Below are 57,671 nucleotides of genomic sequence, written 5' to 3' on the forward strand. Positions count from 1 at the left end.
AGTTCTGGCACCCCGGCAAGTGGCGGATACTGGTTTGACATTTCCATCGTCGCACGCGCGGCAGCTTGGCGGATATCTGCCGGGCCGTCGGTATCTGGTGCGCCCTGCCCCAGATTGATGGCATTATGTTTCTGGGCCAGTTCATTCATCACTTCAAAAATCGTGATGCCGCCCGAAGCGAAAAGGGGATTTCCGACAAATTCGGTCATGAGGCGTCCTTATCTGTGTATCGATACCGGTCGGTGGCAACCGGCCTTTTATTTAAGATGTCTGATGGCAGAGATCATATTTCTGGCAGACAGATTATATGATCCATCCCCAACCGTCATGGTCCGCGTTTTCTGTATATTCTGTCGCATGATGCGGGCTGATCAGGCAAGCACGGATAGATGGAAACCACATTGAACACGACGCACGCAGGCCATTTGCATAAATTTTAAACATTATGCCTAAAAGTCGACCAGATGCATTCAAGAAAATCTTAAAAATTTCATGGGTTTTGCTGGGTTTTCGCGCAGAGAATCCTTAGAATGATCGTGCGGGCCAAAACTGGCACGGCCCGTGCAATTGACGCGGCAAAGCAATTGAGCTTTCCGAGTTCTACGCAACTCTCGCAAAAAGCAGAGGGCGCTTAATGAAAAAGATTGAAGCCATCATCAAGCCATTCAAGCTTGACGAGGTCAAAGAGGCCCTTCAGGAGATTGGCCTCAAAGGGATTACCGTTACCGAAGCCAAAGGCTTCGGCCGACAGAAAGGCCATACGGAGCTGTATCGCGGCGCCGAATATGTTGTGGACTTCCTGCCGAAGGTAAAGTTGGAAATCGTCGTTGAGGACACGCTTGTCGAGCGTGCGATTGAGGCAATCCAGCAAGCCGCTCATACCGGTCGTATCGGTGACGGTAAAATCTTCGTTTCCTCGCTTGAGGACGCGATCCGCATTCGTACCGGTGAACGGGGCAACGACGCGATCTAATCGGTCTGTTACCTGACATTGAACATCGTACGGTCACTAATTTTGAGTTTTAAAGGGTTGCATCATGTCTGACGCTGCTTCTGTACTTAAGCTTATCAAAGAAAAAGGCATCCAGTTTGTCGATCTGCGCTTTACCGATACCAAAGGTAAATGGCAGCACACCGCGCAGGACATCTGCACGATCGACGAAGACGTTTTTGTTGACGGCATTATGTTCGACGGTTCGTCGATCGCCGGCTGGAAAGAAATCAACGAATCCGACATGATCCTGATGCCGGATCCGTCAACCGCAGTTGTTGATCCGTTCACCGCACAGCCGACCCTGATCATCGTTTGTGACGTTATCGAACCGGCCACTGGCCAGGGTTACGAGCGTTGCCCGCGTTCGACCGCGAAACGCGCACTCGCATACATGAAATCCGCTGGTATCGGCGACACCGCATACTTCGGCGCAGAGCCGGAATTCTTCATGTTTGACGACGTTCGCTGGACCACCGCTGGCGAAGGCATGGGCTATCAGCTGGACTCCGAAGAAGGCCCCTACAACACCGGCACCGAATTCGAAGGCGGCAACCGCGGCCACCGTCCGGGTCCGAAGGGCGGCTACTTCCCGGTACAGCCTGTTGACTCGGCCAACGACATCCGTGCCGAAATGGTCAACTATATCAACGAAATGGGCGTGCGTTGCGAAAAGCACCACCACGAAGTTGCACCGTCGCAGCACGAACTGGGTATCGCCTTCGGCACCCTGATCGAACATGCCGACGCCGTTCAGATCTACAAATACTGCATCCACATGGTTGCACACCAGTATGGCAAAACCGCAACCTTCATGCCGAAGCCGGTCTTCGGTGACAACGGTTCGGGCATGCATACCCACCAGTCGATCTGGCACGAAGGCAAGCCGCTGTTCGCAGGTAACGGTTATGCTGACCTGTCTGACACCGCCCTGTACTATATCGGCGGCATCATCAAGCACGCTAAAGCACTGAATGCTTTCACCAACCCGACGACCAACTCCTACAAGCGTCTGGTCCCGGGCTTCGAAGCACCGGTTCTTCTGGCTTACTCGGCTCGTAACCGTTCGGCCTCCTGCCGTATCCCGTACACCGCTTCGCCGAAGGGCAAGCGCGTCGAGATCCGCTTCCCTGATCCGCTTGCCAACCCGTATCTCGCATTCACCGCAATGCTGATGGCTGGCCTTGACGGCATCGAGAACAAGATCCACCCGGGCGATGCAATGGACAAAAACCTCTATGACCTTCCGCCGGAAGAGCTCAAAGAAGTCCCGACCGTTTGCCGTTCGCTCCATGAAGCACTTGACAGCCTCGACGCAGACCGCGACTTCCTGAAAAAAGGCGATGTGATGAGCGACGACCTGATCGACGCATACATCGCTCTGAAAATGGAAGAAGTTATCCGCTTCGAACAGTCGCCGCATCCGGTCGAATTCGACATGTACTACAGCGGCTGATCCTTTCACCAGAAAGGACCATCGAACACGAAACGCCCGGCCATGTGCCGGGCGTTTTTGTTTGTCACTTTTGTTTTAGTTTTCTCACCCAAAACAAAAGCTTATTACCAGCATCCGCGTTAGGTACTGTCATCCCTATGCAGGTCAGGTTCAAATTCCGGTCGATAAAAACATGCCTGTCCCTTGCCCGCGGCCTTGGCCTCGTACATGGCCTTGTCCGCACGGCGCAATTGTTCGCTCATGTCGCAATAACCGGCATCAAAAACGGTAAAACCGATGGATGCACCGATATCGCACGCATTTCCTTCCCATACATAGGGCTTGGAAATCTCGGTAATGATCTCATCAGCCAGAGTGGCCATTTCATTTTCACAACCCTTGTTAATAAAGAACAGGGTGAACTCGTCCCCGCCCAAGCGGGCCACTTCTTCGGCGCGACGTGCAACCCGTTTAAGACGCTTCGCTGTCTCGACAAGAACCCAGTCACCTGCCGCATGCCCCAAAGTATCGTTGACCGCCTTAAAGCCATCCAGATCAAGCAGAAAGATCGACGCCGCAGTATTTGTACCTCGCAGAACCGTCTCGCACTGCGAAAGTTTCTGCATATAGCGCGCACGGTTGGCCAGACCTGTCAGTTCGTCGTTATTCGCCTTGTTCTGTAATTCACGCGCGGCGAGTTTCTGCTTGGTGATGTCGCTTAGCCACCAAAGAACGGATTCCTGTCCTTCGAATGTGAGCGGCTCCATGGATGTTTTAAGCCATCTTGCGTCGGAATCCGCCGGGCGACGAATACGAAGCTCGACATCCTGCAATTCGCCGAGCATATCCATATCCTGCAGGCTTTTTTCGCGGTAGCGTTCCGAAAGAAGGACCGTATCGGTTGGCATCGTCTCGTCACTGTTCAGTGCCAGAAGATTGCCGAACATTTTATTGAAGAACCGGAATTCACCACCGTCTCGGCTGGATATGCCAACACCAATAGGGGCTTTTTCAAGCAATCCGGTCAAACGTTGCGCCGCAGCAGCAACTTCTGCCTGCGCACGTTTCAACGATGTGACATCAATCAGCGAACCGATGGTCCCGGCAATCGAACCACTTGGACCTTTCAGACTTGCAACAGCAAACAATGCTGATTTTTCAACACCACCCATCTCGAAATCGATTTCGTGCCGCACATGCCCTTCGGATATCAGTAGTGGTGCTTCGTAATCGGTAATCTGCGCGACCAATGGCTTAGAGGCGACATCGGCAAGTTTGCTACCGATCACCTTTTTGGGCTCATGGCCGATCAACTCTGCAAACGCGTCATTGCAACGGTTAATCACACCATCCAGATTTTTAAGGTAAACCGGGATCGGCAGAACATCGATTAAATGCTGGATGAAAATCTTGTGATCGGACAAAGCCTTGGCAAGCTCCTCGGCCTTGCCCGCTTCGCGAAAGACCAGCGCAGTCAGACCTTCGGGACCTTCGGCCTTGCGCCAGGTGACTTTTTTACCGCCCGTCTGAAACGCGGGCAAGTCCGCCTTGGCTGTTTTACCGGAAATCAGGCCAAGCGTCTCGCGCACGGCTCCAACACCATCACCCGAGGCGAATTCAGCATTTTTCGCCAGAAATGCAAGAAACTGTTTGATTTCGCTGCCGTCACGCAAAGCCGATTTCGATGCGTTAAAAAGATTAACCGCAACCGGGTTGGCATGAACGATTTTAAGATCGGACGAACCGATAAATATAATGCCGTCACGCGCCAATGCTGCTGTGGCGACGACGTCCGGAGCAATTGACAATACACGTACGCGCCGCTTTGCGACGCACTCCCTTTCCCGTGTTATCTATAATGCCCCAAAACCATTGGATCTTTTGTAAATCCAGACCCCTTGAAAGGCCTTTTACAAGGCTCATATTGCATACGTAAGTATATGGCAAGACTGCTCTTGCGGCCAGCGCCAATCCGTCAGGATTTTTTATCTCCAACTGGCAGATCAATATATCCCCGATCGATGCAATGTTCGAGTTCCCGGGCTGCTGCCAGCATCTCCTGATAGCTTTCGCGCAGATGCTTAAGCTTCGCCAGTTCTTCGGCCGTCGGGTGATTATCCTTGCGGTCCGCACTGAGCTTGAAAGCATATTTGAGATAATCGGCACGAAGCTTGGCGACGTTGATAATCAGCGGCAAGGCCGTATCGACGCTCATATCGGGGATCGCAGGACTGATGACTTCATGGTTCACTTCACGCAAAACATGTTCCATGGCCATCATGAAACGGCTTTTGCTGCGTCCGGCATCCTGCGTCATGATTTACCCTCCTTGGCGATAACGGTCTGGAATGACATACATTATCTCCTGTTAAGGTAAAAACTCCTATAACAGTTTTACACCCCTGCCTTTGATGTTTTTCAACCTGTAACTGCCTAGTACGATCACGGCTTGCACGATCCGGTCAGGCAGGCTAGACGATGAAGCATGGAATTCTCGAGACAAGGAAACCGATCATGGAAGCACGCGTAAAGTGGCTTGAAAATCTGACATTCACCGGCACCAGTGGATCTGGCCACGGAGTGGTCATGGATGGCAACAGGGACACCGGCTTTGGCCCTAGCCCGATGGAAATGCTGCTTCTGGGGCTCGCAGGATGTTCATCGATTGACGTCGTGCATATCCTGCAGAAAGGCCGCGAGAAGGTCATTGATGTTCAGGCAGATGTCAAAGCCGAACGTGCTGAAACCGATCCCAAGGTGTTCACGAAAATCCATCTGCATTTCAAGGCAAAGGGTGAAAACCTCAACGAAGCCAAACTGGCCCGTGCGGTTGAACTGTCAGCCGAAAAATATTGTTCAGCCTCGATCATGCTGTCGAAGGCTGCCGAAATCACACATAGCTGGGAAATCATGGAATAAGTGCCTGATTTGCCGGCCTGCTTTAAAGCGGTCCGTTTCGGGCCGCTTTTTTGTTAGTCGCGTCATAATCCAGCCTGAGTTAGAGTTTATCGGACAAGCCTGCAAACAGAAATGATGGAAGGAAGCATCCCATGTCCGTAAACGGCTTTGTGCGTTCGACACTTGTCGCGGTTACCCTTCCGGCGACCCTCGCACTTTCGGGATGCTTTTTTGAAGATCCGCAACATGATCCATCCGGTCTTGCCATCGCCGCACCAGCGACGAATGAACCGTTTGACGATTACGTCAAAAAAACCAGCGAACAGCTTCGCTCGGCCCTGAAATCCAAACGCTTTGATCAGGAAGCCGCCCCATTTGGTCAATACAACCTCGATCAGGTGGTCGCAATGCGAGCCCCCTTTGCCACAGGTCCGGACAAGGCTGCCTGCGATGCCGCCGGAAACGATACGGCACACGGCAGGGATGTTGGGTTCCTGATGGTGCACGGCCTGACAGACAGTCCGTTTCTAATGACCGATATCCGCGATACGCTAACATCCAAATTCCCATGCGCAACCTTCCATGGCGTCCTGCTTCCGGGGCATGGCACCGTGCCAGGTGATCTTTTGGACGTAACCTACGAGGAATGGATCGAAACGGTTCGCTACGGCATGGATGGCTTCACCGATGGTACCGATCATATCATCACCATCGGCTATTCGATGGGGGCAGCCCTGATCGGACGGGAATTTGATGCTCGCCGCCGCGATCCGCGCATGACGGCAATGGTTTTGCTATCTCCCGGTTTTTCGGCCAAAAGCGATCAGGCTTGGCTGACACCCTATGCCCGTTATGTCCAAAGCTGGGTTGGACAGGGTGAAAATAGCGATGCCGCCAAATACGGCTCGATGGCAATGAATGCTGCCGCCGAGTTCCACCTCCTGACAGAACCCTATCGCAATGGCACCATGGATGCGTTCGATATTCCCGTCTTCATGGTCGTCAGTTCAGATGACCGAACAGTTGATCCCTTACTGGCCGCAAATTTCTTCTGCAGCAAGGTGACAAACAACAACAAACGCCTGATCTGGTATCAGGGCGAAGAACACCTGATTGACGAACATCCGTTGTGCGACGGTGTCGACATTGTCAAATCTGCCGATCCGGACTGGCGTACCCTGAACCACGCCCATACCGCGATTACCATGCGCCCTGAAAATCCACATTACGGCATGGATGGCGTCATCCGTCGTTGCGATCATTACGACGAACAAAGCCCCAACAGCAAATGCCAAACCAGCAGCGATGCCGTTTACGGCGAACTCAATCTGGCGGAATCCGCATCACCGGGCAGCCTGCGACGCGGCACCTTCAACCCGGACTTCGTCAGCATGCTTGATAAGATGACCCATTTCATTGAAGTGTCACTGGAAGTCCCCGGAAAGACCGCAAATTGATGAACAATGCTGATCGCCCTCCGACCACCGGATAAGAAGCTCGCGAAGACATGACATTTGCCATTGATCGTTTTACCGGACAAAGCGGCCTGACATTGCGTTATGCCCTGTATTCCCCCGAAAATGCCCTTGGTAATGTCCTGATCCTTCAGGGACGCGGTGAATTTATCGAACGATATGATGAAACTGCGCGCGAACTTGCCGAACGCGGGCTTGGATGCGTCACATTTGATTTTCGCGGTCAGGGCGGATCGACCCGCGAAGTGACGGAAAGCCATATGGGTTATGTTGGTGATGTCGGACATTATGTCGAAGACACCCATGATGTGCTCCGGCATCTGGCCAATCAGCACAATACCCGCTGTGATCTGCTTCTAACTCATTCGACCGGTGGGTTGGTCGGTATGCATATGTTGCTTGAAAAACCGGACCTGTTTGGCAGTGCCGTCATGATTGCCCCGTTCTTCGGGCTTGGCGGTCCGGACTGGATTGCGCTTGCTGCACAGTTTCTGTCAGCCGGCCTTTGCCGATACGGGTTCAATAAACAGTTCCTGCCGGGGCAAAAGCTGCTTTCGCCATTACACCCCTTTGCCGATGACAATCTGCTGACATCGGATCGTGCGCGCTATGAACGCAACGTCACCTGTTTGCAGGACAATCCCGATCTGGTGGTTGGCGGGGTATCAGCAGGTTGGCTTGATGCCTGCTTCCGGGCTCAGGCGGAATTGTCACGTCGCGTGGTGCCTGAGAATGATTTTGCGGCTGCCCCCCTGCCCCCGATTACAATGGTCCTATCAGGAAACGATCAGGTGGTCAGCAACCGCGCCACACAGGAACTGTTTGGTGATCATCCATCCGTCACCATGGTCGAAATCCCTGAATCCCGCCACGAAATCCTTCAGGAAAGCGATCATTTCCGCACCCTTTTCTGGCAGGCGTTCGACCAGCATCTGGCAAATCACCACCACAACTGGACCCTGCCCGGTTTCTGATAGGTAATGTTCGTCCTCATACCGCCTGCAATATCCCCTTTTCAAACCGGTCCCGCCGAAACCGGCTCGGCGGCATGCCACGATGACGGGAAAATTGCCGATTGAAATGCGACAGGTTCTGGAAACCGGCTTCCTCCGCCACCCGATAGATCGGAAGGTCCGAAGACAGCAGCAGCGATACCGCCCGCCCGAGCCGCAACCCCATCAGATAATCCTGAACGCTTGATCCTGTATGGCGTTTAAAAAACCGGCGCAGTGTCCGTTCGCTCATGCCGGTCTGATGGGCTATTTCGGCGCTGCCAATCTGCTCAACATAGTGCGAATGCAAAATATCCAGAACCCGGCCAAGCCGGGTTGCCTCGTGATAATCGGGCACCGTTGCATCAAACCGCTCAGACGCCAGCGGTATCCGTTCCCGCGCATCCAGCAAAACCCGTAATACCTCTATCAGCAACAATAAGCGGTCGGCCGGATCGCCGGCATCAAACCGGGGCGTAAAGGCTGCAACCTTTCGCGCGGTCAGGGCATCGAACTTCACCCCCCGCCTCGCATCTGTCAGGGCAGGTCGCAAACGCGCAAATTCCGGCATCGTTGCACAAACATTATTGATCCAATCGGCCGTAAACCAGAACACAAAGGCCTGATGTGGCCGTTCGCCCGGCTTTGCCTGCAAATCAAGATCATAGGCCCCCATGTCGATTTTCCCGGCTGCGGGCGGGGCGGCATTGTCCGAATGCCATGTATGTGGCAGGTTCGGGCCCAGCAACACCAGATCATCGTCACCGTAAGAACCGATATGATCCCCGACATAGCGTTGCCCCTCACTTCCAAGCGTCAGGGTCAGTTCATATTCCGGATGGAAATGCCACTCGAACGGGATCGCACGCAGGTTCCGATGCAAGCCACGCCATGACCGGTCCGGTGCAATTTTCACATGTTCGAACAGAAGCTTCATTCAAGTGCCCGCTTATACGGCTATCTCAATCGATTAACTTGGCCAAATAGTATCAGATTATGTCCGCCCTGTCAGTGGGCTTAGTCATTGCCGCCCCCTAGAATGGTTCCAACATCATGAACCATGCGGGAGGAAACAATCATGAGCATGCTGGCAAACGCGACCATGGCAACGATGGCCCCAATGGGCTCGAATGCAAACAGACCTGGCAATGCCTCGGTCAAGGAAGTCACCGGTACGCAATTGCGTGACCTTGAAAAAACGCTGCCGCTGCGCGTACTGTCGGATGCTGATTTCAAACACTGGCAGACCTATGGCTATGTTGTTGTAAAAAATGCCGTTCCGCAGGAACAGATCAAGGCCACTGTCGATTTCCTTTGGGAATTTCAGGAAATGGACCAGAATGATCCGGCAAGCTGGTCCCGCCCGCAAATGCGCGATCATGCCATGACTGAACTGAACAATTCCGGCATGGTCGAAGCCTATCACCATCAAAGCATGTGGGATAACCGTCAGACACCGCGGGTTTATGATGCCTTTGTCGATATCTGGGATCGCACTGATCTTTGGGTATCGATCGATCGCGCCAATCTTAATACCCCCAATGTCGGCGCGCGTGCCTTTGACGGCTTCATTCACTGGGACGCCGATACCAGTCAGGATCCGTTGCCAATCAATGTGCAGGGGGTTTTATCGCTGGTCGATACCAATGATGATATGGGCGGTTTCCAGTGCGTGCCCGACCTGTTTGCCAATTTTGCCGATTGGCTTGCCACCGCACCAAAGGATCGCGATCCGTTCCGTCCGGACATTGCCAATATTCCCTATGAACCCAAACGCATCCCGATGCAGGCCGGTGACCTTCTGATTTTCAACAGTCTGCTGGCACATGGCATCCGTGCCAACCGGTCTAACCAGACACGCATTGCGCAGTATATTTCGATGGCTCCGGCAACACCGGAAGAACAGGAACTTGTCGATTGGCGGACCAAAAGCTGGTCCGAACGCCTGCCAGCCCGCGGCCACGCCTTCCCCGGCGACCCGCGCAATTGGGAACAGACACGCTATGATCGCGCAAAACTGACCCCGCTTGGGGAAAAGCTTCTTGGCAAAACGCCTTGGTAACAGAACAAAAAACGCCCCGGATATCCGGGGCGTTTTTGCATCAGTTGGCGTCAAGTTTCGCGATGAGTGCGGCTTTTGTCTCCACATCGACAAACGCTGCTTCAAGGGCCGTACGTGTCACCCCCCGAAGTTCTTCCACGCTAAAGCCGAACACGTCTTTGGCCCGCTGATATTCTTCGGCCAGTGTTGTATGGAAAAATGGCGGATCGTCGGAACCCAGCGTCACCTTGACCCCGGCATCGTAAAGCCTGCGCAACGGATGGGACGCGTAATCAGGATAGACCGACAGGGAAATGTTCGAACCCGGGCACACTTCCAAAACGATGCCGCGCTTTACCAGTTGTTCGACCAGTTTTGGATCTTCAATGGATCGCACGCCATGTCCTATACGGGTGACCGGCAATTTGTCGATCGCATCCCAGACACTTTGCGGACCTTCGACCTCGCCTGCGTGGGTCGTACAGCCAAGCCCGGCGTCGGCGGCAATTTTAAAGGCCGGATAAAACGCTTCCTGCGAGAACATGCTTTCATTCCCGCCCATGCCAAACCCGACAATATAGGGATGACCGCAGGCAACGCTCTCAGTCGCCACACCGACTGCCTTTTCCGGGCCGATATGGCGTACGCAGGTCATGATGATCCGACCAACAATCCCGGTTTCCTTCTCGGCTCTGTCGATGCCCTCGGCAACGCCGTTCAAATGATCGTCAAATGAAATCCCGCATTCCTGCGCATGCGACGGCGAACAGAAGATTTCGACATAAAGTGTACCGGCTTTGGCCTGTTCTGTCAGGTACCAGTGGGTCAGATCGGCATAATCCTTGCCAGTGCGAATGGCCGCACTCGCCTTGTCAAAACTCATCAGGAATTCAGGAAAATTCGACCAGATATATCGATCCTGATCGTCATAAATCCCGTCCGGAAGGATGATTGCATTCCGGGTGGCAAATTTCCGCACCAGTGCCGGCGTCAACGCGCCTTCCATATGCAGATGCAATTCGGCTTTGGGGATATGCTGTGTCATTTATGGGCGCTCCAGATCTTTTTATTTTCTTTCCTGATCCAGTTCTAACCTGAACAGGTTAGCCGGTCACGCCACAACCGTTCTTCCCTGTGATTTTTTCCCGACCGATTTATCATCCACTGCCAAGTCCGCAAGCGGCCCGATATAGCGAGAAAATCGCTGCCATTTACCGACTGCATCCCGATTGATTGGACGGCGCACTTGGGTCATGCTGGCAGTGCGGGCTGCCTTTTCCTCGCGATAGAATTCAAGACATTCCGGCCGCCAATCCAGTCCGCAATGCGCTAGATAGTCACGCGTCACCTGCTCCGGTTCAGCCACGAGGTCTTCGTAAGGCAGATCGAACAATGTTCCGTTCCTGTCAGTTTCAAACAGAACAGACATCAGTTTTTCATAAGCACGGTAATAATCCGCCAGATCACCAAGATCATCGGCGTAGCGCATCGGGATGGCAAAGGGCGTGGTATAAAGCGACAGGCAGGTCGCCAGCGGATGGCGATGGGTATGTAATATTGGCGCTTCAGGGAATACCCGCCGGATCAAACCGACCCGCAGGAAATTGGCTGGTGTCTTGTTGGTTACAAATCTCACGTTCGGATCATAGGCATTCAGTGCCGCAAGATAACGTTTGCGAATCTCGCCAATCATTTTGCCATCAAGGCGTTCCATCTGCTCCGAGATTTTACCCGTTCCCGTGACATCGACAACGATCTTGGAAAAATCGGCAATCTCTCCTGCTGCGAAAACATCGGGATGGGCTCCCAATATACGCTCGCTAAGTGTCGTTCCCGAACGTGGCAGACCAACGATAAAGATCGGCCTAGGACCAGTTTCCGCCATTGTGACTGCGGATATGCCCCCCTCTCCATCCTCCCACTTGGCTTCGGCCTTCACCAATTCACCGATGCGCTCCATTTCAGCCAGTTCCAGTGGCATATCAATCGGAGATACCTGGCGGTTTGCCACATGCCCGCGGCGATACCAGTCAAAGGCGGTTTCCATATTGTTTTCGGCCTCGGCCATACGTGCCAACGCAAAGCATGCCTGATAAACCTCACGCGCGGGGGCGTCATCCGAAAATGCGATCTTTGACAATGTATCGGTTGCCCCGGTCGGCATGGCTTCCGGACGCAAAAAAGCAATATGCAGATAGGGTTGTGCACCAACATCGTTATAATCATCGATAAGCCTGATGCATGCAGTTATTGCACGGTCCACCATCCCCGAAAGGGCAAGAACAGATGCCTGAAATATCCGTAACCCTTTGTCACCTGGCGCATCTGCAATCAGCTTGTCAAGCAGACCAAGAGCCTTTTGGGTCATCTCGCAATGCATGTAAACACGAAGCAGCAGCCTTTGAACCTCGGGCAATCTCGGATACCCGTGCGCAATCCCTTCCAGAAGCCCGATTGCACGGTCAATACTGGTAGAAACACTACGTCCTGAACCGAACCGCATTATTTCCTGACGGAAAAGAAGATCAGCCAGAATTTCCCTATAGGCCGGGTCCTTGGGTGCATTCCGATGCTTCTGTTCGACAATCTCGATTGACGCCTTAAAGTCACCAGAACGATCAGAGAAATGCAACAAATTCTGCGCTACCGGCCCGAAATAGCGATCACCGGGTTCCAGACTACGAAACAGGTGTCGCAACCTTTGACCTCCCCGCGCAAAATGCGATCCCTGCATTTCTGCAACCGCCGTCATAATATGGATTTCGGTCCGTTTGGGGTAGGTACGTACAAGCTTTGCGCCAATAAATGCAGCCTTGTCGAATTGACCTGCCGACATGGCTTTTTTCATTTCGGCCGCAATATCTTTTTGTACCTGAGCCATCAGGACATCCCCAAACTAAAAGCGCGATATAAATGAGTTGAAGTCACTTATATTGCACAACATAGAGACAATTTGGAAACAGAACATTCAGTCAACAAATTCAGGTTCGGGACGATGTCGTAACTGTGCGACGAAACATTCTGATCGACGCCAAAAGCGCACCACCGACGATCAAAAAGCAGCCGGCAATCACCGCCGGACTAGCATCGGCCTTGCCAAAGGCAATCAATAAAATCGTGCTGAGCAGCGGCGCACCATAGGACGCAACGCCAAGCGCCTGTATGTCGCCGTGCTTGGTCCCGTAATCCCAGACAAAAAACGCAGCCCCGACCGGGCCAAGCCCAAGTCCGACAATCGCAAGCCACTGCCCGGTATCAGGCATGACCCAGATTTCAGTCACGCCATGCGTTATGAACCCCAGCACCGCCGCCCCGGCGCAAAAACCGCAAACGGCTTCGACCGGAACATTGCGATAACGCCGGTTAAGCACCGAATAGCCCGACCACAGGATGGAGCAAATCATCGCCGCCCCATAGCCAACGCCATAGGCCGGATCAAAATCAAAGCCCTGCCCTTTGGTCACCAGAACCGCAGCCCCGCAAAGTCCAAGAACCGCCCCGGCAATGTGATACCAATGCAATCTTTCGCCCGGCAAAAGGGCCGAAAGCAGCACAATGAAAAGCGGCCAGAGATAGGCAATCAGACTGGCTTCAACCGCAGGCGCATTGGCTAGGGCAACGAAATAGAAAAAATGATAGCCAAACAGCCCACCGACACCCAGTACCCAGGCACCAATCGGCTGTCTTAATGCCCCGAAGGCCGAAAAACCACCGCGCGCAATCCAGATGAAACTGAAAATTGCCGCAACGGAAAAACAAAGACTGACCAGTTGAAAAGGCGGGATGGAGCCGACTTCTGTTGTGAACAAAGCCAACAGTGCCCAAAGCACAATCGCAATGCCCCCAATCATGGTGGCCTTCGTACGTTGATCAAGCAAAGTCATGGACGCCATCCCGGAGTTCAACTAATCGCGGGGGAATGAAAGCACCCCATTGGGAAAACGTCTTTGCTCAAACTCCGGATTTATTGATCACAGGGCGGGAATGTCGCCCTTATTCAACGGACAAGGTCAGCATCAGGGAACTAAGGCATTTGCCATGCGGATCAAGCGACAGCGACCTTGTAACGCCACCGCCAAGGGCATCATGCATGACAAAGTTCAGCGCCTGAATAGCGGGCAACTCATAGCGGATCACCTCACCCGCAACCAGCCCGGCAAAGTGCTGTTTGACGCGATCTGCGGTGACTTTTTCCAATATCTGCTCCCAATGCGATGGGTCGTAGGCTATCACGGAAATATTGGAAATATTGCCTTTATCACCGGTTCGGGAATGGGCGATATCGCGTAACAACATCATCAGGCCTCCAAAATTTCGACGGTGGTTTTGACCGCTTTTTCGGGCAGAAGACCGGAAACAATTGCAATGATTTCACGCGCCGATTTAGTCACTCCACCACCAGCCGCCGGGCCATTGAGGTAAAGACTTTCGACTTCTTCACCAATACGCGCGGCGTCGGAAATATTGTTGGTACGCCCGACAAAACGTACGCGCACTTCGGGCACACAATCAGGCTGGTCCACAGCACCACTGCCCAGCACCGCATCAACGCCAATCAGTTCCCCTCGCAATTCCTGGCAGTCGATACCAGCAAGACCAATGCGTTCTTTCAGGATATCAAGCGCCAAATGTCCGCGTTCATACGCACCTGGTCCGGCATATGAAATCTGCCCTTCACCGATACAGGAATCGACATAGCCGATTGAAACCTTAAGCTTGCCGGTTCTTGGCTTGCCGTCACCGCCCGAAATCGCGACACGATCCGGACCTATTTCCGAAACTGTCACACCGGAAAAATCGGCAATGACATCAGGCTGAAGATAGGCGGCGGGATCGTGAACCTCGTAAAGCAGCTGCTCCTTACAGGTTGCAGCAGTAACGCATCCACCGGTTCCTTTAACCTTGGTAATGACCGCCTGACCGTTTGCGTCAATTTCCGCTAACGGAAAACCAAGCCGGGCCAGATCCGGAACATCCTTGAAGCCCGGATCGGCAAAGTATCCGCCGGTGATCTGCCCCCCGCATTCCAGTAAATGCCCGACCAGCGTCCCGCGTCCAAGCCGCGTCCAGTCATCCATTTCCCAGCCGAACTCGTAAATCTGGGGTGCCAGAAACATCGCAGGATCGGCCGCACGCCCGGTCAGGATGACATCCGCCCCGCTTGCCAGTGCCTCCACAATAGGTCCGGCACCAAGATAGGCATTGGCAGAAACCAGTTTCCGATCAAACGCCCCCAACAAGCAGCCTGCATCGTCGATATGGAATGTTTCCGGGTCAAGCACGGACAAAACATCATCCCCGGTCACAGCCGCGACACGCAAGCCGGAAAGACCAAGTTCGCGCGCCACCGCCAAGGTCTTTTGTGCCGCGGCATTCGGGTTTGCCGCCCCCATATTGGAAATGATACGAACACCCTTTTCCCGGCAAATCGGCAATACCGCCCTCATGCGCCGTTCCAGCAACGGGTCATATCCGGCATCCGGATTACCCATTCTTGCCTGCTGTGCAAGGGCAATGGTACGTTCTGCCAGGCATTCAAATACGAGGTAATCGAGATCCCCGTCCCTGACCAGTTCGACCGCAGGTTCTATCCTGTCCCCGGCAAAACCGGCACCTGTTCCGATCCGCAAGGTTTTCATTGCGGTACCTCCGGAACAGAAGGCTGTTTTTTGCCAAAATAAAACCCGGTGGCAAGCACACCTGCAGCAATAAATGGGGCTAGGGCAAAGGGCCAAAGGGCGAGAACGATGACCACAACCAGCATACCGCGATCAAGCCATAGCTGCCCCCAAAAACGCTGCCCACCCAACAAAGCCGGGATCGCAAACACAAGAACCAGTCCGGACAAAAGGGCATTAAGCACCGATAATGCACCACCACCGCCGGTCATGCCCGGATACATCAGCAACATGAAGGGCACGACATAGGTCATCGCGCCAAGTCGCACGGCCTCCATCGCCGCGGGCAGCCAGTTTGTCCCGGCAATTCCCGCCCCGACAAATACCGCAACGCAAACCGGCGGCGTAATTACTGAAATCGTCGCAAAATAGAACACAAACAAATGTGCGGTCAGCGGCTCAACCCCGACAGCAGTCATCGCAGGTGCAAGAACCGCCGCCACCAGCACATATGCGGCTGTGGTCGGCAACCCCATCCCCATCACCATGCAGACAAGCCCGGCGACAATCGCCACCAGAACGGTCAAATCCCCGGCAAAAGAGACAATTAGCGAGCTTAGCGTCACTCCGATACCGGTCAGATTGATCATGGAAACAAGAATTTGCGCCCCCGCAAGCAACACGCCAATGATCACCATCCCTTTTCCGGCGTCAGCAATCCCGGCCAGAACGCGATGAGCCATGGTTTTCACCGAAAGGGCTCCATAGGATGTGGCAACAAACGCCACAAGCAATCCGCCAATTCCGTAAAAGGCAGACGTCGCAACCGACCGCCCCATGAATATCCCGATCCCAAGGCCCAAAAGGGCGGCAAAAATCGGCAAAACACGGCGCAATTGCAGAATTTCGGACCATGACGGTAATTCATCTTCCGGCACGAGGCGCAGGTTGCGCCGAACCGAAACAATATGCACAGTGACAAAAACAGAAAGATAAAACAGCAAAGCCGGAATGACCGCGGCGACCATCACATCGACATACGAAATGCCAAGAATTTCCGCCATCACAAAGGCCGCCGCCCCCATGATCGGAGGTGCAATCTGTCCGCCCGTCGACGCCACGGCTTCGACGGCTGCGGCAAACGGTGCTGGATAACCAAGCCGACGCATCATCGGAATGGTAAAGTTGCCAGTCGTGGCAACATTTGCAACAGCCGATCCGGAAATCATCCCGAACAGGCCGCTGGCAATGGTTGCGATTTTCGCAGCACCACCCGCCTGTCGACCGCCCAACCGCATGGCAAGGTCCATAAAGCTTTGGCCGCCGCCGGTATGCAGCAAAAGCGCCCCGAACAGTACAAAGGCAGCAATAACAGTTGCCGCAACCCCAGTCAGCATGCCCCAAACACCAAGATCGCCAAGGAAAATGGTTTCGGTGACAAAGGCCATGTCAAAGCCGCGATGACCAAGGCTGCCCGGAAGGTTATCGCCCAGTAGTGCATAAGCCAGACCAATCACGACCAGTGCCGGGAAAATGATACCCACGGCACGGCGACCGACTTCCAGAACCGCCAGAACAAGCCCTGCTGTCAAAACCATGTCCAGCGTCGTCGCCCACGGCAAGGAAGTCATGATTTCATCGTAATTCACAACGATATAGCTGCATGCGCAAAGGGTAATCGCGGCAATCAGCACATCGATGCAAATGCCCAGTCTGCGCCAGGGCCGTTCGTGCCCCAACGGATAGATGGCAAGTCCCAGACAAACCACCAGCGCAAGAAAAATCGCCCGCTGGATAAGACTTTCAAATGGTCCTGTCGCTGCCGTATAGAAAACAAAGGCACCAACCAGCAGTGCAAGCCCGCTTTGAACGCGATCCAACATGACGATTTTCCCTGATATTCTTTTTATATAGGCGACTTATTGCTTCGCCGGATCAAGCCGTGCCGGGATTTCGATCCCCTGCTCACGGAACCATTTCGCAGCACCCGGATGCAACGGAATTGTCGCGTATTGCAAGGTCAGTTTCGCAAGATCAACGCCCTTGACACTGGCCATCGCGGCCCCCTGTACTTCCTTGTCTTCCATCGCCGCCTTAACGATCTGATAAGCGGTTTCTTCGGACAGATTGGGACCGGCACCGACACCTACGCCAAAGCTCCAGGTCGTGTAGGCAGGAACACCATCCGCCGCACCAGCCGGAACATCAACCACGGAAACATCCGGCATCTTTTCAATCAGGGTTGCCTTCTGATCATCCGTCAGGCCAAGCACGCGAATGGGGGTAAAGGTCGCGATATCAATCGTTGAACTGTCAAGCTTTTCACCGGCACCGGATTTTACGTAACCCGCCACACGGTTGTCCTTGATCATGTCGACAACATCCGTCGTCGACCCGCGCACGTAATCCGCGCTCAGACCAAGAGCATTGAAAACCGCCTCGGTTGTGCTTTCGGTTGCCGATCCCTTGATCCCCGGATTGAAGCGGACATCGGCAAGACCCGCAAGACTTTCGACACCGGCATCATCGCGCACGATCACGTTTTGTGGTGCACCGGTATAAACCCACAAAAGCCCCAGATCCATTGCATGACCTTCAAACTTGTTGGTTCCGGCAACGGCATGCTGGGCAACGTTTGTCGTCACAAGCCCAAGGTCAATCTGTTTGCGTTCGATACGACGCAAATTATCCATTGTGGCACCGGTCTCAACAACCGATGCCTCGATATCGGCAACATTGTCATTGATCAATTTTGCCACAGCGACGAAGTAGCCATAGTGGCTTGACGATGCCGAGGTCGAACCAATCAGCAGCTTTTGCTGGGCGAAAGCCGGAAACGAAAGGCCAATAGCCATCGCTCCGGCAAGAGCGATCTTCATCATTTTCATAGGATATTCCTCCCTAAGCCCCGTGGGGCATTTTGTACTGCGGATATTTTTCAGTTTGTTTTCCGTCAGCCATACCAAAGCTTGCCCTATAACTTTTGTTGCCTGAAGTGATTAAAATGACATAATTAATGCATGAAACGCATCAATATTGACATGGATGAAATCCGGGCCTTCATTCTTTTGTCCGAAAGCGGAAGTTTTCGGGCAACGGCAGACAAACTTGGCCTTTCGGGATCAGCACTAAGCCGGCAAATCAGCCGACTTGAACAACGCACCGGCACGCGCCTGTTTGATCGCGATACGCGCAATGTCGCCCTGACCCAACAGGGCAGCGTTTTTCGTCATCTCGCCGAACGGATGCTTGGTACGGCCGAAAATGCGCTATCTGAATTTGATTCCTATCTTGCCGCACGACGCGGACGCCTGACAATTGCCGGTCTTCCATCCGTTACGGCCGGCTTGCTGCCGCCACTGATTTCTAGTTTCATGGACGCTCATCCCGATATTGATGTGCAGATCAACGATGTTCTTTCGGACGGTGTGATCCGCGAAGTCGAAATGGGTCAGGCCGATCTTGGTTTTACCGCAGGGGTGGTTCAGGCAACCGATAATCTGTCCTTTCAAAAACTGCTGACGGACCGGTTCATTGCGGTTGGTGCGCCCGGCGGCATCCTTGATGAAAAACGTCCCTACACATGGGAAGAACTGATTGCCGAGCCGATTGTCGCCATGGCGTCGGGCACAAGTGTCCGCACATTGATTGATGCAGCCTGCGCACAAAACAACATTCCCTTCCGCCCCCGGTTCGAGGTGTCCCATCTTGCCACAGCCGGAGCCTTCGTTTCACAAGGTTTGGGCGTGACAGCCCTGCCCGCGCTGACCCTTCCGGTTTTGGGGCGGGAACCGTTGATATTCCGGCCATTGGAAAAGCCGGAACTACTGCGACATATTGGACTGATCTGGCGATCCGGACGCACCCTTTCCCCGGCGGCGATGGCCTTCCTTGAGCTGGTGCGGCGAAGCGATCTGAAATCGCAGATTCCCGATGATTACGACTGGTAGGATGAACCGTCACTTGCCGTGGCCGCCCCGCGCCGAAGCGCAATCGGTGCATGGCCAAACCGCCGGGAAAAGGCACGTGAAAACGCGCTTTGATCGGTGAAGCCGACCTCTCGTGCGATATTGCCAAGTGTCATGGTATTTTTAGGATCGCCAAGCATCGCATGGGCGCGCTGCAATCTTTGTTCACCAAGCCATCGCATCGGCGTTGTCCCCAGATGGCGCTGGAAGGTGGCAAATAGCGCGCTTTCCGATTGCGCTGTAATCATTGCCATTTCAGAAATCCCAATCGGTTCAGACAGGCGCAGCTCAATCCAGGCAAGCAACCGTTGCAACCGCATCGGAATACCCTGACCGGAATCAGCATCGCGGCCCTGCGCGGCTGCCGAATGGCCAAGCACCTCACGCAAGGTTTGGCAAATGAAGGCATCATCGGCAAAGGCACTTTCGCAGGTCGCAATCCCCGCCATATGCAGCAATGACAGATTTTCCGGCTGAAGGTTTCCCTGCCCGTCAGGGGCGATGCGCCGTATCCGCGATATCGCCCGCTTTTGTTCAAGCCCCTGCAAAAGACCGGTCAAATGTCCCGCATATCCCGCCACGACTTCAAGATAGGGCGATGCACCCGCCTGATGCCAAAGCCTTTCAAGACCAGTCTGCGCCGCGACTTCGGTATCGACATCAAGCACAAGGAACCGGTTCATCCCCACCGCCCGATAGGCATGGGTATCGCCCGCGGGAACAAAGGCCAGTCTGCGACCGGAAACACATCCGCCACGCCCCTCTATCTCAAGCTCAAGCATGCCAAGATCGGCAATGATGATCTGGTGAAAATCATCATGGCTGTGACTGGCGGCTTCAGACCGGTACTGGCGAAAACTTGTTTGCATTTCTGTTCCTTTTCAGGAGCCACACGATATGCGATTGCAGCAGTTCCGCAAAGCCCTTCGGCACCCGAAATCCGGACAAACAAAAATCCGGCGAGGCGTTTACCACGAACGCCTCGCCGGATTGCATCGGTCGCCCGGGAGGAAGGCCAAAACCTTATGAAAACAGTTCCCTGTTTTCTTCGACGATCTGCGGCAAACGTTCCATCGTCCCTGAAAGGTGCTTGCGCATTTCAGAACTGGCCAGATTTCCGTCACCAGACTGGATCGCTGCAATAACCGCCTTGTGCCCCTCAAGCACCGAAAGCATTTTGCCTGCACGCGGCAGATCAAGCATGCGGACGCGTGCCAGGTGGCCGCTTCGCGCCGTTACCTGCACATGCAGGTTGGACTGGTTCACACCGGTAAACAGGGCGGCATGAAACGTCTCGTCAAGCTGCTTGAACAGATCGATCTGTTCGATATCGCCTGCAAGCGCTTCCTGCATTTTGATAATGCCCTTGGCTTTGACAACCGCGCCGGTTTCGCCCATTTCCGCCAATTGCCGAACAACTTCGCATTCCGCAGCAACGCGCAGAAAATGTTCTTCGCGAATGCGGGCAACATCTATCTTGGTCACAATGGTGCGCGACTGGGGATAGGATGCAACCAGCCCGTCCTGTTCCAGACGCATGATGGCTTCACGTACCGGGGATTGACTGACTTTGAAGCTTTCGGCCAGTTCCGCCCGAACCAGTGTTGTTTCAGGCGGAAGTGCCAGCGAAATGATCCGGCTTCTGATTTCCTCATACACAAGTGCCGAGGCCGGAACATGCGCATTGGCTTTTATCCCGCCATCCTGAACAGGCATGAAACCGCCCATAAATGTGTTCATCTTCACTCAACTCCCCGGCAATTGCGCAATGCCTGCATCCTTTGGGTCCCTAATTACATCAAGGCGTTGGGCAATAACAACGTCAAGCTTGGCACTGCCGCCATCAGAATGAAAAATACCGCCATCGCAATGAAGAACGGGATCGATGCCCGGGTATAAGCACCGGTTTTGACATCAAGAATGCCGCAAACCGTAAACATGATGACCCCGACCGGCGGCGTCAGCCCGCCAAAGTTGATCAGCGTCACGATCAAAATCCCCATATGGACCGGGTCATATCCGGCATTGACCAGAACCGGCATGACAATCGGCGTAACCAAAAGAATATTGGCCGCCCCTTCAAGGAACATGCCACTGATGACAAGAACCGCAACAACAAGGGTCAGGATCAGAACCGGGTTTTCGGTAAGCGTTGTGACAAATTCGGTAATCTGCTGGGGGGCGCGTTCGATGGTCATGGCATAGCCAAGAACGGCAGCCATAATGATCAGCAACATCACCATTCCAAGATCGGAAACAGAACCGGTCACTGCCTCGTAAAGCTTTTTCCAGTCCAGTTCCCGATAAACGAAAAACCCGACACAAAGCGCATAGAAAACAAGGAAAGCCCCTGCCTCGGTCGCAGTGAACAGGCCGAACCGGAAACCGACGATCAGAATGACCGGAAATGCCAGTGCCCAGATACTTTCCGAAAAGCTCGACCAAAGTTCTTTTGCACTCGGCACCGTTGGCAGATCGGGTTTGTAGCCGTTTTTATGCGCCACAAACCAGGATGTGATCATCAGAACAATCGTCAGGAAAATGCCGGGCAAAATACCCGCGAGGAACAGACGACCGATCGAAACCTCATTCACAAACCCGAACAGGATCAAACCGATGCTTGGCGGAATGGTCGCGGTGATAACCGACCCGAAGGCCAGAACAGCAGCCGTTGATGCCTTGGAATAGCCCTGCTTGATCATGCTGGGCCCCAGAAGGCGCGCCTCCATCGAGGCATCGGCAACAGCCGAGCCCGAAATCCCGCCCATCATGAAGCTTAAAACGATCGAAACCTGCGCCAGCCCCCCGGCCATCCAGCCGGTCAGCAGACGGGCAAATTTGACCAGGCGGAACGTAATCCCCGTCACATTCATCAGGTTTCCGGCAAGGATAAAGAACGGCACGGCCAAAAGCGGGAAGCTTTGTGTTGCCGTTACCATTTTCTGGATCACCACGGTTGGCGGCATGGCTCCGGTCAGAATGAAGACCGGCACCGAAGCAAGTGCCAGGGCAAAGGCGACAGGCATTCCGATGACCAGAAAAACCGTAAACAGTACCGCAATCAGTATCAGCATCAGAACAGCCCCCTGCTTCGAATTCGTTCGACAAGTTTAAACACCATGGTCCGCATCAAAAGGAGCAGACCGACAACCATCGAAGCATGAATGTAAGAGGCATGAATCTGCGTTGCGCCGACAAGACGGGGATGCATCAAAATCATGTTGCCCCACGCGTAATACAGCAGAAACGCAAGGAAGCTGATGATCACGACGATGTTGAACAGTTCGACCAGATCGCGTGCTTTGGGGGATATGTTGTCTTGCAGAATCTGGAGACCGAAATGCCGGTTTTCCTGCATGCCAATGTCAGCTGCCAGCATGCAAAGCCAGACAAAAATCAGCTGAGCCATTTCAATCGACCAGATAATCGGTGATCCCATGGCCCTGGCAATTGACGCAACGCCGACAAGAATGACGACCGCAACCAGCAGAATCCCGGCGCAGGCAAACTCAATTTGCTTGAGCATGTATTCCATTCCATCTTGAAGTTTGAAGTGCGTTGCCCCGCATCCGGAACAACGCACATTCGAAAGGCACGTTAACTGTCACCGGGAAATCAGCGGCCAAGAACTTTATTAACGATGGCGGCTTCCGCTTCGAGATCAAGCTGCTTGTAAACCGGCTTTACAGCTTCCTTGAACGGTGCAAGATCGACTTCGCTGACTTCAACCCCGCTTGCGGCAACATCTTCAAGGGCTTTTTCGCCGAGTTCGATGGTCAGTTGCGATGCATAGCGGCCATCCTCAACCGCAAGATCACGGACGATTTTCTGGTTTTCGGGGGAAATGTCATCCCATGCATCGGCACCGACGACCAATGCGGTAACAAGCTGAATATGGCCGGTCTTGGTCACATTCTTGATCACTTCATACAGTTTGGCATTCCAGATTGCGGTCGGCTGGGCTTCGGCACCGTCAATCGTGCCAAGCTGCAAGGCAGTGTAAACTTCGCCCCAGGCAATCGGGGTTGGCTCGGCCCCCATCGCGCGGATGGTTTCGATCCAGACTGGCGCACCGATTGTCCGCATCCGGACACCGGCAAGATCAGCAGGGCTTGAAACCGGGTGCTGCGTCAAGGCATGGCGCGCGCCCTGATACCAGTTCGATGCAATCATCACGAGGCCAGACTTCTCGCGAAGCTCGTCACCCCAGGCGATATATTCATCCGAAAGGGCAAATTTGTCGGCCTGCTCGTAATTATCAAACAGGAACGGTGCCGACATGATCGCCAGCGACGGAACGAAACTTGAAAGACGGGCAACATCGGTGACCGTTCCAATCGCGGCACCGGCACGGGCCTGATCGATCATCTCGGTGGTGTCGCCAAGCTGCGAATTGTGGAAAACCTCGATAACCACTTCACCATTGGTGGCTTTTTCCACATCAAGCTTGAACTTCTCAAGCCCCTGCCCCATCGGGTCATTCGGTGCGAGAACAGTCCCGATGCGAAGCGTCGTTGCAGCCGTCGCAGGCATGCCTGCGGCAAGCGCCCCGGCAAGCACGGCACAGATTCCAAGTGTTTTCACAGTAAAGTTCATTATGGAAGTCCTCCCGTTGGATTGGCGTTTTTGCCATTAATTGATATTTTAGTTTGTTTGAAATTTTAGATATGCGAGATCAATCTTGTCAACTGATTTCTCAACTTGTTAAAATTCATTAAAATCAACAACTTAAATGGTTTTATCAATTCTTCAGGCCGAGACTTGTAATAAACTTGGAAATGATTAGCCCCCCGCTCCAAACACGAAAACGGCGATCCGGAGCTGCCATATTCTGTACAAAGCCCCATCACATTTACCGGTCATCTTCGACAGACACGAAATAATCCGCATCACACGGAACCGTGACTGAACCCTGCGGCAACGCGACGCGTAAAACGTGCAAAACAACAGGATCACACCGTGACAACGGATACCGGGCACGCGCACACCTCCTCGCCCATTGTCGGGCAACCCGTATCGGACAGCACCATTGCGCCCAGTCACGCCATGCTTGTCCGTTACATTCTGTCGATGGCGGGCATGGCTTTCATCGATGTGTGCTTTTCCGGCGCTTATGTTCTGATCTCGGGCAACTTTTCGGTCATCTGGCGGGCGGCCATCATTAATGCCGTTATTCTGGTTGCCCTCAATACCGCCGGGGCAATTTTGATTTTCCAACCGATTTTGCGGATGATCAATGCACTAGCGCACCAGCAGCCCATCAAACGCAGTACCGGCCTACGGCGCCTGCGCAAGCTTCATGTTCTTTCCGCAATCTGGGCCTTCATGGTCGGGCTTGCCTATTGCCTCGCCGCATTCGGTCTTGGCACCTTCAACGTCAATCAGGCCGACCTGCCAGAGGTTGATCTGGCAACCAAAATCTACGCCGCGTCATGGTTCAGCTTTGCTTATGCCGCACATTTTGCGATCTATGCGTTTTTCGCCTCGGCCGACTGTGCTGAAATCATTCGCAAACAGACACATGATCTTTGGGGAATTGAATATCATCCCGGACGCGGGCGCATCGGATTACGCTTGGCTATTGTGATCCTGGCCTTGACCATGATTTCATCGGTAGCCATTCTGCTTGATATTACGCTGTTTCGCGATATCCGTGCAGCACAGGGACTAAGCGTTGAGCAAGCCGTGATCCTTGATGTGATTGCAACGGAAACTGCTGCCGTTTTGTGTCTGTTTTTCATCAGCCGCACCCTTACCCGTCCGATCGGACAATTGACCGAAGCCGTGCGTGAAATCGGCGCAGGACAAACCACAACCCGTATCGCCGTCACCAGCGACGATGAAGTCAGCCGACTGGCATTCGAATTTAATCGAATGGCTGCGGGGCTGGAGGAAAAAGACCGAATGCGCCGTGCGTTCGAACGCTATGTCAGTCAGGATGTGGTCGAACTGGCCATGAAACGTGAACAAAGCGGCGATCCCCGCGCGGCCGGGGAGCTTCGCTTTGCCACGGTAATGTTTACTGATATCAGCGGCTTTACGCGCCTGTCGGAGGATATGGAACCGGCTGATGTCATTGCCCTGCTGAACGAATATTTCGATCTGGTCAATGCACCGATCCGCAATCACCGCGGTGTGGTTCTGAACTATGTCGGCGATGCGCTTCATGCCGTGTTCAATGTCCTGCACGAAGATCCTGATCACGCTGCCAACGCTGTACGAGCGGCCATCACCATGCAAAACATTACCCGCCATCATAAATTCGCAGGCACCATGAATGTCCAAACACGGATCGGTATTCATTCCGGGCCGGTGGTTGCCGGCCCTGTCGGATCGGGGGACCGGATCGATTTCACCATTCAGGGCGATACGGCCAACCTTGCATCGCGCCTTGAAGCCATGAACAAGGAAACCGGCACCGAGATTCTGATCAGTGCCGCAACCCGAGAACTGGTCAATACCGCCACGGGCGGGACAATTGCCTTTAAAGCCCTGGGTTCCTTTACCATTCGTGGTCGCCAGCAACCGGTTGACCTGTTCACCATTTCAGATGAGTAAATTGGCTTTTCCGATATGCCAGTCCGCAACTAAATGCGCCGCTCGAAATTTAGCCTTTTTTGCCAAACCCCAATCCCATATGTTTTAATGAAATAATTCATCATCTTGCAAGATGACGGGCCTTCGGGTGAGCGGCAAACCTAAAAGCGGAGACGATTTTGACCTTCTGCGAAAAGTGCGATCAGATACCGGAAATTGCGCCGAGCGAAGGCCGCCTTTACCTTTGGCCACCCGTTGCACATACAACCGGTAAAATTCTCGCCAGTATCAAAAAGCTTGGGCATTCGGCAGAAAAAAGCGCGTCGGTTGCAACGCTTTATCTTGATTATGTTCGTCCGGGTCTGCGCCCGCTGATTGATGCAATTTCCGAAAACCTGCTGCCCGAGGAAATCGCCGACACCAAGGCGTTGATTATGGCTGGCAGCATGGAACCGCAACTTGACGACATTGCGCGCGTCACCTCGCTTGGTGCCATTCGCGCACAGATCGGCGCCGAATGGCTGGGCGACATGCTGCGGGACAATCGCCTGAAATCCGTTTTTCAACCGATTTTTGCGGCTGAAAACATCACCAAGCCCTATGCGCACGAATGCCTGATCCGCGGGACCGATAAAACCGGCAATGTCATCACCCCGGATAAGTTGTTTGGCGCCGCCCAATCAGCCGATTTGCTGTTCCAGCTTGACCGGGCGGCGCGTGCGGCAAATGTTCGCAACGCGCACGAAGCTGGCATTTCGGGCAATCTGTTTATCAACTTTACGCCAAGTTCGATCTACGATCCGGATTCCTGCCTGCGTACAACGATTGACGTCGTTTCGGAATGCGGACTGGATCGCAACAAGGTTGTCTTTGAAGTGATCGAAACCGAAAAAGTGCGGAGTATCGAGCATCTTGGCGCGATTTTGAAATCCTATCGCGACTCAGGATTTCGGGTTGCACTGGACGATGTCGGATCGGGCTATTCGACCCTGAACATGCTGCCGCAATTGCAACCCGACATCATTAAAATCGACCGGGATCTGATCGACCATGTTGATCAGGACAAATACAAACAGGCTATCGTTAGCAAGCTGATCGACCTGGCCAAACAGCTCGACATCGATGTCGTAGCAGAAGGAATTGAACGTCAGGGCGAACTTGATTTCCTGACCGATTACGGCGTGGACTATGTGCAAGGGTATCTGCTTGGAAGGCCAAATGCCGTGCCTTTTGCCGATGGCGCATAAGCCCAATCCAATTATTCTGTGACGCCATCTCTTGCCTACAGGGACGAGACACGGACGCCCCGCAGTTACCGGGCGACGCTTCGGAATTTTGCCGGGGTCAAGCCGGTGAAACCGCTAAACCTTGTGGTCAGATGGGCCTGGCTTGAAAAGCCGGTGGCATGCGCGATATCGGCAACCGACAGTGCCGGATCACGCAACATCTGTTTTGCGGCCTCGATCCGGCGGCGCAGAACATATTTATGCGGTGCCTCGCCCACGGACTGGCGGAACATACGCGCGAAATGATAGGGCGAAAGCCCCGCCTCGGCCGAAATCTGTTCGAGTGAAAGCGGCTGATCCAGATTGGCTTCGATAAAATCAAAGACCCGGCGTCTGATTTGCGGCGACAGGCCGCCACGTACCCGAAATTCCAGATCCCGTTTCGAGGAATAGCTGCGCAGCATATGCCCCATCAGCATCTGCCCCGCACTCGACATTGCCATACGATCAGCCGGTGCATCCCAGTCCAGTGGCAACATGGCGTGACGGATTGTCTGCTCGATCAGGGGATCAAGGAAAAAGGTCTTTTCAGGGACTTCGACGGCGTTGGGTTCGATGTCGAACGCCTCGACCACCGCGCGTTCCCATGCAGAATGCGGGATATAAAGGTGGAACAGCTCGACCTCGCCATTGACCACCCAGTCCGATGTCAGATGCGCCGGCATCAGGCAACAGCGCCCCGGCCCGCCACCGGTTAGCGGATCGGGTCCGATCTGGCGTTTAATGCCGGTGCCACCGTTGACATAGAGGCTGATGGTGTGATGGTCGGGATCGGTATAGCGGGTCATGACATCCGCATTGCGCCGCCAGTGTGCGGCCGAAATGCTGTCGCCAAAATCGCCCGCATTCAGCAGTTCGGCATCACCGATCAGCTGATTATAGACTTCAAAATTCTGGTATCGACCATTGGGCACAAACATCTGCACGTCCTGTTTCTGAGGCCTGATCATCGCATTGCGGCACCATATTGCAAAGCCCGTCGTGCGAATGGCTGCATTGATTTGCGCAAGATTGTGAAAAACACCGCAAGTTCGTGAAAGCCGTACATCGCCCAAACAGTCTATAAACGGGCTTGGGATATGCCCCACATATCGACCTTGTCCTGTTTTTCGCCCTGCCCCTCTCGTCACCGGAGTTGCCCCGTTATCATGACCGCCCTGCTTTTTCTGATCGTCACGGCCTGCTGGGGATTTACCTGGTATGCGATCAAGCTCCAGATCGGGCCGATCCCGATTGAAATGTCGATATTCTACCGCTTCCTGCTAGCCGCCGTGGTGTTGTGCGGTTTTCTGATCCTGTCGCGCAAATGGCGACCGGTTCCGTGGCGGGCCCATCCTTGGATCGTGCTTCTCGGCTGCGGGCTGTTTGGCATCAACTTTATCCTGATGTATTCGGCCACCGGCTATATCGCATCGGGGATTGTTGCGGTGATCTTTACCACCTCGACCATTTTCAATGCGCTTGGCAATTGGGCCTTTTATGGACAGCGGCCGGGTCTGCGCTTTGTCTTTGGGGCGGCATTTGGCCTTGGCGGTATTGCCTGTCTGTTTGCCAATCAGATTTACGCGCTGTCGCATAATCCGCATGCCATCACCGGCCTTTTGTTTGCCCTTGGCGGGACGGCGGTGTTTAGCATGGGTAACATGGTTTCGGTCAAACTGAACGCCATGGGTATTCCCAACCGCGATGCGGTGGCGCGTGGCATGGCCTATGGTGCGGTATTGCTGTTCATCTTTGCCCTGCTGCGCGGTCAGACGCCGGTCATACCGACCGATCCGGTCTATATCGGCGGTCTTCTGTATCTGGCCATTCCGGGCTCGGTCGTTGCCTTCATTGCCTATCTGGCGCTGGTGCATCGGGTCGGCGCAGGACGTGCGGCCTATGTCACCGTCCTGTTCCCGGTGGTGGCCCTTACGGTTTCCACCTTCCTTGAAGGTTATGTCTGGACGCCGATTGGGGCGACGGGGCTTGTCATGATCTTCCTTGGCAATATCACGATATTTGCCCGCCTGCCCGGCGCAAAAGCCAGAGCCGCCAAAGCCGCTGCAAAGGCATGAACAAAAAACGGTCGCCTGACGATATCGCGGGCGACCGTTTGCCAATCTATGCCGGTTTGGCTTTGCGCCCCTGCCAGACTTCGGGGTTGATCATATGGATCGGATCGCCATTGGCATAGGCGACCACCTGATCGAAAATATCGCCAAACTGCATGTCCAGCTCATCCTCGGTCACGAAGCCGACATGCGGGGTTGCCAGAACATTGGGATGGTTGGCAAACCGGTCATCCGGGTCGGTTAAGGGTTCGGTATCCAGCACATCCACTGCGGCCTTGCCCGGCCGCCCGGCATCAAGGGCCGCCAGAAGCGCGCCCGGTGCCACCAACCCGGCCCGCGATGTGTTGACAAACAGGCTTCCGGGTCGCATCCGTGCGAGATCATCGGCCGTAATTATCCCGCGAGTTTCCGGGGTCAGGCGCATATGCACCGTGATGATATCGGGAGCTGCAAAGAACGCCTCGCGTGACGCGGCAACATCCAGCCCGTCATCAGTAGCGGCCTTGCGCGATGCCTCGGACGCCCAGACCAGCACATTCATCCCGAACGCCTTGGCATAACCCGCCACCACGCGCGAAATCTTGCCATATCCGAGGATACCGATGGTTCGCCCGCGCAATGTCTTGCCGATCCCCATCTGCCACTGCCCGGCTTTAAGCGACGCGTTCTGTTCGACGATCTGGCGGGCGGATGCCATGATCAGCGCCCATGTCATTTCGGCCGCCGCATAGGATGGCGCCTTGCCCGCCCCCTGTTTCGAACACAGCAACACGCCGCGTTTCGTGCAGGCATCGACATCAATATGGGTATAAGCACTGCGCTGGCTGATCAGTTTTACATTTGGCAAATGTGCCAGCAATTCATCGGTGATTTTGGTGCGTTCACGAAACAGGACGACCGCCTCCGCATCGCCAATCGCGTGTGCCAGTTCCGCCGGATCATCATATTTCTGCCGAAGGATCGTTACGTCATGCCCGGCCAGTTTTTCATAGCATGGCAGATGAAAAATGCTGTCGAGATAGTCGTCAAGAATTGTGATCTTCATTCCAAATCCCGCCATGTTTTACCGTATGTAAGGGCATTTATTCGCCGTGATCACGACACTTTGGGCGATACTCGCACCGGGAGAATGGTGGTGCAATACAGATCGTCCATATCCAATTTTATCGCCCTTTCCACCTTTGCTTTTCCTTCCGGTTTGCCTCTATGCGATCCTGTAAAAACCGTGAAAGCCGCCAACCGGGATTGTGCCGATCAGCCATAAGGCTGCGCTTGGCTGCGATCACATCACCATGCCATACCCCATAGACGTCTTGCAGCATCCAGTCTTCCATCGCCAGCATAGCGTCAACCTCGCGCAGGTTCCGCCGATACGCTTCGCGACGCACGCGCCATTTGGCCCCAAAACCCGCCATTCTGGCCCACACCCCATCGGACCTGCTGGTCACGTCGGTTTTGGCGGCTACCGTCGGTTCGCATGAAATTTGCGCTGCCATGGCCATCATCCTTTTCAAGTTTTCCCAATCACTGATAACGAGATGATGAGGATTTCTTATTGATGAGACAAACGAGAAGATTTAACATATTTGATTGGGAAAACTCATTAATTGGCAATCACACATGTCCTCTTTGCCCGAAAACCTGCCAAATCTTGATCTTGATCTGGCGCGGACCTTTGTCGCGATTTGTGAGACCGGCAACTTTTCGCGCGCGGCAGAACGGGTCAATCGCAGTGCCTCTGCCATCAGTCTTCAGGTCAAGAAGCTTGAGGAAATTGTCGGATGCAGCCTGTTTGAACGCGAAACCCGCCGGGTACGACTGACCCCGGATGGCGAGGTTTTATTGGGTTTTGCACGACGTCTTCTGCAGCTCAATGATGAGGTCATGTCACGCTTCCGCACCCCGGATTTTGCAGGAAAAGTGCAGCTTGGCGTGCCCAATGATAACGGGATCATCGCCATTCCCGAAATCATGCGCCGTTTTGCCATCAGCCACCCGCATGTCGAGGTCGATGTCTTTCTTGGTCCGACCGCAAGGCTGCGCCAGCGCATTGCCGACGGCACCACCGATATCGCCGTTTTCAGCTATGACCCCGAACTTGATCCGCAACCGCCAATCCATAGTGAACCGCTTGTCTGGCTTGGTGCTCGCAACGGAATGGCGATTGAAAAACGCCCGCTTCCGGTCGCACTGGCCGAACCGGGATGTTATTGGCGGGCGATGGCATTGCGGGCGCTTGACGAAGCGGGGATCAATTACCGCGTTGCCTATACCAGCGAGTTTTGTCAGGCCCAGATTGCCGCAACCGAGGCTGACCTTGCGATCTGTCCGGTCCCGATCAGCGTGATTTCCGATCGCCTGATCCATCTCGATGCCCGCCACGGCCTGCCCAAGCTTGGCGAATACCGCATAACCCTGGCCAAGCGCCCCGGTACCGGCCCGGCAGAGGATGCCCTGGCGGAGCATGTCGTGAGCAGTTTTAAAATGGCGGCGGAGCGCGGCATGCGGCTTTTTGCCTGAGCATTTTGATAGCCAGCGTTGATGTCCGAATCTGGCCAGCCAGCAACGCCAGCACGCTTTAACATCCATTCCGTCACCACCACATTTCAGACGGATCATGGATATGAGCACGGATACATGGATTGCCCTTTACCCGGAACATGAGCGCAACCGCACACTGGCAAAACGCATTCCGGCAGGCCCGATAGCACCCCGGCCAGAACCGGGAAAAATCAGCCAGAGCAATGACCCATCCCCGCGCATGGATGGGCGGAGCTGGTTGATGCTGATTGTGCTTTCGGTGCTGTGGGGCGGGTCGTTTTTCTTTACCGAAATCGCGCTTGTCGATTTGCCGCCCTTTACCCTTGTTCTGGGGCGGGTGGCGATTGCCGCGATGATCCTGTGGTGGGTGGTTCTGTTACGCCATATCGTGATCCCGCATGACCCGAAAATATGGCTGGGTTTTCTTGTCATGGGGGCGCTTAACAATCTGATCCCCTTTTGCCTTATCGTCTGGGGACAGACCCATATTGCAAGCAGTCTGGCGGCAATCCTGAATGCGACGACGCCGCTTTTCACCCTGATCATTGCGCATCTGGCGACCGATAATGAAAGGCTGTCTCGGCGCAAAGTGATTGGTGTTCTGACCGGTTTTATCGGCGTTATCATCGTCATAGGGCTGCCCGATGCCATGGAAGCCAGCATAAACAATGTGACAAACGTCGCCGCACTCGCGCCATTTGCGGTGCTTCTGGCCGCGGTCTCCTATGGGTGTGCGGGCGTGTTTGGCCGACGCTTCAAAAACAGCCCGCCGATCCTCACGGCCGCAGGCCAAACCAGTGCATCAAGCCTGATGCTGATCCCGCTTTGTATCCTTATCGATACACCCTGGAACCTGCCGTTTCCAAAAACCGAAACCATCCTTGCCGTGCTCGGCATCGCGGCATTTAGCACGGCGCTGGCCTATATCCTGTATTTCCAGCTTCTGAACCGTGCGGGGGCCAGCAACCTTCTGCTCGTCACCTTCCTGATCCCGGTCAGCGCGATTTTGTTGGGTGTTATGTTCCTAGGCGAAACGCTGGCACTGCGCCAGATTGGCGGGATGGTGGTGATCGGATTGGGGCTTGCCGTGATTGATGGGCGTTTATTCTTTTCCCGGAAAGGGGATTAGTCCCCTTTCATCAGTTCCAGTAACCTTGTGACCGCATATTCGTAATAGTCCTTGTTCACGTGAATATCGGTCACATTGTCGCTTCCGGCGAACTCGTTCCTGGTAAAGCCGGTTTCGTTGCAAAGGTCTGGCCAGGGATGGAGAATGAATTTGGTCCTGCCCAGATTATGCACAAGCATTTTAAACGCCTCTATGTATGCCCGTTTGTGCACATTGTAATAACCGCCATCGACAAAGTGATCCCCTAACCGGAAGCGTGCCGTTTGTTCGGGCATGTCAGGCGATACGATCCAGAAAATCCGCTTATAGGCTGTCATCTTTTCCAGCTGTCTTCCGAACGCGATATTGGGCGTGATTTTTTGCACATACATCTGAACCAGTTCAGGTGTGACACCGTTCAAGCACGGCAGGGCTGGTGTAATATCACTGCCGCTGGCACCTTCGATTTGGGGCTTCATGTCGCCGTGGGCACGGATGATGTTATCCCCAAACAGGCCTATCCCGACCAGAACCAGGTCCCCCGGATTTTGAACAAAGAAATCTTTGAAGTTGGAATGTTCTTCCTTGAAGATAAACGTTCTGAAGCGATGAACATTTATTTCGCGTGCCGGATTGTTGGCGAGAAAACGGACCGGAGCTATGGCGAAGTTCCGGGCTTCGTCATATTCCTCGATCTTCTTGCTGGAATTGACCATATGGCTGTCACCAAACGCAACAACCATATCCTCGCCATTCTTGCCAAACCTTGCATTGACGTCACGCTTGCTGGCAAAGCCTTCCAGCAATTCATCCTCGCAATCGGCATCCATTGATTTCGCAACAGTTGCTGTTGCGGGCGCGGGCGCTGTTGCTTTCTCCGGCGCAGCAGAACCTGCCGACTGACTTTTCGCAACACCATCGGGGAAATAGCTCGCCATGAAATGGTTCATGACGGTTTCGACCGCATCGGATTTTACGGATCGGAAATTGTCTTCAAAAAAGCTGCTTTTAGCGGCCGGATTATTGATGATCTCGAACGACGGGAAATAGTCGGCAAACGCGTTTTCCGATGCAAAATCCCCGGCAACAGCACGCAATACCGCCTTGGAATAGGTTGTGGATTGCAGGATGTGCCGTTCTTCATAGGTCGCGGTCAAAGGCACCGGGGATACCGTCAGGATCAGCCTGAAATCACGCCCCCCGCGCATTTCCCGTATTGCCGTGCAAAACTGTTCAAGGTCGGCACGTATTTCGGGATAGGCGAAGTTTACAAAGCTGTATTTTTGCGGATCGTAATCCCCGCCCGCAACGCCGGGCGCAACCGGAAGAACCGTGCCACAGGCATTCACCTGCCACGCCTCGGTCAGACCAAGCGTGAAAACAAGAATATCAAGATCGGTAAATGCCTTCTCGACCGCCTTGAGATGGGTTTTGCGCAATTCACCAATCGCGTCACCGCTTGCCACCGGTGACGCAAACACATTGGGACGCAGCGGATCGACAAAACCGTTTCCCGATTGCCAGGCCGTGTCAGAGCAGCCGCGCTTTCCGGCGATTTCCGACGTCAGTTGCAGGGCCTGCCTGACGGTATAGATATTGCCGTAATTGGCAGAGAAATTACGCGATTTGATATTGTCATCCGTGTCAAAGAACGGAACATTCAGATCACGTTCGCGCAGCCATGTTGCAATATGCTGGGCAAAGCAGCTGCCCATCGTCACAACCGTATCGTCCGGCGCAATTCCCCATTTCGGCGCATGAATATCGGCAACATTGCGCGGGTCCGAAAGCGCAACCCCGTATCGCCAGAAACGTTCCTGTTTCAAATCTTCATAAGGGTTGGCCAATGTCATTTCCCGCTGCAAAAGCTATGTAAACCGGTATTCGGAACAGTCTTTATCGGACGGCCGGTAAAATCAAATCCTTTAATCTCACCCCTTTCTGGCCCACATAATTTTTACCGAAAAAGTTCTTGATTTGCTCTTTTATTTATGGCATAAGAGAAAAGTCAACGGGAGAAATGCACCCGGACCGAAACCCGCAAGGCCTTGTGCCTCGCGGGTTTTTGCGTTTGGGGGCGGATGAAAGAGGTGATCGGGATGCAGCGGCAAAGACGCAGAGCGGGTGGCGGGGCGACCCGCAGGATGTTGATTGGCGGATGGCGGATCCATTACGGCGGCGTCCTGCCCGAGGATTAAGAGGGCTAACCCGGTCATTTGTCATGACGGGAGAGGTGCGTCTTTTTGGCAAGGGAGCGTTAAATTCGCCGGGAGCGGCGGCAATGGCAGCATGGGCAGCGGCGAGCAACAGCGACTTGGGGCCCGCCGACGGTGGACCAGTCGGGGCCGTGCGCCCGAAGTCCGTCTGCGGGCCAAACTGGCGAAGGCCCGAAATGTGTCCGGGCTTCACCGGTTGCCGGAAGTGTCGCCAAGGCCGGAAGGATGGCCATGGCAGCAGCAAGCCATGGCCCGTCGAAGATATCGACGGGGCTGACAAGTGCGAGGACCGTGTGCCCGAAAACCGTTTGTTGGTGAGTTTGGCGCAAGCCCGAGGTTTGTCTGAACGCCGGAGTGGCAGGTTGTTGTCGTGGCCGGAAGGTGAGCAACGTGGACCGAGAGCCCGATGGTGCTCCGTCGGTGGGGTTGGTGAAGGCCTGAGGTTTGTCTGAACGCCGGGGTGGCAGGTTGCCGCCACCGCCCGAAAGTGGGCGACGTAGCCGAGAACCCGATAGCCGTCGGTCGGCGAGGTTGGCAATGGCCCTTGGTCTGTTCGGGCGTCGGTGGTTGCGGCACGTCGGGTTTGGGGCCGGTTTTGGGCGGCGTGGTGCGCCCTGCCCCTTCGGGGTCGCTGGCCGATCTGCGGATGGTGACCCTGCCGACGAATGGGCGCATCGAAAATGATCAGCACGAAGCCAGCCTGTGCAGGCCGTCGAACCGATGATGCAGGAAGCAGGCAATCCCGGCCGGGCGGCTTTCTGGTGCTGTGCGGCAACCTCCTGCCACCCGACGCTCATCACAAGCCAGTTTCAACACCGTCTTTGCCGATGAAAATAAATGTTACCGACAAAGGGGCGACAAATGAAATTCAAATCAGATGACTATGCACATAGTTTTGACATCTCACCAGAAGGTGCAGGTCTGGAAGGAATATATGATGGCGACAGCACGCAGAAATCATCGCTAGAGTTCTCCTATACCCTGCCAACAAGCGACGGTGAATTCAGCAAAGTTCCCAGCGGATGGATTGCACAGGATGGCTATATGACAACCAACCCCAAACAACAGGGACTTGGTTATATGATGTCATTTGCCGGTGCGACCATGGCCGCGCAAGGCGGTATCGAAAATGTGTTTGTGTCTTCCGGCAGTGTGGACGGCGGAGGACAGGCCGTTATTGCCGCACTGGGTGGTGCAAAATACGACCTTTCCGTCACCATGCAGGACGGCAAGACTGAAATCTTTGGCGGTTATGCGATCCCGGTTGCCAGCATGCTGGAAAAGTCCACAGCAGGCTGGAAGGCAAAGGGCTGGGTGATCACGGACGACACGCTTTAATCGACCAATCCCAGATATTTCAGCCCCGGGCAGCTCAAGCTGACCGGGGCGACAACATCCTTACTGGGCGAAATAACAATCCTGATCGATATCGGCGAGCAATCCGGCCTCTGTCGGGGACCACCCCAGTTGTCGGCGCGTGATGTCGCTTGCCGCCGGGCAATCGAGTTTGGCAAAATGGGTGAACCAGCCGAAATGATCGGCGGCGGCGGCGGGGGTTTTGGATACGGTTGGCACACCCAGCCGTTTGCCGATCACCCCGGCAATCTCGCGAAAGGCAATGCCGGTTTCGGCAACCGGGTGATAGACGGCACCCGGCATGGCGACCTCGACCGCGCGAACATAGGCGCGTGCGGCGTCAAAGCGATGCACCGCGGGCCAGGCATTCTTGCCATCGCCGATATAGGCCGAAACGCCGGTCTGACGGGCGATGCCAATCAGGATCGGCACAAAGCCATGATCGCCCTTTCCATGCACCGAGGGCGGCAGGCGCATGAGCGAAACGTTAAGCCCCTGCGCCACAAGCTCGGCGACGGCGCGTTCGGTCGCGACACGGGGCATGGCGTTCGGACCGAAATCGGGCACATCCTGCTCCGTCACCTGCATCCCACCAGCCAGAAGCCCGAGGCCAGATGTCACGACAAGCGGCTTTTGCGTGCCCGCAATCGCATCGCCAAGGGCGGCAATGACCTCCGCATCCTCGGCACAGCTTTGGGCGTAGCGCGAAAAGTCGTGATTGAACGCCGTATGGATGATCCCATCAGCCTCCAGCGCCCCGGCGCGCAGGCTTTGGCGATCGTCAAGATCACCGCGATGCACCGCCGCCCCGGCCGCCAGAAGCGCACCCGCCGACGCATCAGACCGCGCCAGCCCCAAAACCTCATGCCCGGCCGCGATCAGTTCGCGCACGACCGCCGATCCAACAAAGCCACTCGCCCCGGTTACAAAAATACGCAATTCCGTTCTCCACTTCACATTGCACATGATCAATGGCCGGAACGATATGCGATGGCGTTTGGACGATCCATGCGCTATGATCCATATTACTTTTGCAATCGTCCAGAAGAAGGCGCCCCACCCCATGGATCCGCTTTCCGATATCCTGTCGCTGCTTAAGCCGCGCAATTACATGTCGGCCGGGTTTGATGCCGCCGGTCCCTGGGCGATCCGCTTTGCCGATCAGGCCAATACCATCAAATGCGGCACCATCGTTTCCGGGCAATGCTATGTCAGCGTCGAAGACCTTGCGGGTCCGGTGCTGTTGACGGCGGGAAGTTCCTTTGTCCTGCCGCGCGGGCGGACCTTCTTTCTGGCAAGCGATCCCGATTGCCCGCCGGTTGATGCGCCGCTGGTCTTTGCCAAGGCCCAAAGCGGCGGGATCGTTCAGCATAATGGCGGCGGCGAATGCTTTATCGTCAGCAGCCGCTTTGCCCTTTCGGGGCCGCATGCCGACATGCTGCTGGCTTCCCTGCCGCCGATTGTGCGGATTGAAAATGATCAGGATGAGTCGAGCCTGCGCTGGTCGGTCGAACGGATGATGCAGGAATTAAGCAACCCCCAGCCGGGCGGTTTTCTGGTGCTGCAACATCTGGCGCATACGGTGCTGGTGCAGGCCCTTCGGCTGCATTTGGCAAATGCGCACACCACTGGCCCAAGTGATCGGACCGGGCAAACCATCCCAACCGCGCCCAACGGCCCCGACATCCCCGACTGGTTCGCGGCGCTATCGGATAAACAGATCGCAACCGCGATTGCCTGCATCCATGGGGACCCCGCACATCCCTGGACGCTTAAGGAACTGGCCCGCCATGCGGGCATGTCACGCTCGGCCTTTGCCGCCCGGTTCCGTGATGTTGTTGCCGTGCCGCCGATGGCCTATCTGACCCGCTGGCGGATGCTGCTTGCGGGGGATCGCCTGACCCATTCGGGACTGCCGATTTCGGAAATTGCCCTGTCGGTGGGATATGAGTCTGAAAGTGCGTTCAGCACGGCGTTCAAACGGGTGATGGGGTGTGCGCCGAGGCGATATTCGAACATATCAGCCACTATTGAGGATCAATCTTTATAGACTTCCCTATAGTCAATAAAGGTATTTTGTCTAGCTTGTTCATCGACTTTGTCAGAGTATTTATCCCATAAGTCATTCAGCTCTTTAATGCCACTTTTGTCAGCCCACGGCGTATTAAAAAATTCAAAAATATCAAATTGGGGAGTCGGGAACGTTCCAAAATGTGCAATTTGCAGAATTTCGTTTCCGAGAGCATTTGCTACTCGGATAAGGATTTCGTGACAGTCTCCAATCTCATTGATTGCGAAATATTGAGGCTCTTCATCAGAAGATGACCTTGAAAATTCATCGGCAGCATGAGCAATGAGTTTATTTGTACTTTCCCTTAATTTTACAAGAACGTCAGAACTCATCAGGTTCTTCAGCTCGCTGAAAACATCAGCACTTATCAAATCTGTGCGACAACGGTTTGCTGCCTCTACGCCAGACATTTGATCAAATAAAATATGTTCAGCACGGGCAGTTTCCCATGCATCTGGCCCAGTTGTGCTAACCCAAGTCGCCATTCCGTCTGAATGCCGTAACTGCTCATAATATTTATCACGCACAGGCTCCCAGTCGTAAGGGAGACCTTCAAATGCGAGATAATTTTCACGTGTGATCAGTACTCGATTTTTTTCGACATCTTCCAGAAGACGTTGAAGACTAATCACTTGATGCTTTGGAGTGCGAGCGCCTCTTTCTATCTGGCGACGAACAGCAGTTGCCTGAAAGGAGACATAAGACTGATCAATAAATTCAGCCAAAAATCGATTTTGAGACAAGAAATATTTTTGAAAATTTACTCGCCTAAATTCATTTACAATCCGAAACACAGCATGATTCCAGATCATTGAATGTAGATGAGGAATAATAGCGTGCGTATCATCGCCCGAAAGCCATTCGGACCATTCATCAACTTTAGAACGGAATTTTATGTGTGTTTCCGTGTCTGAAACATCGGTTTCTTCAATTGGAAACATAAATTTCGATGACGACATAACCACCCCGAAGAAACTCTCAACAAATAACATCTATTCGTACTTTTAGATGGCTGGAAGATGCGTTGGCTTTGTTGGGGCGGAGGATTTCGGTGGTGGTGAAGGCGGCTTAGTGGTGGGTGATGTTTAGAGAAATAAATCAGTCCCCTTTTTTACAAAATTTTGGATAGGATCAATCAGCACAACCAATAATAGCAAATAAATTCTCGACACCCATGTCAATAAGCAGCAAATTATATAAGATAGCGGTTTGATCGGAAGTTACTTCGAATGGTAAAATCTAGCACATCAACAGCAAGCTTGCACGAACTGGTAAGAGGCCAACTTCCTGATGGTTCAGTTATTGTCAGAGAAGTCGACCATCCTTACCTGATTCTAACTCCCGACATGTTAGTTGGGAATTCAGGCGATTTGGTTGCAATATTTTTCATCAGAGCAAGCGAAGCTAGAGATAAGTCCAATCTACTGGCCCGACTGTCAGCCTGCCGCCTTGGTTTACCCAATCATACTAGGTGCTTACTTCTCGTAGAGGATTCACTCGAGAATAGTTTACATGGCTCTGAACACCACTTCCATGAAGTACTAAGTGAAAAAGATCACAAATCGATTATTCATTTCCTAAAAGATAAAAATGCGCGCGGAAGAGTAAAAGAAATCCCAACAGGTATTCGACGCCAAACCCACAACGCATATGGAGTATCTCTCTCCTACTTTAAAATACAAGAAAAAGAGTCAAAAATAATAAATGAAGAAAAAACAAATAAACAAGATTATCTGGAAACAATAGAAAAAATAAAAACAAAAATAGAAACAAAAAATATTTATAAAAAAACAAAAAAAATACGACAAGAAAATTATAGAGGATTTCCAATACACCTCATAAGCCCCAACATAACCAGCAATGCTATGTTAACCATATACAATTTATGCAATAAATATTTCAAACATCACTTCACCCTTGATACAGGGATCCCGTACCCAAGTGAACGGATGCAACCACAATTTTTCGTTGTTGATCAATTTCCGCTAACAGTCACCGACCCATTTAAACCTATTCGATGCGCTGCATTCTCGAACTGGTGCACAGTTGACGCTAATAACTTAGCCCAACTTGACCAGTTCGTGGAGCGTTTCTCAACAGCATTTTTCAAGAGGGTAAAATGAGTTTTGGTGTCAATCGTGTCGACACAATACGAGCCCTTATAGAGGGGTCTGTTATATCCAATTCGCAAACATATCAGAAAATCGCAAGCGAGTGGGATGAGGTAAAGACCGCATCATCAACCAAACCAAAACCGCGGGCCCGCCTACTCTGTGTTATTCATGCAACACGTGCTTTAGACGGAACCCTAAAGAACTTCGTTAAAGAGTCAGGCATTCAATGCTCAGGACATTCTATGGGCGCCTACCTTCATGCCCTTATGAATCATAACGTGCAAAACTTGAACCAACTTACAACAAGTCAAAGAACTTCATTCCAGAACAATATAGTATCACACCGCAATCGCTATATGCATGAACCCGGTGAATTTCCCGCCAGTGATCATGAAGTACGGACAATCATCTCAAACATCCATACATGCGTTACTGTCGTATTAGCCCTAAGATAAACAATTTGTGCAATACACTTACTCCCCCCATGTATTTCAAACGCTGGAGCAGCAGGAAATAGATGCGGGGGCGGGGCAAACCCTCTCCGAGGGTGCCAATTAAAAAACCCGCCAGGCTTTGCCTGACGGGTTTTTTAATTGGTAGCCGAGGAGGGACTTGAACCCCCGACACGCGGATTATGATTCCGCTGCTCTAACCAGCTGAGCTACTCGGCCACAGAGTATAGTATAGGGTATCTATTCTGCGGGTTCCGTAAGCGCCGGAACGGGGCGGTTTTTACGTCAGGGAACCGCCCCCGTCAAGCGCCTTTTTGACGTTTGACGGAAAAAAGATATCCACAAAACCGTTCGGTAACCCTTTCATAAACCCATCCATAAACTTGGGGGCGAACCCTTCCCGTCCCTATCCCCACCCGCAGCAGGAAGCGATTGTCAGTCAGGGGTGCCATAGGCCTGATAATAATGCTCTTTCCGGCGGGTCGCGTCGTAATCAAGATAAACCGCAAGCGCGATCATATAGATCGCCACCACCAGATGGAAGAACAGGGCAAAGGAGGTTTCAAGCCACGCATAGGTCGGGGGTACGGAAATGCCCGGCACCATTCGCACAACCGTCACCGCAAGATATCCCCAGCCGATCAGATGAGACAGACGGCGTTTCCAGCGGCGCGGCACAATCGCGTGCCGTGCGGCGCGAAAGGTGCTTATTCCCATAAACAGCAGAACGGCAATCTGCAGAAGCGAGGCATAGGCATAATCGAGCCCACCATCCTGCCAGAGATGTGCCACTGGCAGCCAGGGCACAGGGTCGGTGCGTTGCACATACTGTCCCGCAACCCGAAAAACGTACAGGCCGGTCAGCAAGGCCATAAATGAAATATAACACCACCGGATCATGTCCACCCCCGTCAGACATTCCGTGGCCCACCTGCATGCGCAAAGCACGTCGCATATTTTTATGATCGGGGTTCCCCGAATATTGTTGCGCACATCATAGCACAGTCGGGAACGCGAAAGAATCTTAATTACCGCAACGCAAAAGAAAAGGCCGGGATGGATCAGAACCGTCATTCCGGGCGACGCGGCGCGCAGGCCCGGAATCCATATCCCATTGGAATAGAATGGATTCCCGCTTTCGCGGGAATGACGATCTGATTGAAAATGCGTCGTCGGCAGCCTGAAGATCAGGCCGCCGTCGGGGCATGAGCCGCCAGAAGTTCCTGACGGGTGATCCAGCCGCCGCCCATCACCCGGTCGCCGACATAGAAAACGCCCGCCTGCCCCGGTGCGATGCCAAACTGCGGGTCGTGCAGTTCGATGCGGGCAGCGCCCGGCCCTTCGGGGTAGATGGTGGCCGGGGCCGGTGCCATGGCGGAACGCAGTTTGACTTCGACCTCGACCCCGTTCGGATCAATCGCGTCGCCATCAAGCCAGTTCAGTTCCTTGACATAGACCATCTGGATCGCAAGCGCCGATTTCGGGCCGACCACGACCTGCCGGGTTTCGGGCAGGAGTTTGACGACATAAAGCGGTTCGGCCGTGCCGCCGATGTTAAGACCGCGCCGCTGGCCGATGGTGTAATGGATCAGGCCGCGATGATCGCCCAGCAAATTGCCATCCAGATCAACGATCTGGCCCGGTTCACCGGCTTCGGGGCGGAGCTTTTCGACCAGACGGGCATATTTGCCATCCGGGACAAAGCAGATGTCCTGACTGTCGGGCTTGTCGGCCACTTCAAGGCCGAATTTGGCGGCAAGCGCACGGGTTTCGGCCTTGCTCATCAGATGGCCCAGCGGGAAGCGCAGGAAATCGAGCTGTTCCTGCGTCGTGGTGAACAGAAAATAGCTTTGATCACGATTGGGATCGGCCGCACGGTGCAGTTCGGCATGGCCGTTGGCACCGAGTTTGCGCTGCACGTAATGGCCCGTCGCCATGCAATCGGCGCCAAGGTCATGTGCGGTTTCCAGCAGATCGCGGAATTTGACCGTCTGATTGCATTTCACGCACGGGATCGGGGTTTCGCCGCGCATATAGCTGTCGGCAAAATCATCGATCACTTCTTCGCGGAAGCGTGATTCGTAATCGAGCACGTAATAGGGAATGTCGATATCCTCGGCCACCTTGCGCGCATCATAGATATCGCGCCCGGCACAGCAGGATTTGGCGCGTGACGGCGCATTGGCCCCCATATCGTAAAGCTGAAGGGTAATGCCGACCACGTCATAGCCTTCGGATTTCAGAAGGGCCGCAACGGCGGAGCTATCGACCCCGCCCGACATGGCAACAACCACGCGGGTATCTTTCGGGGCTTTGTCAAAGCCAAGAGAGTTCATTTTTCCCACCCATCCGCGGGTCAAGGCCGCGGCGACAAGAAGTTGATGTAAAATAGCGGCAGACCGAGACCAGTATCGGCGTCCGGTCGATGATCCCTGCCCCGCGTCATTCCCGCGAAGGCGGGAATCCAGCCCTATCCGGTATGCCGCGACGTGCGGCAAGATGGATTCCGGGTCTGCGCTTCGCTTCGCCCGGAATGACGGGAAGAGCAAAGCGGGTAGAGATCAACAAACCGGGCGGTTTTAACCAGCCCAGAAAGCATGTTCGCACTCATATAAGGCATCTGCGCCTATTTTGCCAGATCAAGCCCCATCTGCCAGAAATCGGCTTCAAGGCGGCTTGCCCTGGCGAAGATTGCCGTGAGGCCCGCGATCCGTGCATCCCCCCCGCGGGTTTGCGCGGTATGTTCCAGAAGATCGATTTCGGCCTTTGCCACGTCCTGGAATTCGGTCGAGGCATACATCTCGATCCAGGCGCGGTACGGATTTCCGTCGAGCCTTGTATCAGAACTTGCCATCAGGCGGTTTGCGATTTCGGCATAGCCAACCATACAGGGCATCAGGGCGACCTGAAGATCAACCACATCGCCACGCCCGCCGCAATCGAGCACATAGCGGGTATAGGTGATGCAGGCGCGGGATTCCGGTTCGGCCACGATATCGGCCTCCGTCAGGCCCCAGCCTTTGCAGAAGTCGAGATGAAGGCTCATTTCCATATCAAGGATCGCATGCACGGTGCCGGAAAACTGGCGCATGGCACGGAGATCATCGGCCTTATAGGTCGCAAGTGCATAGGCACGCGCAAACTGGATCAGGAACAGGTAATCCTGAATGAGGTAGTGCTTAAAGGCGGCCTCTGGCAGGGTTCCATTGCCAAGCTGTTTGACGAAGTCGTGGCAGACATAGCTTTGCCATGCATCGGGGGCGTTGGCGCGCAGTCGGCCAAACAGGCTTTGGGCCGGGATGATATCGGTGAAGGTATCGGTCATGGTTGTCAAAGCCCCTGCCCGTGGTGATGTCAAAATACGGATAAAACAAAGCCAGCCTGCGGAAGGATCCGGGCTGGCTTGTATCGATGCGGGTTCTGCTGTCTGGATTCCCGCTTTCGCGGGAATGACGTGTTAGCAGGTCCTAATCGTCGCGTTCATCGATCCATGCCATCTGGATGGCTTCGAGGATCTTCTCGTTCGATTTCGCGGGATCGTCGTCAAAGCCGTCAAGTTCACAGATCCATTTATGCAGATCGGTGTAACGCAGATTGACGTTATCCTTGTCGGGATGGGCTTCTTCAAGCTCGATCGCGATATCCTGAATATCTGTCCAGCGCATGGGTGTCCCCCTTTTGGCTTGGGCGGAAATTTCTGTGTTACTTGTCGACCATCATGTTGCGCGTGGCAGACGGCAGCATGACGCGAAGCCCGTCGAGCTCGTCGCTCATGATGATCTGGCAGCCAAGGCGCGAGGTCTCGGTCAGGCCGAATGCGAGGTCGAGCATGTCTTCCTCGTCTTCGCTTGGCTCGTCGAGCTTGTCAAACCAGCTATCGTCAACAACGACATGGCAGGTCGAGCAAGCGAGTGATCCTTCGCAGGCACCTTCAAGGTCGATGCCATTCTTGTGGGCAGCTTCCAGAACGGACAGACCGTCGGCAACGTCAAATTCCTTTTCGGTGCCATCGGGTTCAACAAAAACGATCTTAGGCATCTGTGCCTTTCTCCTCGGTAATACTTTTTCGTTCGATCTCTGGTCCGACCTGACCTTGGCGGTTGCACGGGACAATCGCCGCAGTTGGCCGGTTTGTCAATTATGTCTGGCCCCTAATTCACCTGATCGACATTGCGACCGGCAAGGGCCTGACGGATACGGGCGTCCATACGGGCCTCGGCAAAGGGACGCGATGCGTCTTCCAGGGCCTCGGCCTGTTCGTTGATAAGGTCGCGATCCTCGCCCGACATGGCGGCTTCGAGTTTGGCAATCGCGCCTGCGATATTGTCTTCGTCCTCCGGCGTCAGAAGGGCGCGGTCGGCATTCATTGCGGCCTGTACGGCAAGCACATTGCGCCGTGCCTCGACCCGGGCCTCGGTCAGGAGGCGCATTTCCATATCCTCGCGGGCATGAACCATGCTTTCGCGCAGCATGTTGGCCATATCAAGCTCGTTAATGCCATAGGTCGGCTTGACGGCGACTTCCTGTTCGGTGCCGGTGGTTTCTTCACGTGCCGATACGGTCAGAAGGCCGTCGGCATCGACATTAAACGTCACCTTGATGCGTGCAGCACCAGCCGCCATTGACGGAATGCCGGTCAGGGCGAAGCGCGCAAGCGAGCGGCACTGATCAACCATTTCGCGTTCGCCCTGCACCACATGGATCATCATGGCCGACTGACCATCCTGATAGGTGGTGAATTCCTGTGCCTTGGCGACCGGGATCGGGGTGTTACGGTCAATGACCTTTTCGACAATCCCGCCCATGGTTTCAAGACCCAGCGACAGCGGCGTGACATCAAGCAGAAGGTTGTCGGAGCCGCCCGTCAGGGCCTCTGCCTGAAGGGCAGCGCCAAGGGCGACGACTTCGTCCGGGTCGATATCGGAAAGCGGGTCCTGTTCAAACAGATCGGCAACCGCACGACGCACGGCAGGCACACGGGTGGAGCCACCGACCAGCACGACACCCTTGACGTCATCGGCCAGAATATCGGCGTCATCAAGGACCTGTTCGGTGATCGCAATCGTGCGCGATACCAGTTTGGCGATCATCGCATCAAACGCGGCACGGGTAACCGTGTGGGTGGTTTCCGCGCCACCGAGCGAAACGGTGATTTCGGTGCTATCGGCATCGGTCAGGGCTTCCTTGACCTTGCGCGCGGTTTTAAGCAGGCGTTTGGCATCCGACGCATCCAGATCATCGGTGGTGCCGCCGCTTTTACGTTCGGCCAGCAGATGTTCGGCAATGGCGTGATCGAAATCATCACCGCCAAGGGCGGCATCGCCGCCGGTTGCCTTCACCTGGAAGACGCCTGTCTGCATTTTAAGCAGGGAAATATCGAACGTGCCGCCGCCAAGATCGTAAACGGCATAAAGGCCTTCGGCGCCGTTATCGAGGCCATAGGCAAGGGCGGCCGCGGTTGGCTCGTTCACCAGACGCAGGACTTCGATCCCGGCGAGACGGGCGGCATCCTTGGTCGCGGTGCGCGCGCCATCATCGAAATAGGCCGGAACGGTGATGACCGCCTTTTCGACCGGCTTGCCAAGGCTTTCCTCGGCACGTGCACGCAATGCACGCAGGATATCGGCGGAAACTTCCACCGGGGTCAGGACGCGGTCGCCGACATTCAGCCGCACCATCATCGGTTCGCCCGATTTTGCGGCGTCCTCAGACGGGACTTCGACATGATAGGGCAGCGTGCCGGCAATCGATTTGACATCGGCAATGCCACGCCCCATCAGGCGTTTGACCGACGATACGACGCGATCGGCATTATCGTTGATCTGATCACGGGCGGCCTCGCCCACCACGGGATCAGCCCCCGCGCCATAATAGACGACGGAGGGCACGATGGCATTTCCACCGGATGTATCGCGAAGCACTTCGGGTTTTTCATCGTTCGAGATCGCGACGACGGAGTTCGTCGTGCCCAGATCGATACCAACCGCAAGCTGGCGTTCATCTTCGTGGGGCAGCGGCGTCTGGCCCGGTTCGTGGATCTTTAGCAAAGCCATGAATTCTATCCGTTCTTTTTAAATGATCAGGCGGCGGCAAGACGCGATTTCTTCGCGCGCGCTTCCTCGGTCATTTTCATCAGGTATCTAAGCCGGGTTGTCAGTTTTTTGGCCCGGTCATATGCGTTCTGTTCAAGCGCCTCGGCGACGTCCTTTTCACACGCGCGGGCAGCCTTGCGGGTATCCTTGATCATGGTGTCGACCGCATTGCGATCATCGGCATCATGCAGGGCCTCGCGCATTTCCATGGCTTCCATCAGAAGCTCCGGATCGTTGACCGTGTGCCCCTCGCCGCCTTCGGGTTCGTGACCCGCCAGACGCATAAGGTATTCCGCACGCGCCACCGGATTTTTAAGGGTTTCGAACGCGCCGTTAAGGGTTGCGGCCTGCTGTGACGACAGGGCCTGTTCGCGGGCGGATTTCGATGCGAAGCGGTCGGGATGAAGCAACTGCTGCTGCTTGAGATACGTTGCCTCGATCGCATCAACATCGATCAGAAAGGTACGTTCCAGGCCAAAGCGTGTGAAATGGTCAAGCTGGCCGGGGGGCTGGATGGCATTGCAGGTATCGCAAAACAGGGCTGATGCCTCGACCGGGCCCTTGCAGGACCAGCAGACTTTATGCTGCGGCTGTTCTGCGGTGCGCGTTTCTGAGGTACCGGTGTTGCTCACGCTATGCACTTTCGAGATTTAAAAACAAACAACAAAACGAATAAAGACGGACGTCAGATGCCGGAAAATAAGGCCAAAAATAACGGCGACCGCCCTTTTGTCAGTCGATGGCCCCGACGATATCGGTCGATATCACCGGGGCCATGACAGTCAGAAAGCAGGGAAAACCCGGCGGGCCGTCAGACGTGGAAGGATTTCCCCGCAGCCGCAACGCCCCTTTTCATTGGGGTTACGGAATACGAAACCTTCTTCCATCTTGTTGACCTCGTAATCCATCTCGGTGCCAAGCACGAACATGATGGCTTTTGGGTCAATCAGAAGCTTCACGCCATCCTCCAGCTCGACGACTTCTTCGAAGCCCGATGCATCATCTGCATATTCAAGCGTGTAGGACAGACCCGAGCACCCTTTGCTGCGCACGCCAAGGCGGATGCCTTCGGACGGTTTGCCGCGGCTATCAAGCAACGCCTTGATATGAACAAGCGCCTCCGGGGTGACACTGATCGGGGACGGTAATGCCATAGTCTTCTCCTGAATTCCCGAAAACGAGGGGGTCGTGAAGCTGCTTATTCAGCAGCTTCGACTTCGCCCTGACCGTTTTTGGTTTTGTAGTCGGCGATCGCTGCCTTGATGGCATCTTCTGCCAGGATCGAGCAGTGAATCTTGACCGGCGGCAAAGCCAGTTCTTCGGCAATCTGCGAGTTCTTGATCGAACCGGCTTCGTCAAGCGACTTGCCCTTGACCCATTCGGTGATCAGCGAGCTTGACGCAATGGCCGAACCGCAACCGAACGTCTTGAACTTTGCATCTTCGATGATCCCGTCTGCGGTCACCTTGATCTGCAGTTTCATGACGTCGCCACAGGCCGGTGCACCGACCAGACCGGTACCGACAGACGTTTCGTTCTTGTCCATCGAACCGACATTGCGCGGGTTTTCGTAATGGTCGATCAGCTTTTCACTATAAGCCATGGTAAAAGTCCTCCTAAAAGTCCTGTTTCTCTCTCACGAGAAGGAATAGTTCGTTACGCTTAGTGTTCAGCCCACTCGATCGACTTGATGTCGATGCCTTCCTGGGCCATTTCCCAAAGCGGGCTCATTTCACGCAGGCGTTCGACAGCGACACAGATCGAGTTCAATCGCCTGATCAAGCTCTTCGCGGGTGGTATAGCGACCGATGCCGATACGAAGCGAGGTATGGGCGAGTTCTTCGTCAACACCCAGCGCACGCAGAACGTATGACGGCTCAAGCGACGCCGAGGTACATGCCGAACCCGACGAGACCGCAATGTTCTTGATGTCCATCAGAAGGCTTTCGCCTTCGACATAGGCAAAGGAAACATTGAGGTTGCCGGCAACGCGCTGCGTTTCATCACCGTTCAGGTAGATGTCGGCAAGGCGGTCACGGAAACGCTTCATGGTGTAGTCACGCAGTTCCATGATGCGGGCATTTTCTTCGGCCATTTCGTTCATGGCGATGTCGCAGGCCTTGCCCAGACCAACGATCAGCGGGGTCGGCAGCGTACCGGAACGCATGCCGCGTTCCTGACCACCACCGGTGATCTGTGCGATGACGCGAACGCGCGGACGACGACGGACATAAAGCGCACCAATGCCTTTCGGGCCATAAATCTTGTGGCCGGAAATCGACATCAGGTCGATTTTCATCTCGTCAACGTCGAGCGGAATCTTGCCAACGGCCTGCGCACAATCGGTGTGGAAGAACACACCACGTTCGCGGCAGATTTCACCGATTTCCTTCAGCGGCTGGATCACGCCGATTTCGTTGTTGACCGCCATGACGGACACAATCGCGGTTTCGTCGGTGATCGCGGCTTTCAGCTGCTCAAGGTCGATCAGGCCGTTATCCTTGACGCCAAGATAGGTGACTTTGAAACCTTCCTGTTCAAGGTGACGGGCACTGTCGAGCACGCATTTATGCTCGGTCACGACCGTGATCAGGTGCGGCTTTTTCTTGCCGTAGAACTTCATCACGCCTTTGAGCGCAAGGTTGTTCGACTCAGTCGCACCCGAGGTGAAAATGATCTCTTTGGACGAGGCGCCAATGATCTTGGCGACCTGGTCACGTGCGACCTCGACCGCATCTTCCGCTTCCCAGCCAAAGCTGTGGTTGCGCGAATGCGGGTTGCCGAACTTCTCGGTGAAGTACGGCAGCATGGTTTCCACCACGCGCGGATCGGTCGGCGTCGTTGCCTGGTAATCCAGATAGATCGGCTTTGCTTTAAGCTCGTTCATAGTTAAGGCTTCCTCACTCACTCTTTGTCAGGCAGCGTGGCGCGCACTTTTCTTACGCACTGCATTGCCCCGCATCCGGCTCCAAACGCGGATAAATGTATCAATCTCGTCATTGGTGGTTTCCAGTCCCAGACTGACCCTTATGGCCGATCCGGCATCGGTAACCCCCATTTCCTTCAATACGTGGCTTTCACGTACCTTGCCTGATGAACAGGCTGATCCCGAACTGATCGCAATCCCTGCAAGATCCATGGCCATCACCTGGGTTTCCCCCGGCATGCCCGGCAGGATCAGGCAACTGGTATTGACCAGTCGATCCGTTCCTTTTCCGGCGATCAGAAGTTCGGGGGCTTCTGATGCCAAAACCGTTTCCAGACGATCACGCAGATCGCGGATGTCGTCCATTTTCGACCGGGTGGTTTCGCACCGTTCGGCCGCGGCACCAAAGCCTGCGATCCCGATGGTATTTTCCGTACCACCCCGTCGGTATTTTTCCTGCCCGCCGCCGCGGATTTGCGGCACCAGCATCACACCGGGCGCAATCGCCAAGGCACCGACACCTTTGGGGCCGCCGATCTTGTGGGCCGAAATCGACACCATATCGACCAGAAGCTGGCCCATATCGACCGGCATGCGGCCCAATGCCTGAACGGCATCGCAATGGACCTTTGCACCATATTCACGCGCCAGCAGGCCGACTTTAGCCACCGGCTGAATGACGCCGGTTTCATTGTTGGCCAGCATCACCGAAACCAGAACCTTTTGCCCGGCATCGGATGCGGCTTTCAGCATGATTTCAAGAGCGGCCAGATCAATGACGCCATTGGCATCAACCGGAATGCGTTTCGCATCAGACCGTGCCTCGATCACCGAGGGATGTTCGACCGCACTGGTAAATACGGTGACATCCTCAAGCCCGTTCAGGGCCAGATTGTTGGCCTCGGTACCGCCGCTTGTGAAAATCACGCGTTCGGCGTCACCACCAACCAGATCGGCGATCCGGCGACGGGCATGATCGACGATCTTGCGCGCTGCACGGCCGGATGCATGAACCGATGACGGGTTACCCGCGACTTCCATCGCCGCATGCATTGCCTGCCGTGCTTCGTGGCACAACGGCGCGCTTGCGTTGTAATCAAGGTAAACCGGGTTGGTCATCAGTTTAAAATCATCCTTATTCGCATTCTCTTATTCTGCCCTCGATATAGAGGACAAGTTACTGGGCTGCAACCTGGCTCGGCTCTTTGATTTTCGTGGTCCGCGGTTCAAACATCCGGGTCGATCCGGAAACACGGCGATCCACAACGTCGGCCAGACTGACAGAGGCCAGATAAAGATAAATCTGGTTGCCAAGTTCTTCCCACAATTCATGGGTCAGACACCGGCCCTGATTGGATTTGCAGCCCTTTGGCGATCCCGATTTGCACCGGGTTGCGCGGATCGGCTCGTCAACAGCGAGGATCACATCGGCAATCCGGGTATCCTCGGCGGTGCGGGCCAGCAGATAACCGCCACCCGGACCACGCACGGAACGGACAAGCCCGCCTTTGCGCAATTTGCCAAAAAGCTGTTCCAGATAGGACAGGGATATTTCCTGACGGTCCGCAATATCGGCAAGCGCGACCGGCCGGTCCCTGCTGCTATCAGCGAGATCGACCATCGCCATCACGGCATAGCGGCCTTTTGTACTCAGCTTCACGGTTCGTCCTCCTACCTGTCGATCAAGACCCGAACTGTCGGGAAATGATCACAAGCTCTGTATTTCCTTTATGGGCGATCAACATGTCGATTTGATGCCCCTGTCTGTACCCGCCCGATTTCAGGCGGGCCAAAATCATTCGGATGCCGCGACAATCCGCGGCTTTGCCGGTTTATCCGCACCGGCAGCAGCGCCTGCCTTGTCGGCTTCGAGGGCGGCAACCTGATTGCGCAGCGTCTGGACTTCGCGGCCCAGTTCTTCAAGAGCGCGGGCAACCGGATCGGGCAGGTCGCCCAGCGGCGTGCCATAGGCACAGAAACGATCATCTTTTTCCCGACGTACGATGCGGGCGGGGATACCGACCACGGTCGCACCTTCGGGGACTTCGGACAGCACGACGGCGTTGCCACCAACACGCGCATTCTTGCGAACAATGAACGGACCAAGGATCTGCGCGCCAGAACCGACAATCACACCATCTTCAAGCGTCGGGTGACGTTTCAGCCCACGCTGGCCGTCACTGTTCACACTTGGCGATGTCCCGCCAAGGGTTACCCCCTGATAAAGCGTCACATCATCGCCAATCTCGGCGGTTTCACCAATCACGACACCCATGCCGTGGTCGATGAAGAAACGTTTGCCGATGGTCGCACCGGGGTGAATTTCGATCCCGGTCAGCCAGCGCAAAATCTGCGACAGGAAGCGTGCGGTTAAACGAAAACCGCGCTTCCACAGCCAGTTTGTGCCACGATATCCCATGATTGCATGAAACGCCGGATAGCTGATCACGACTTCCCAGCGGGAACGCGCCGCAGGATCACGGGCGATCATCGCGTCTATTTCCTGACGAATTAGCTTGAACATCGGGCTGTCCACTGTGTAATTAGTAGCTTCGATTCCCGGCAGCCGACATCGTTGCCCGCTTGCGCGAACCGCGCAAAACGGACAGCAATGATGCCATCGGGTTAGCCGGAATATAGGATAACCGAGTAACCTGGTCAAGTATTTGCCCAAAGCAATTTATGCACAAAAACGAAAAAACCTACAAAAATACTCGGATATATTCTTCACTCACCCCATTCCATTCGTGGACAGGAGCAGTCTGATCCATGCCTGAGGTCATTTTTAACGGCCCCGAAGGCCGCCTTGAAGGTCGCTATCACCACAATGGCGCAGACGATTCGCCCATTGCGCTTATTCTTCATCCGCACCCCCAGCAAGGCGGAACGATGAACAACAAGCTGTGCTTTAACATGTTTAACATGTTCAAGGATCGCGGGTATTCGGTCATGCGTTTCAATTTCCGCGGTGTCGGACGCTCGCAGGGCGTTTATGACCAGGGGATCGGCGAATTGTCGGATGCGGCATCCGCACTCGACTGGATGCAGACCTATAACGCCAATGCCCGCGCAACCTGGGTTGCCGGTTATTCGTTCGGTTCGTGGATCGGCATGCAGCTTTTGATGCGCCGCCCGGAAATCGACGGCTTTATTTCGGTCGCAGCCCCGGCCAGTGAATATGACTTCACCTTCCTAGCCCCCTGCCCGTCATCCGGGATCATGATCCACGGGTCGCACGATACCAACATTCCGCTGTCCTCGGTCAACAAGCTTGCCGACAAGCTGAATGCCCAGAAAGGCATCGAGGTTGATATGTGCACCATCGAAGGTGCCGATCATTACTTTGCCAAGCAGCAGGACGAAGTGATCAAGAAAACGGTCGCCTATCTGGACAAGCGCAACGCGTAATCACGCAACGCCCAGCCGCAAAGACCAAAGGCCGCCTGATCAGGCGGCCTTTTTGCTGTGATAAAGCTTTCCACCCCGGCACGGTTCCGGCACACCGGTTGTCCCCGGAAAGCTTAGCGGCAGATCGCACAGGTGGCGCACGGCAAGATAGCCAAAACATTCGGCCTCTACCGCATCGCCATCCCAATCAAGTTCATCGACAGATCGCACCGGCACGCCGAGCCGGTTGTTTAATTGCGCCATCAGATAGTCATTGTGCCGCCCGCCCCCGCAGACAAACCATTGCAGGGGGGCTTCGGGCAGATGATTAACGCCTGCGACGATTGCCGCCACCGTGCATTGCGCCAGTGTTGCCGCCCCGTCGGCAACGCCAAGCTTTGCCTCGGCCACCAGCCCATCAATGCGGAGTGCCATATCCTCGCGATCAAGCGATTTGGGCGGGATGCGGTCGAAATACGGGTCTTCGAGAAATCTGACTTCGATCATCGGATCCGGCAGGCCGGATGCGGCGGTTGCACCATTCAGGTCAACCGGCGTGCCGGTATGGCGCAGCATCCAGTCATCAATCCGTGCATTGCCGGGGCCGCAATCAAAGGCCAGCAGTTCTTCGTCCGGGCCGATCCATGTCACATTGGAAACGCCACCGATATTAAGGACCGCAACGGGCATATCAACACCGGCACTTTTCATCAGTGCCGCATGATAAACCGGCGCCAGCGGCGCGCCTTCACCCCCGGCGGCAACATCGGCCAGCCTGAAATCGGCGACAACCGGAATGCCGGTTTTTTCGGCCAGCATATCGGGTGTGCCGATCTGGCGCGTGATCCCCGATGCCGGTTCATGAAACACGGTCTGGCCATGAAATCCGATCACACCGATTTCAGATGGTGAAATCGATGCACGATCCAGCAGCATGTTAATGGCATCAACATGCACAAGCGTCAGATCGTCGGCCACGACATGTTCGGTATTGGTGGCACTGCGATTGCCAAAGCAGGCGCGCATGCGTTCGCGCAATTCGGGGCTATACGGCACGAAAACGGCATGACCGGTGCGCCGGACGTCGACGCCATCGGTTTCAATCAATGCCGCATCCACCCCGTCAAGGGATGTGCCGCTCATCATGCCGATGGCCTTGATCCAGCCGGTTGTCATTCTGTACTCCATTCCCGTATGCGTTTTTGCGTCTGTTGGTACTGCAAGAGCGCAGATTAAGCCCGATTTATCGCGAAATCGTTACCATGCATTGCAAACAGGGCGTCGATGCGTTGCCGTGGGGATATTTTCTGTGCTAGATCATCGCGTCCGCCCTTTGGGGTGCTCGTATTTTTACACTCACAACCAACATAGCGCAAAAACCATGACTGAACTGAAGTCTGATTTTCTCCGCGTCATGAATGACCGCGGTTACATCCACCAATGTACTGATATTGAAGGGCTTGATGCCTATGCGTCAGAAAAAAAGGTGGTGTGCTATGTGGGCTATGATTGCACCGCAGACAGCCTGCATGTCGGGTCGCTTGTTTCGATCATGATGCTGCGCTGGTTGCAGAAAACCGGCCATAAGCCGATTGTCCTGATGGGCGGCGGCACGACCCGCGTTGGCGATCCGACCGGCCGTGATGATGCCCGCCCGGTTCTGACCGATGAAATCATTGCCGCCAACATGGCCGGGATCAAAAAGGTTTTTCAGCAGTTCCTGACCTTTGGCGATGGCCCGACCGATGCGGTCATGGTCAACAATGCCGATTGGCTCGACAAGATCAATTACATCGAATTCCTGCGTGATTTCGGCCGCCATTTCTCGGTCAACCGGATGCTGAGCTTTGATTCCGTCAAGCTGCGTCTGGAACGTGAACAGTCGCTGAGCTTCCTTGAATTCAACTATATGATCCTGCAGGCCTATGACTTTGTCGAACTGCAGCGCAAATATGGCTGCGTTCTGCAGATGGGCGGTTCGGACCAGTGGGGCAATATCGTCAATGGTGTCGAGCTTGGCCGTCGCGTTGATGACAGTGCGCTGTTTGGCCTGACCACGCCGCTTATGACCACCGCATCGGGTGCGAAGATGGGCAAGACGGCATCGGGTGCGGTGTGGCTGAACGAGGAACGCCTGTCGGCCTATGATTATTACCAGTTCTGGCGCAACAGCGAAGATGCGGACGTCATCAAGTTCATGCGCCTGTTTACCGAGCTGTCGCTTGAACAGATCGAAGAATACGCAAAGCTTGAAGGTTCGGATATCAACGAAGCCAAGAAGATTCTGGCATTCGAAGCCGTCAAGCTGTGCCGCGGTGAAGAAGCCGCCCTTGCGGCAGCGGAAACCGCGCGCAAGACGTTTGAGGAAGGCGTTCTGGCCGACGATCTGCCGACTGTCGAAGTTCCGAAATCGGAAATCGAGGCCGGTATTCCGGCATTTGATCTGTTCCGCCGTGCCGACCTTGCCAAATCGGGCGGTGAAGCACGTCGCCTGATCAAGGGTGGCGGGGCCAAGATCAACGACGAGAAAGTCGATGATGAAAACATCACCATTGGCGGTGATGCGATCAATGCCGATGGCGTCATCAAGCTTTCGGCGGGCAAGAAGCGCCACGTTCTGATCAAGCCGATCTAAACAGGTCGCGCTCAAACACGTGCTAGAATACAAAAGGCCCCGGACATTTCCGGGGCCTTTTTTGATGGGACCAATACCTGCCCGACCTTAACCGGGTTCGGCCCCGGTGATCAGGTTGCGGAACACGCCGGGCACAAAGGTCGATAGCGGATTGACCGTGACTTCCGGGTCATCAAGCGCACCTTCGATGGTGTAGGTCGGGGCGAAAATACCCCCGCCTTCCTCGCCCACCAGCAAATCCCCCAGAAGCGGGATCGCGCCAAGGGCAGAGTTCAGCGAATAGATCGGCACGATTGATCCCGCCAGCCGGATTTCGGATTTGGCCAGATCAATCGACCCATTGCTGGTGACGCCAACCGCCGATCCGTTGGCGGCGAATTTGCTAAGCGAGAGCACATCATTGGCATAGGTGAAATCACCGTTCAGTTCGGAAAACGCAATCCCATTCCCGCCCAGCACATCGGCAAGCCCGGTCAGCGACGCAGCGCCGAGCACACGGGCGGCAAGCGGTGCGTTCACCGCACGGAAGGCGGTAATATTGACCTTGCCGGTGAAGGGTTGCGACCATGTGCTGTCATCGACCGTGCCCTCGATGGTCAGTGCCCCGCCCAGCAGGTTTTCATAAAGATCGACTGCACGCAGGAATTTGCCCGCATCGTCGCTGGTCAGGCGCACGTTGCGCGTTTTCGGGTCCTTGCGTTCGACCTGGGCAAAGACATTCGCCCGATCCCCCATCGTTCCGTTCAGGACCAGACCATCCCATTCGTCACCAACAACATGAATGGAGCCGTCAATTTCATCGATCAATTCACCATTGGCCATGATCAGTTGATCGATGGACAGGAAGATATCGGTTCGCCCGCCGGTCCGGGATGCGTTTTGGCCGATGCCACCGCTATTGGGGCTTTCGGCGGGGCCGGGTTCGCGCGGGGCATCATCATCACCGACAAGCCATGGCTGGGCATCGGCCTGCCGGGCGTTGATTTCAATTTCACGGTTTTCGCCCGTCTGATGCAAAAGGATCGATCCATCGCGCAGCACCGGACGTTCGCCCTTGATCAGGAAGTCGGCTGCTTCGAGGCGGATATCCATTGCCTCGAAATCCCCCGCCGGGTTTGCCGTTTTTTCCGAACCGTCCGTTGGCTTATCTTCGACAAACGGACGCAGATCAAACTGCTTGCCCTTCAGATCGACCAGAAGTTTGCCGCCCTGATCTACCGTAATGGCGCCTGCAATCGCAAGATTTTCTCGGAAGCGCGTATCGGTCAGATTAACCGTGAATTTATCCGCAATCGGGCTGTCACCGCGCCAGCGCCCCTTGGCCTTGGCGACCAGTTCGGGTGCCATCAGATCAAAGGACCGGACTTCGCCCGCGCCATTGGCCTTGACGGTCAGATCGAACGCAAGGCTGGCATCCTGCCCCGGTGTTTTATGATAATCGACCATATCAAGCGCAATATCAGCCGCAGACAGGCTGG

Annotated in this window: 52 protein-coding genes, 1 tRNA gene and 2 pseudogenes (2 of these 55 cut by a window edge); 17 read left to right on the forward strand and 38 right to left on the reverse strand. The window is 54.6% G+C overall.

Translation table 11 applies throughout. The features are described 5' to 3' along the window. Positions 1 to 209, reverse strand: the start of a protein-coding gene (locus R1T41_RS20525; RefSeq protein WP_317338916.1) for an aminotransferase. 964 nt of this gene lie to the left of the window's left edge; the window shows 209 of its 1,173 coding nt (coding positions 1–209); its start codon is at positions 207 to 209; its stop codon lies beyond the left edge, outside the window. A 425-nt stretch (positions 210 to 634) separates the two neighbouring features. Here R1T41_RS20525 and R1T41_RS20530 point away from each other — a divergent pair, with 425 nt between their 5' ends. Both R1T41_RS20530 and glnA read left to right on the forward strand, forming a co-directional pair. Beyond that, a complete protein-coding gene (locus R1T41_RS20530; RefSeq protein WP_007091888.1) occupies positions 635 to 973 on the forward strand; it encodes a P-II family nitrogen regulator in 339 nt (112 codons plus the stop codon). Between the two features lie 64 nt (positions 974 to 1,037). Continuing rightward, positions 1,038 to 2,447, forward strand: coding sequence for a type I glutamate--ammonia ligase (gene glnA / locus R1T41_RS20535; RefSeq protein ID WP_062952153.1), 1,410 nt, complete (start codon positions 1,038 to 1,040; stop codon positions 2,445 to 2,447). Positions 2,448 to 2,566: 119 nt separating this feature from the next. On the opposite strand, the gene R1T41_RS20540 is transcribed toward glnA, so the two are convergent. Beyond that, positions 2,567 to 4,234 carry a GGDEF domain-containing protein gene (locus R1T41_RS20540; protein ID WP_317338919.1) on the reverse strand — a complete coding sequence of 556 codons (1,668 nt, stop codon included), beginning with the start codon at positions 4,232 to 4,234 and terminating at the stop codon, positions 2,567 to 2,569. A gap of 167 nt (positions 4,235 to 4,401) precedes the next feature. Further along, positions 4,402 to 4,743 (reverse strand): hypothetical protein, encoded by a 342-nt coding sequence (locus tag R1T41_RS20545; protein ID WP_062952150.1) that lies wholly within the window; start codon positions 4,741 to 4,743, stop codon positions 4,402 to 4,404. 197 nt (positions 4,744 to 4,940) lie between these two features. Here R1T41_RS20545 and R1T41_RS20550 point away from each other — a divergent pair, with 197 nt between their 5' ends. The 3 genes from R1T41_RS20550 (at position 4,941) to R1T41_RS20560 (ending at position 7,773) form a co-directional block, all read left to right on the forward strand. After that, positions 4,941 to 5,345, forward strand: coding sequence for an OsmC family protein (locus R1T41_RS20550; RefSeq protein ID WP_062959424.1), 405 nt, complete (start codon positions 4,941 to 4,943; stop codon positions 5,343 to 5,345). 131 nt (positions 5,346 to 5,476) lie between these two features. Further along, positions 5,477 to 6,781, forward strand: a complete 1,305-nt coding sequence (locus R1T41_RS20555) for an alpha/beta hydrolase (protein ID WP_097052317.1) — start codon at positions 5,477 to 5,479, stop codon at positions 6,779 to 6,781. A gap of 50 nt (positions 6,782 to 6,831) precedes the next feature. Beyond that, complete coding sequence (locus tag R1T41_RS20560; RefSeq protein ID WP_317338921.1) at positions 6,832 to 7,773, forward strand: alpha/beta hydrolase; 942 nt, start codon at positions 6,832 to 6,834, stop codon at positions 7,771 to 7,773. 16 nt (positions 7,774 to 7,789) lie between these two features. Here the strand turns inward: R1T41_RS20560 and R1T41_RS20565 are convergent, their stop codons facing one another. Further along, positions 7,790 to 8,728, reverse strand: coding sequence for an AraC family transcriptional regulator (locus R1T41_RS20565; RefSeq protein WP_317338923.1), 939 nt, complete (start codon positions 8,726 to 8,728; stop codon positions 7,790 to 7,792). A gap of 141 nt (positions 8,729 to 8,869) precedes the next feature. On the opposite strand from R1T41_RS20565, the gene R1T41_RS20570 reads away from it, so the two are divergent. Next, complete coding sequence (locus tag R1T41_RS20570) at positions 8,870 to 9,853, forward strand: phytanoyl-CoA dioxygenase family protein (protein WP_317338925.1); 984 nt, start codon at positions 8,870 to 8,872, stop codon at positions 9,851 to 9,853. Between the two features lie 40 nt (positions 9,854 to 9,893). Here the strand turns inward: R1T41_RS20570 and R1T41_RS20575 are convergent, their stop codons facing one another. From R1T41_RS20575 to R1T41_RS20605, 7 genes are all read right to left on the reverse strand, one after another. Next, complete coding sequence (locus R1T41_RS20575; RefSeq protein ID WP_317338927.1) at positions 9,894 to 10,877, reverse strand: adenosine deaminase; 984 nt, start codon at positions 10,875 to 10,877, stop codon at positions 9,894 to 9,896. Between the two features lie 66 nt (positions 10,878 to 10,943). Then, positions 10,944 to 12,713, reverse strand: coding sequence for a tetratricopeptide repeat-containing sulfotransferase family protein (locus R1T41_RS20580; RefSeq protein WP_317338928.1), 1,770 nt, complete (start codon positions 12,711 to 12,713; stop codon positions 10,944 to 10,946). Between the two features lie 100 nt (positions 12,714 to 12,813). Continuing rightward, positions 12,814 to 13,716, reverse strand: coding sequence for a DMT family transporter (locus R1T41_RS20585; protein WP_317338929.1), 903 nt, complete (start codon positions 13,714 to 13,716; stop codon positions 12,814 to 12,816). Positions 13,717 to 13,825: 109 nt separating this feature from the next. Further along, positions 13,826 to 14,131, reverse strand: a complete 306-nt coding sequence (locus R1T41_RS20590) for a hypothetical protein (RefSeq protein ID WP_317338931.1) — start codon at positions 14,129 to 14,131, stop codon at positions 13,826 to 13,828. Beyond that, positions 14,131 to 15,471 (reverse strand): acyclic terpene utilization AtuA family protein, encoded by a 1,341-nt coding sequence (locus tag R1T41_RS20595; RefSeq protein ID WP_317338932.1) that lies wholly within the window; start codon positions 15,469 to 15,471, stop codon positions 14,131 to 14,133. Before R1T41_RS20595 ends, R1T41_RS20590 begins: the two co-directional genes overlap by 1 nt. After that, positions 15,468 to 17,333 carry a TRAP transporter fused permease subunit gene (locus R1T41_RS20600; RefSeq protein WP_317338934.1) on the reverse strand — a complete coding sequence of 622 codons (1,866 nt, stop codon included), beginning with the start codon at positions 17,331 to 17,333 and terminating at the stop codon, positions 15,468 to 15,470. Before R1T41_RS20600 ends, R1T41_RS20595 begins: the two co-directional genes overlap by 4 nt. A 36-nt stretch (positions 17,334 to 17,369) precedes the next feature. Continuing rightward, a complete protein-coding gene (locus R1T41_RS20605; protein WP_317338935.1) occupies positions 17,370 to 18,332 on the reverse strand; it encodes a TAXI family TRAP transporter solute-binding subunit in 963 nt (320 codons plus the stop codon). A 138-nt stretch (positions 18,333 to 18,470) separates the two neighbouring features. Here R1T41_RS20605 and R1T41_RS20610 point away from each other — a divergent pair, with 138 nt between their 5' ends. Further along, the gene (locus tag R1T41_RS20610) at positions 18,471 to 19,400 is read left to right on the forward strand and encodes a LysR family transcriptional regulator (protein WP_317338937.1); all 930 of its coding nucleotides are present in this window, start codon (positions 18,471 to 18,473) and stop codon (positions 19,398 to 19,400) included. Here the strand turns inward: R1T41_RS20610 and R1T41_RS20615 are convergent. The 5 genes from R1T41_RS20615 to R1T41_RS20635 all read right to left on the reverse strand — a co-directional run bounded on the left by R1T41_RS20615 (position 19,388) and on the right by R1T41_RS20635 (position 24,014). Further along, positions 19,388 to 20,287, reverse strand: a complete 900-nt coding sequence (locus R1T41_RS20615; RefSeq protein ID WP_317338938.1) for an AraC family transcriptional regulator — start codon at positions 20,285 to 20,287, stop codon at positions 19,388 to 19,390. The two genes, R1T41_RS20610 and R1T41_RS20615, sit on opposite strands and share 13 nt — an antisense overlap. 154 nt (positions 20,288 to 20,441) lie before the next feature. Further along, positions 20,442 to 21,158: a GntR family transcriptional regulator gene (locus R1T41_RS20620; RefSeq protein ID WP_062952137.1), complete on the reverse strand. Its 717-nt coding sequence runs from the start codon at positions 21,156 to 21,158 to the stop codon at positions 20,442 to 20,444. Positions 21,159 to 21,211: 53 nt separating this feature from the next. After that, positions 21,212 to 22,492 carry a TRAP transporter large permease gene (locus R1T41_RS20625; protein ID WP_062959437.1) on the reverse strand — a complete coding sequence of 427 codons (1,281 nt, stop codon included), beginning with the start codon at positions 22,490 to 22,492 and terminating at the stop codon, positions 21,212 to 21,214. Continuing rightward, positions 22,492 to 22,944 carry a TRAP transporter small permease gene (locus R1T41_RS20630; protein ID WP_209223070.1) on the reverse strand — a complete coding sequence of 151 codons (453 nt, stop codon included), beginning with the start codon at positions 22,942 to 22,944 and terminating at the stop codon, positions 22,492 to 22,494. The genes R1T41_RS20625 and R1T41_RS20630 overlap by 1 nt, the downstream gene beginning before the upstream one ends. Positions 22,945 to 23,033: 89 nt before the next feature. Next, positions 23,034 to 24,014 (reverse strand): C4-dicarboxylate TRAP transporter substrate-binding protein, encoded by a 981-nt coding sequence (locus R1T41_RS20635; protein WP_062952136.1) that lies wholly within the window; start codon positions 24,012 to 24,014, stop codon positions 23,034 to 23,036. A gap of 363 nt (positions 24,015 to 24,377) precedes the next feature. On the opposite strand from R1T41_RS20635, the gene R1T41_RS20640 reads away from it, so the two are divergent. Then, a complete protein-coding gene (locus R1T41_RS20640) occupies positions 24,378 to 25,976 on the forward strand; it encodes an adenylate/guanylate cyclase domain-containing protein (protein ID WP_317338941.1) in 1,599 nt (532 codons plus the stop codon). A 158-nt stretch (positions 25,977 to 26,134) separates the two neighbouring features. Beyond that, a complete protein-coding gene (locus tag R1T41_RS20645; protein ID WP_317338944.1) occupies positions 26,135 to 27,202 on the forward strand; it encodes an EAL domain-containing protein in 1,068 nt (355 codons plus the stop codon). 65 nt (positions 27,203 to 27,267) lie between these two features. Here R1T41_RS20645 and R1T41_RS20650 read toward each other — a convergent pair whose 3' ends face one another. Then, a complete protein-coding gene (locus R1T41_RS20650; protein ID WP_247742276.1) occupies positions 27,268 to 28,161 on the reverse strand; it encodes a helix-turn-helix domain-containing protein in 894 nt (297 codons plus the stop codon). Positions 28,162 to 28,389: 228 nt separating this feature from the next. Here R1T41_RS20650 and R1T41_RS20655 point away from each other — a divergent pair, with 228 nt between their 5' ends. Continuing rightward, positions 28,390 to 29,298 carry a DMT family transporter gene (locus R1T41_RS20655; protein WP_317338946.1) on the forward strand — a complete coding sequence of 303 codons (909 nt, stop codon included), beginning with the start codon at positions 28,390 to 28,392 and terminating at the stop codon, positions 29,296 to 29,298. Between the two features lie 46 nt (positions 29,299 to 29,344). On the opposite strand, the gene R1T41_RS20660 is transcribed toward R1T41_RS20655, so the two are convergent. Further along, positions 29,345 to 30,340 (reverse strand): D-2-hydroxyacid dehydrogenase family protein, encoded by a 996-nt coding sequence (locus R1T41_RS20660; RefSeq protein WP_317338948.1) that lies wholly within the window; start codon positions 30,338 to 30,340, stop codon positions 29,345 to 29,347. Between the two features lie 118 nt (positions 30,341 to 30,458). Beyond that, a complete protein-coding gene (locus tag R1T41_RS20665) occupies positions 30,459 to 30,791 on the reverse strand; it encodes a hypothetical protein (protein ID WP_317338950.1) in 333 nt (110 codons plus the stop codon). A gap of 124 nt (positions 30,792 to 30,915) precedes the next feature. On the opposite strand from R1T41_RS20665, the gene R1T41_RS20670 reads away from it, so the two are divergent. Then, positions 30,916 to 31,815 (forward strand): LysR family transcriptional regulator, encoded by a 900-nt coding sequence (locus R1T41_RS20670; RefSeq protein WP_317338953.1) that lies wholly within the window; start codon positions 30,916 to 30,918, stop codon positions 31,813 to 31,815. Positions 31,816 to 31,918: 103 nt separating this feature from the next. After that, positions 31,919 to 32,965 carry a DMT family transporter gene (locus R1T41_RS20675; protein ID WP_317338955.1) on the forward strand — a complete coding sequence of 349 codons (1,047 nt, stop codon included), beginning with the start codon at positions 31,919 to 31,921 and terminating at the stop codon, positions 32,963 to 32,965. On the opposite strand, the gene R1T41_RS20680 is transcribed toward R1T41_RS20675, so the two are convergent. Continuing rightward, on the reverse strand, positions 32,962 to 34,797 hold the full coding sequence (locus R1T41_RS20680) for a GSCFA domain-containing protein (RefSeq protein WP_317338957.1): 1,836 nt from the start codon (positions 34,795 to 34,797) through the stop codon (positions 32,962 to 32,964). The two genes, R1T41_RS20675 and R1T41_RS20680, sit on opposite strands and share 4 nt — an antisense overlap. Positions 34,798 to 36,021: 1,224 nt before the next feature. Between R1T41_RS20680 and R1T41_RS20685 the strand changes: the two genes are divergently transcribed. Beyond that, complete coding sequence (locus tag R1T41_RS20685; RefSeq protein WP_317338960.1) at positions 36,022 to 36,498, forward strand: hypothetical protein; 477 nt, start codon at positions 36,022 to 36,024, stop codon at positions 36,496 to 36,498. Positions 36,499 to 36,558: 60 nt separating this feature from the next. Here R1T41_RS20685 and R1T41_RS20690 read toward each other — a convergent pair whose 3' ends face one another. Beyond that, positions 36,559 to 37,455 carry an SDR family oxidoreductase gene (locus tag R1T41_RS20690; RefSeq protein WP_317338962.1) on the reverse strand — a complete coding sequence of 299 codons (897 nt, stop codon included), beginning with the start codon at positions 37,453 to 37,455 and terminating at the stop codon, positions 36,559 to 36,561. A 124-nt stretch (positions 37,456 to 37,579) separates the two neighbouring features. Between R1T41_RS20690 and R1T41_RS20695 the strand changes: the two genes are divergently transcribed. Then, a complete protein-coding gene (locus R1T41_RS20695; protein ID WP_317338963.1) occupies positions 37,580 to 38,566 on the forward strand; it encodes an AraC family transcriptional regulator in 987 nt (328 codons plus the stop codon). Here R1T41_RS20695 and R1T41_RS20700 read toward each other — a convergent pair. Further along, on the reverse strand, positions 38,554 to 39,546 hold the full coding sequence (locus tag R1T41_RS20700; protein WP_317338965.1) for a hypothetical protein: 993 nt from the start codon (positions 39,544 to 39,546) through the stop codon (positions 38,554 to 38,556). The two genes, R1T41_RS20695 and R1T41_RS20700, sit on opposite strands and share 13 nt — an antisense overlap. Before the next feature lie 270 nt (positions 39,547 to 39,816). Here R1T41_RS20700 and R1T41_RS20705 point away from each other — a divergent pair, with 270 nt between their 5' ends. Then, positions 39,817 to 40,710, forward strand: a complete 894-nt coding sequence (locus R1T41_RS20705; RefSeq protein ID WP_317338966.1) for a hypothetical protein — start codon at positions 39,817 to 39,819, stop codon at positions 40,708 to 40,710. 585 nt (positions 40,711 to 41,295) lie between these two features. Here the strand turns inward: R1T41_RS20705 and R1T41_RS20710 are convergent. The 14 genes and pseudogenes from R1T41_RS20710 to cysE form a co-directional block, all read right to left on the reverse strand. After that, positions 41,296 to 41,372 (reverse strand) — tRNA-Met (locus tag R1T41_RS20710). A gap of 216 nt (positions 41,373 to 41,588) precedes the next feature. Further along, positions 41,589 to 41,978 carry a hypothetical protein gene (locus R1T41_RS20715; RefSeq protein ID WP_317338969.1) on the reverse strand — a complete coding sequence of 130 codons (390 nt, stop codon included), beginning with the start codon at positions 41,976 to 41,978 and terminating at the stop codon, positions 41,589 to 41,591. Between the two features lie 362 nt (positions 41,979 to 42,340). Further along, a complete protein-coding gene (gene mnmA / locus R1T41_RS20720) occupies positions 42,341 to 43,489 on the reverse strand; it encodes a tRNA 2-thiouridine(34) synthase MnmA (RefSeq protein ID WP_317338971.1) in 1,149 nt (382 codons plus the stop codon). Between the two features lie 290 nt (positions 43,490 to 43,779). Next, positions 43,780 to 44,478, reverse strand: coding sequence for a thiaminase II (tenA, locus tag R1T41_RS20725; protein WP_317338973.1), 699 nt, complete (start codon positions 44,476 to 44,478; stop codon positions 43,780 to 43,782). Positions 44,479 to 44,620: 142 nt separating this feature from the next. Further along, the gene (gene iscX, locus R1T41_RS20730; protein WP_007091921.1) at positions 44,621 to 44,818 is read right to left on the reverse strand and encodes a Fe-S cluster assembly protein IscX; all 198 of its coding nucleotides are present in this window, start codon (positions 44,816 to 44,818) and stop codon (positions 44,621 to 44,623) included. A 37-nt stretch (positions 44,819 to 44,855) separates the two neighbouring features. Continuing rightward, positions 44,856 to 45,191: a ferredoxin family 2Fe-2S iron-sulfur cluster binding protein gene (locus R1T41_RS20735; protein ID WP_062952122.1), complete on the reverse strand. Its 336-nt coding sequence runs from the start codon at positions 45,189 to 45,191 to the stop codon at positions 44,856 to 44,858. A gap of 113 nt (positions 45,192 to 45,304) precedes the next feature. Beyond that, positions 45,305 to 47,206, reverse strand: coding sequence for a Fe-S protein assembly chaperone HscA (gene hscA / locus R1T41_RS20740; RefSeq protein WP_317338977.1), 1,902 nt, complete (start codon positions 47,204 to 47,206; stop codon positions 45,305 to 45,307). Positions 47,207 to 47,232: 26 nt separating this feature from the next. After that, positions 47,233 to 47,877 carry a Fe-S protein assembly co-chaperone HscB gene (gene hscB / locus R1T41_RS20745; RefSeq protein ID WP_317338979.1) on the reverse strand — a complete coding sequence of 215 codons (645 nt, stop codon included), beginning with the start codon at positions 47,875 to 47,877 and terminating at the stop codon, positions 47,233 to 47,235. A gap of 179 nt (positions 47,878 to 48,056) precedes the next feature. Next, a pseudogene (locus tag R1T41_RS20750) lies at positions 48,057 to 48,399 on the reverse strand (HesB/IscA family protein). 44 nt (positions 48,400 to 48,443) lie between these two features. Beyond that, positions 48,444 to 48,848 (reverse strand): Fe-S cluster assembly scaffold IscU, encoded by a 405-nt coding sequence (gene iscU, locus R1T41_RS20755; RefSeq protein WP_007091926.1) that lies wholly within the window; start codon positions 48,846 to 48,848, stop codon positions 48,444 to 48,446. Between the two features lie 59 nt (positions 48,849 to 48,907). Further along, positions 48,908 to 50,132: pseudogene (locus R1T41_RS20760) on the reverse strand (IscS subfamily cysteine desulfurase). A gap of 27 nt (positions 50,133 to 50,159) precedes the next feature. Then, positions 50,160 to 51,290, reverse strand: a complete 1,131-nt coding sequence (locus R1T41_RS20765) for a cysteine desulfurase family protein (protein WP_317338987.1) — start codon at positions 51,288 to 51,290, stop codon at positions 50,160 to 50,162. Between the two features lie 58 nt (positions 51,291 to 51,348). Continuing rightward, a complete protein-coding gene (locus R1T41_RS20770; RefSeq protein ID WP_062952116.1) occupies positions 51,349 to 51,831 on the reverse strand; it encodes an Rrf2 family transcriptional regulator in 483 nt (160 codons plus the stop codon). 135 nt (positions 51,832 to 51,966) lie between these two features. Further along, complete coding sequence (cysE, locus tag R1T41_RS20775) at positions 51,967 to 52,695, reverse strand: serine O-acetyltransferase (protein WP_082832728.1); 729 nt, start codon at positions 52,693 to 52,695, stop codon at positions 51,967 to 51,969. Between the two features lie 245 nt (positions 52,696 to 52,940). On the opposite strand from cysE, the gene R1T41_RS20780 reads away from it, so the two are divergent. Next, positions 52,941 to 53,579 (forward strand): alpha/beta hydrolase, encoded by a 639-nt coding sequence (locus R1T41_RS20780; RefSeq protein WP_062952114.1) that lies wholly within the window; start codon positions 52,941 to 52,943, stop codon positions 53,577 to 53,579. A 39-nt stretch (positions 53,580 to 53,618) separates the two neighbouring features. Here R1T41_RS20780 and R1T41_RS20785 read toward each other — a convergent pair whose 3' ends face one another. Continuing rightward, positions 53,619 to 54,734 (reverse strand): anhydro-N-acetylmuramic acid kinase, encoded by a 1,116-nt coding sequence (locus R1T41_RS20785; RefSeq protein WP_317338990.1) that lies wholly within the window; start codon positions 54,732 to 54,734, stop codon positions 53,619 to 53,621. A 205-nt stretch (positions 54,735 to 54,939) separates the two neighbouring features. Here R1T41_RS20785 and tyrS point away from each other — a divergent pair, with 205 nt between their 5' ends. After that, complete coding sequence (gene tyrS, locus R1T41_RS20790) at positions 54,940 to 56,193, forward strand: tyrosine--tRNA ligase (protein ID WP_317338992.1); 1,254 nt, start codon at positions 54,940 to 54,942, stop codon at positions 56,191 to 56,193. A gap of 87 nt (positions 56,194 to 56,280) precedes the next feature. Here the strand turns inward: tyrS and R1T41_RS20795 are convergent, their stop codons facing one another. Then, positions 56,281 to 57,671, reverse strand: the end of a protein-coding gene (locus tag R1T41_RS20795) for an AsmA-like C-terminal domain-containing protein (protein ID WP_317338995.1). Its footprint extends 2,185 nt past the window's final position; only the last 1,391 of its 3,576 coding nucleotides appear in the window; its start codon lies beyond the right edge, outside the window; its stop codon occupies positions 56,281 to 56,283.

Origin of the sequence: Thalassospira lucentensis, from assembly GCF_032921865.1 — a bacterium.
Classification (GTDB): Bacteria; Pseudomonadota; Alphaproteobacteria; order Rhodospirillales; family Thalassospiraceae; genus Thalassospira; species Thalassospira lucentensis_A.

What these genes read in the sequence shown, in the direction of transcription:
- R1T41_RS20590 (WP_317338931.1), bottom strand. Translation starts at nt 14,131, where the DNA reads ATGATGTTGTTACGCGATATCGCCCATTCCCGAACCGGTGATAAAGGC.
- R1T41_RS20570 (WP_317338925.1), top strand. Translation starts at nt 8,870, where the DNA reads ATGAGCATGCTGGCAAACGCGACCATGGCAACGATGGCCCCAATGGGC.
- R1T41_RS20565 (WP_317338923.1), bottom strand. Translation starts at nt 8,728, where the DNA reads ATGAAGCTTCTGTTCGAACATGTGAAAATTGCACCGGACCGGTCATGG.
- R1T41_RS20660 (WP_317338948.1), bottom strand. Translation starts at nt 30,340, where the DNA reads ATGAAGATCACAATTCTTGACGACTATCTCGACAGCATTTTTCATCTG.
- R1T41_RS20615 (WP_317338938.1), bottom strand. Translation starts at nt 20,287, where the DNA reads ATGCAAACAAGTTTTCGCCAGTACCGGTCTGAAGCCGCCAGTCACAGC.
- R1T41_RS20550 (WP_062959424.1), top strand. Translation starts at nt 4,941, where the DNA reads ATGGAAGCACGCGTAAAGTGGCTTGAAAATCTGACATTCACCGGCACC.
- R1T41_RS20635 (WP_062952136.1), bottom strand. Translation starts at nt 24,014, where the DNA reads ATGAACTTTACTGTGAAAACACTTGGAATCTGTGCCGTGCTTGCCGGG.
- R1T41_RS20785 (WP_317338990.1), bottom strand. Translation starts at nt 54,734, where the DNA reads ATGACAACCGGCTGGATCAAGGCCATCGGCATGATGAGCGGCACATCC.
- mnmA (WP_317338971.1), bottom strand. Translation starts at nt 43,489, where the DNA reads ATGAACTCTCTTGGCTTTGACAAAGCCCCGAAAGATACCCGCGTGGTT.
- R1T41_RS20545 (WP_062952150.1), bottom strand. Translation starts at nt 4,743, where the DNA reads ATGACGCAGGATGCCGGACGCAGCAAAAGCCGTTTCATGATGGCCATG.
- R1T41_RS20630 (WP_209223070.1), bottom strand. Translation starts at nt 22,944, where the DNA reads ATGCTCAAGCAAATTGAGTTTGCCTGCGCCGGGATTCTGCTGGTTGCG.
- iscX (WP_007091921.1), bottom strand. Translation starts at nt 44,818, where the DNA reads ATGCGCTGGACAGATATTCAGGATATCGCGATCGAGCTTGAAGAAGCC.
- R1T41_RS20695 (WP_317338963.1), top strand. Translation starts at nt 37,580, where the DNA reads ATGGATCCGCTTTCCGATATCCTGTCGCTGCTTAAGCCGCGCAATTAC.
- R1T41_RS20680 (WP_317338957.1), bottom strand. Translation starts at nt 34,797, where the DNA reads ATGACATTGGCCAACCCTTATGAAGATTTGAAACAGGAACGTTTCTGG.
- tenA (WP_317338973.1), bottom strand. Translation starts at nt 44,478, where the DNA reads ATGACCGATACCTTCACCGATATCATCCCGGCCCAAAGCCTGTTTGGC.
- tyrS (WP_317338992.1), top strand. Translation starts at nt 54,940, where the DNA reads ATGACTGAACTGAAGTCTGATTTTCTCCGCGTCATGAATGACCGCGGT.
- R1T41_RS20600 (WP_317338934.1), bottom strand. Translation starts at nt 17,333, where the DNA reads ATGTTGGATCGCGTTCAAAGCGGGCTTGCACTGCTGGTTGGTGCCTTT.
- R1T41_RS20555 (WP_097052317.1), top strand. Translation starts at nt 5,477, where the DNA reads ATGTCCGTAAACGGCTTTGTGCGTTCGACACTTGTCGCGGTTACCCTT.
- hscA (WP_317338977.1), bottom strand. Translation starts at nt 47,206, where the DNA reads ATGGCTTTGCTAAAGATCCACGAACCGGGCCAGACGCCGCTGCCCCAC.
- R1T41_RS20610 (WP_317338937.1), top strand. Translation starts at nt 18,471, where the DNA reads ATGAAACGCATCAATATTGACATGGATGAAATCCGGGCCTTCATTCTT.
- R1T41_RS20625 (WP_062959437.1), bottom strand. Translation starts at nt 22,492, where the DNA reads ATGCTGATACTGATTGCGGTACTGTTTACGGTTTTTCTGGTCATCGGA.
- R1T41_RS20650 (WP_247742276.1), bottom strand. Translation starts at nt 28,161, where the DNA reads ATGTTTGTGCCCAATGGTCGATACCAGAATTTTGAAGTCTATAATCAG.
- R1T41_RS20655 (WP_317338946.1), top strand. Translation starts at nt 28,390, where the DNA reads ATGACCGCCCTGCTTTTTCTGATCGTCACGGCCTGCTGGGGATTTACC.
- R1T41_RS20735 (WP_062952122.1), bottom strand. Translation starts at nt 45,191, where the DNA reads ATGCCTAAGATCGTTTTTGTTGAACCCGATGGCACCGAAAAGGAATTT.
- glnA (WP_062952153.1), top strand. Translation starts at nt 1,038, where the DNA reads ATGTCTGACGCTGCTTCTGTACTTAAGCTTATCAAAGAAAAAGGCATC.
- R1T41_RS20585 (WP_317338929.1), bottom strand. Translation starts at nt 13,716, where the DNA reads ATGACTTTGCTTGATCAACGTACGAAGGCCACCATGATTGGGGGCATT.
- cysE (WP_082832728.1), bottom strand. Translation starts at nt 52,695, where the DNA reads ATGTTCAAGCTAATTCGTCAGGAAATAGACGCGATGATCGCCCGTGAT.
- R1T41_RS20765 (WP_317338987.1), bottom strand. Translation starts at nt 51,290, where the DNA reads ATGACCAACCCGGTTTACCTTGATTACAACGCAAGCGCGCCGTTGTGC.
- R1T41_RS20675 (WP_317338955.1), top strand. Translation starts at nt 31,919, where the DNA reads ATGAGCACGGATACATGGATTGCCCTTTACCCGGAACATGAGCGCAAC.
- R1T41_RS20580 (WP_317338928.1), bottom strand. Translation starts at nt 12,713, where the DNA reads ATGGCTCAGGTACAAAAAGATATTGCGGCCGAAATGAAAAAAGCCATG.
- R1T41_RS20705 (WP_317338966.1), top strand. Translation starts at nt 39,817, where the DNA reads ATGGTAAAATCTAGCACATCAACAGCAAGCTTGCACGAACTGGTAAGA.
- R1T41_RS20595 (WP_317338932.1), bottom strand. Translation starts at nt 15,471, where the DNA reads ATGAAAACCTTGCGGATCGGAACAGGTGCCGGTTTTGCCGGGGACAGG.
- R1T41_RS20670 (WP_317338953.1), top strand. Translation starts at nt 30,916, where the DNA reads ATGTCCTCTTTGCCCGAAAACCTGCCAAATCTTGATCTTGATCTGGCG.
- R1T41_RS20700 (WP_317338965.1), bottom strand. Translation starts at nt 39,546, where the DNA reads ATGTCGTCATCGAAATTTATGTTTCCAATTGAAGAAACCGATGTTTCA.
- R1T41_RS20605 (WP_317338935.1), bottom strand. Translation starts at nt 18,332, where the DNA reads ATGATGAAGATCGCTCTTGCCGGAGCGATGGCTATTGGCCTTTCGTTT.
- R1T41_RS20665 (WP_317338950.1), bottom strand. Translation starts at nt 30,791, where the DNA reads ATGGCAGCGCAAATTTCATGCGAACCGACGGTAGCCGCCAAAACCGAC.
- R1T41_RS20780 (WP_062952114.1), top strand. Translation starts at nt 52,941, where the DNA reads ATGCCTGAGGTCATTTTTAACGGCCCCGAAGGCCGCCTTGAAGGTCGC.
- R1T41_RS20575 (WP_317338927.1), bottom strand. Translation starts at nt 10,877, where the DNA reads ATGACACAGCATATCCCCAAAGCCGAATTGCATCTGCATATGGAAGGC.
- R1T41_RS20530 (WP_007091888.1), top strand. Translation starts at nt 635, where the DNA reads ATGAAAAAGATTGAAGCCATCATCAAGCCATTCAAGCTTGACGAGGTC.
- R1T41_RS20620 (WP_062952137.1), bottom strand. Translation starts at nt 21,158, where the DNA reads ATGAACACATTTATGGGCGGTTTCATGCCTGTTCAGGATGGCGGGATA.
- iscU (WP_007091926.1), bottom strand. Translation starts at nt 48,848, where the DNA reads ATGGCTTATAGTGAAAAGCTGATCGACCATTACGAAAACCCGCGCAAT.
- R1T41_RS20560 (WP_317338921.1), top strand. Translation starts at nt 6,832, where the DNA reads ATGACATTTGCCATTGATCGTTTTACCGGACAAAGCGGCCTGACATTG.
- R1T41_RS20685 (WP_317338960.1), top strand. Translation starts at nt 36,022, where the DNA reads ATGAAATTCAAATCAGATGACTATGCACATAGTTTTGACATCTCACCA.